The organism is Curtobacterium sp. MCBA15_012 (assembly GCF_001864935.2).
Lineage (GTDB): Bacteria > Actinomycetota > Actinomycetes > Actinomycetales > Microbacteriaceae > Curtobacterium.
Genome location: NZ_CP126267.1, coordinates 3,210,976 through 3,268,646 on the forward strand (window position 1 = coordinate 3,210,976; position 57,671 = coordinate 3,268,646).

General features: G+C 72.4%; 49 protein-coding genes, 1 tRNA gene and 1 riboswitch (2 of these 51 only partly in view). Of the genes, 29 read left to right on the plus strand and 21 right to left on the minus strand.

Annotated elements, in window-relative coordinates:
* Window positions 1-549, plus strand: the 3' portion of a protein-coding gene (locus QOL15_RS14880) for a hypothetical protein (RefSeq protein WP_065962454.1). 111 nt of this gene lie to the left of the window's left edge; only the last 549 of its 660 coding nucleotides appear in the window; its start codon lies off the left edge, out of view; its stop codon occupies window positions 547-549.
* A 155-nt stretch (window positions 550-704) separates the two neighbouring features.
* Here the strand turns inward: QOL15_RS14880 and QOL15_RS14885 are convergent, their stop codons facing one another.
* Window positions 705-1,385, minus strand: a complete 681-nt coding sequence (locus QOL15_RS14885) for a response regulator transcription factor (protein ID WP_065962456.1) — start codon at window positions 1,383-1,385, stop codon at window positions 705-707.
* Window positions 1,382-2,548 carry a cell wall metabolism sensor histidine kinase WalK gene (locus tag QOL15_RS14890; protein ID WP_071249268.1) on the minus strand — a complete coding sequence of 389 codons (1,167 nt, stop codon included), beginning with the start codon at window positions 2,546-2,548 and terminating at the stop codon, window positions 1,382-1,384. The genes QOL15_RS14885 and QOL15_RS14890 overlap by 4 nt, the downstream gene beginning before the upstream one ends.
* A 158-nt stretch (window positions 2,549-2,706) precedes the next feature.
* Between QOL15_RS14890 and phoU the strand changes: the two genes are divergently transcribed.
* Together phoU and QOL15_RS14900 are read left to right on the plus strand one after the other, a co-directional pair.
* Window positions 2,707-3,378: a phosphate signaling complex protein PhoU gene (gene phoU / locus QOL15_RS14895; RefSeq protein WP_065962458.1), complete on the plus strand. Its 672-nt coding sequence runs from the start codon at window positions 2,707-2,709 to the stop codon at window positions 3,376-3,378.
* A 134-nt stretch (window positions 3,379-3,512) separates the two neighbouring features.
* On the plus strand, window positions 3,513-4,058 hold the full coding sequence (locus QOL15_RS14900) for an ATP-binding protein (RefSeq protein ID WP_175473116.1): 546 nt from the start codon (window positions 3,513-3,515) through the stop codon (window positions 4,056-4,058).
* Between the two features lie 160 nt (window positions 4,059-4,218).
* Here the strand turns inward: QOL15_RS14900 and QOL15_RS14905 are convergent, their stop codons facing one another.
* Window positions 4,219-4,965, minus strand: coding sequence for a phosphoglyceromutase (locus QOL15_RS14905; protein WP_065965110.1), 747 nt, complete (start codon window positions 4,963-4,965; stop codon window positions 4,219-4,221).
* A 43-nt stretch (window positions 4,966-5,008) separates the two neighbouring features.
* On the opposite strand from QOL15_RS14905, the gene QOL15_RS14910 reads away from it, so the two are divergent.
* On the plus strand, window positions 5,009-5,785 hold the full coding sequence (locus QOL15_RS14910; RefSeq protein WP_071249271.1) for an SAM-dependent methyltransferase: 777 nt from the start codon (window positions 5,009-5,011) through the stop codon (window positions 5,783-5,785).
* 83 nt (window positions 5,786-5,868) lie between these two features.
* Here QOL15_RS14910 and QOL15_RS14915 read toward each other — a convergent pair whose 3' ends face one another.
* The 3 genes from QOL15_RS14915 to QOL15_RS14925 all read right to left on the minus strand — a co-directional run bounded on the left by QOL15_RS14915 (window position 5,869) and on the right by QOL15_RS14925 (window position 8,152).
* Complete coding sequence (locus tag QOL15_RS14915; protein WP_071249274.1) at window positions 5,869-6,933, minus strand: folate-binding protein YgfZ; 1,065 nt, start codon at window positions 6,931-6,933, stop codon at window positions 5,869-5,871.
* On the minus strand, window positions 6,933-7,535 hold the full coding sequence (locus tag QOL15_RS14920; protein ID WP_065965104.1) for an FABP family protein: 603 nt from the start codon (window positions 7,533-7,535) through the stop codon (window positions 6,933-6,935). The genes QOL15_RS14915 and QOL15_RS14920 overlap by 1 nt, the downstream gene beginning before the upstream one ends.
* Before the next feature lie 335 nt (window positions 7,536-7,870).
* On the minus strand, window positions 7,871-8,152 hold the full coding sequence (locus QOL15_RS14925) for a hypothetical protein (RefSeq protein ID WP_083393883.1): 282 nt from the start codon (window positions 8,150-8,152) through the stop codon (window positions 7,871-7,873).
* A gap of 105 nt (window positions 8,153-8,257) precedes the next feature.
* Between QOL15_RS14925 and QOL15_RS14930 the strand changes: the two genes are divergently transcribed.
* Genes QOL15_RS14930 through QOL15_RS14940 form a run of 3 tightly spaced genes read left to right on the plus strand, consistent with a single transcriptional unit; the run spans window position 8,258 to window position 11,976 of the window.
* A complete protein-coding gene (locus QOL15_RS14930) occupies window positions 8,258-8,941 on the plus strand; it encodes a response regulator transcription factor (RefSeq protein ID WP_065963267.1) in 684 nt (227 codons plus the stop codon).
* Window positions 8,941-9,897, plus strand: coding sequence for a mycothiol synthase (gene mshD / locus QOL15_RS14935; protein WP_071246203.1), 957 nt, complete (start codon window positions 8,941-8,943; stop codon window positions 9,895-9,897). Before QOL15_RS14930 ends, mshD begins: the two co-directional genes overlap by 1 nt.
* Before the next feature lie 48 nt (window positions 9,898-9,945).
* Window positions 9,946-11,976, plus strand: coding sequence for a serine/threonine-protein kinase (locus tag QOL15_RS14940; protein WP_071246201.1), 2,031 nt, complete (start codon window positions 9,946-9,948; stop codon window positions 11,974-11,976).
* Window positions 11,977-12,439: 463 nt separating this feature from the next.
* Here QOL15_RS14940 and QOL15_RS14945 read toward each other — a convergent pair whose 3' ends face one another.
* From QOL15_RS14945 to QOL15_RS14955, 3 genes are read right to left on the minus strand one after another with little or no spacing between them, the layout of a single operon-like run.
* Entirely contained in the window at window positions 12,440-16,672 is a 4,233-nt protein-coding gene (locus tag QOL15_RS14945) for an FtsK/SpoIIIE domain-containing protein (protein WP_071246199.1), read from the minus strand.
* A 46-nt stretch (window positions 16,673-16,718) separates the two neighbouring features.
* Window positions 16,719-18,194, minus strand: a complete 1,476-nt coding sequence (locus tag QOL15_RS14950) for a hypothetical protein (RefSeq protein ID WP_071246197.1) — start codon at window positions 18,192-18,194, stop codon at window positions 16,719-16,721.
* Window positions 18,191-20,887 (minus strand): hypothetical protein, encoded by a 2,697-nt coding sequence (locus QOL15_RS14955; RefSeq protein WP_071246195.1) that lies wholly within the window; start codon window positions 20,885-20,887, stop codon window positions 18,191-18,193. Before QOL15_RS14955 ends, QOL15_RS14950 begins: the two co-directional genes overlap by 4 nt.
* Before the next feature lie 335 nt (window positions 20,888-21,222).
* Between QOL15_RS14955 and QOL15_RS14960 the strand changes: the two genes are divergently transcribed.
* Window positions 21,223-21,846, plus strand: a complete 624-nt coding sequence (locus tag QOL15_RS14960; protein WP_065963281.1) for a hypothetical protein — start codon at window positions 21,223-21,225, stop codon at window positions 21,844-21,846.
* An 8-nt stretch (window positions 21,847-21,854) separates the two neighbouring features.
* Here QOL15_RS14960 and QOL15_RS14965 read toward each other — a convergent pair whose 3' ends face one another.
* A complete protein-coding gene (locus tag QOL15_RS14965; protein ID WP_071246193.1) occupies window positions 21,855-22,223 on the minus strand; it encodes a hypothetical protein in 369 nt (122 codons plus the stop codon).
* A gap of 348 nt (window positions 22,224-22,571) precedes the next feature.
* Between QOL15_RS14965 and QOL15_RS14970 the strand changes: the two genes are divergently transcribed.
* Complete coding sequence (locus QOL15_RS14970) at window positions 22,572-22,769, plus strand: hypothetical protein (RefSeq protein WP_065963285.1); 198 nt, start codon at window positions 22,572-22,574, stop codon at window positions 22,767-22,769.
* Window positions 22,770-23,470: 701 nt separating this feature from the next.
* Here QOL15_RS14970 and QOL15_RS14975 read toward each other — a convergent pair.
* The 3 genes from QOL15_RS14975 to QOL15_RS14985 form a co-directional block, all read right to left on the minus strand.
* Entirely contained in the window at window positions 23,471-23,890 is a 420-nt protein-coding gene (locus QOL15_RS14975; RefSeq protein ID WP_065963289.1) for a hypothetical protein, read from the minus strand.
* Window positions 23,891-23,921: 31 nt separating this feature from the next.
* On the minus strand, window positions 23,922-29,273 hold the full coding sequence (locus QOL15_RS14980; protein ID WP_071246191.1) for a DUF6531 domain-containing protein: 5,352 nt from the start codon (window positions 29,271-29,273) through the stop codon (window positions 23,922-23,924).
* A 186-nt stretch (window positions 29,274-29,459) separates the two neighbouring features.
* Window positions 29,460-29,741, minus strand: coding sequence for a hypothetical protein (locus QOL15_RS14985; RefSeq protein ID WP_058729289.1), 282 nt, complete (start codon window positions 29,739-29,741; stop codon window positions 29,460-29,462).
* A gap of 275 nt (window positions 29,742-30,016) precedes the next feature.
* Between QOL15_RS14985 and QOL15_RS14990 the strand changes: the two genes are divergently transcribed.
* From QOL15_RS14990 to pstB, 6 genes are all read left to right on the plus strand, one after another.
* Window positions 30,017-32,182 carry an RNA degradosome polyphosphate kinase gene (locus tag QOL15_RS14990; RefSeq protein ID WP_071246185.1) on the plus strand — a complete coding sequence of 722 codons (2,166 nt, stop codon included), beginning with the start codon at window positions 30,017-30,019 and terminating at the stop codon, window positions 32,180-32,182.
* A complete protein-coding gene (locus tag QOL15_RS14995) occupies window positions 32,179-33,126 on the plus strand; it encodes an NUDIX domain-containing protein (RefSeq protein ID WP_065963298.1) in 948 nt (315 codons plus the stop codon). Before QOL15_RS14990 ends, QOL15_RS14995 begins: the two co-directional genes overlap by 4 nt.
* A 680-nt stretch (window positions 33,127-33,806) precedes the next feature.
* A complete protein-coding gene (locus QOL15_RS15000) occupies window positions 33,807-34,916 on the plus strand; it encodes a phosphate ABC transporter substrate-binding protein PstS (RefSeq protein ID WP_071246183.1) in 1,110 nt (369 codons plus the stop codon).
* Window positions 34,917-35,253: 337 nt separating this feature from the next.
* The gene (gene pstC / locus QOL15_RS15005) at window positions 35,254-36,201 is read left to right on the plus strand and encodes a phosphate ABC transporter permease subunit PstC (protein WP_065964220.1); all 948 of its coding nucleotides are present in this window, start codon (window positions 35,254-35,256) and stop codon (window positions 36,199-36,201) included.
* Between the two features lie 14 nt (window positions 36,202-36,215).
* On the plus strand, window positions 36,216-37,301 hold the full coding sequence (pstA, locus tag QOL15_RS15010) for a phosphate ABC transporter permease PstA (protein WP_065964222.1): 1,086 nt from the start codon (window positions 36,216-36,218) through the stop codon (window positions 37,299-37,301).
* 88 nt (window positions 37,302-37,389) lie between these two features.
* On the plus strand, window positions 37,390-38,169 hold the full coding sequence (gene pstB / locus QOL15_RS15015; RefSeq protein ID WP_065964227.1) for a phosphate ABC transporter ATP-binding protein PstB: 780 nt from the start codon (window positions 37,390-37,392) through the stop codon (window positions 38,167-38,169).
* Window positions 38,170-38,584: 415 nt separating this feature from the next.
* Here pstB and QOL15_RS15020 read toward each other — a convergent pair whose 3' ends face one another.
* The 3 genes from QOL15_RS15020 to QOL15_RS15030 all read right to left on the minus strand — a co-directional run bounded on the left by QOL15_RS15020 (window position 38,585) and on the right by QOL15_RS15030 (window position 41,565).
* Window positions 38,585-39,547, minus strand: a complete 963-nt coding sequence (locus tag QOL15_RS15020) for an anti-sigma factor domain-containing protein (RefSeq protein WP_071246181.1) — start codon at window positions 39,545-39,547, stop codon at window positions 38,585-38,587.
* Window positions 39,544-40,143 carry an ECF RNA polymerase sigma factor SigK gene (gene sigK / locus QOL15_RS15025; protein WP_065964231.1) on the minus strand — a complete coding sequence of 200 codons (600 nt, stop codon included), beginning with the start codon at window positions 40,141-40,143 and terminating at the stop codon, window positions 39,544-39,546. The genes QOL15_RS15020 and sigK overlap by 4 nt, the downstream gene beginning before the upstream one ends.
* 792 nt (window positions 40,144-40,935) lie before the next feature.
* Window positions 40,936-41,565 carry a DNA-directed RNA polymerase subunit beta gene (locus tag QOL15_RS15030; protein WP_065964232.1) on the minus strand — a complete coding sequence of 210 codons (630 nt, stop codon included), beginning with the start codon at window positions 41,563-41,565 and terminating at the stop codon, window positions 40,936-40,938.
* A 126-nt stretch (window positions 41,566-41,691) separates the two neighbouring features.
* Between QOL15_RS15030 and QOL15_RS15035 the strand changes: the two genes are divergently transcribed.
* From QOL15_RS15035 to QOL15_RS15045, 3 genes are all read left to right on the plus strand, one after another.
* Window positions 41,692-41,853 carry a DUF2207 domain-containing protein gene (locus tag QOL15_RS15035; RefSeq protein WP_139197360.1) on the plus strand — a complete coding sequence of 54 codons (162 nt, stop codon included), beginning with the start codon at window positions 41,692-41,694 and terminating at the stop codon, window positions 41,851-41,853.
* A 54-nt stretch (window positions 41,854-41,907) separates the two neighbouring features.
* Window positions 41,908-41,980: transfer RNA gene (locus QOL15_RS15040), tRNA-Lys, on the plus strand.
* Between the two features lie 334 nt (window positions 41,981-42,314).
* Complete coding sequence (locus QOL15_RS15045) at window positions 42,315-42,635, plus strand: hypothetical protein (RefSeq protein WP_065964234.1); 321 nt, start codon at window positions 42,315-42,317, stop codon at window positions 42,633-42,635.
* 236 nt (window positions 42,636-42,871) lie between these two features.
* On the opposite strand, the gene QOL15_RS15050 is transcribed toward QOL15_RS15045, so the two are convergent.
* Entirely contained in the window at window positions 42,872-43,807 is a 936-nt protein-coding gene (locus QOL15_RS15050; protein WP_065964236.1) for an aldose 1-epimerase family protein, read from the minus strand.
* Window positions 43,804-44,688, minus strand: coding sequence for a DeoR/GlpR family DNA-binding transcription regulator (locus QOL15_RS15055; RefSeq protein WP_065964239.1), 885 nt, complete (start codon window positions 44,686-44,688; stop codon window positions 43,804-43,806). Before QOL15_RS15055 ends, QOL15_RS15050 begins: the two co-directional genes overlap by 4 nt.
* 64 nt (window positions 44,689-44,752) lie before the next feature.
* Here QOL15_RS15055 and galT point away from each other — a divergent pair, with 64 nt between their 5' ends.
* Window positions 44,753-45,850: a galactose-1-phosphate uridylyltransferase gene (gene galT, locus QOL15_RS15060; RefSeq protein WP_071246179.1), complete on the plus strand. Its 1,098-nt coding sequence runs from the start codon at window positions 44,753-44,755 to the stop codon at window positions 45,848-45,850.
* Window positions 45,847-46,983 (plus strand): galactokinase, encoded by a 1,137-nt coding sequence (gene galK, locus QOL15_RS15065; RefSeq protein WP_071246177.1) that lies wholly within the window; start codon window positions 45,847-45,849, stop codon window positions 46,981-46,983. The genes galT and galK overlap by 4 nt, the downstream gene beginning before the upstream one ends.
* A 496-nt stretch (window positions 46,984-47,479) precedes the next feature.
* Here galK and QOL15_RS15070 read toward each other — a convergent pair whose 3' ends face one another.
* Window positions 47,480-48,391 carry a tetrahydrofolate dehydrogenase/cyclohydrolase catalytic domain-containing protein gene (locus QOL15_RS15070; protein ID WP_254780240.1) on the minus strand — a complete coding sequence of 304 codons (912 nt, stop codon included), beginning with the start codon at window positions 48,389-48,391 and terminating at the stop codon, window positions 47,480-47,482.
* 44 nt (window positions 48,392-48,435) lie between these two features.
* Window positions 48,436-49,719, minus strand: coding sequence for a serine hydroxymethyltransferase (gene glyA / locus QOL15_RS15075; RefSeq protein ID WP_171898819.1), 1,284 nt, complete (start codon window positions 49,717-49,719; stop codon window positions 48,436-48,438).
* A 58-nt stretch (window positions 49,720-49,777) separates the two neighbouring features.
* Window positions 49,778-49,863: riboswitch (ZMP/ZTP riboswitch) on the minus strand.
* Window positions 49,864-49,927: 64 nt separating this feature from the next.
* On the opposite strand from glyA, the gene clpS reads away from it, so the two are divergent.
* Window positions 49,928-50,227 carry an ATP-dependent Clp protease adapter ClpS gene (gene clpS, locus QOL15_RS15080; RefSeq protein WP_065964248.1) on the plus strand — a complete coding sequence of 100 codons (300 nt, stop codon included), beginning with the start codon at window positions 49,928-49,930 and terminating at the stop codon, window positions 50,225-50,227.
* Window positions 50,224-50,700 (plus strand): DUF2017 family protein, encoded by a 477-nt coding sequence (locus QOL15_RS15085; RefSeq protein ID WP_071246175.1) that lies wholly within the window; start codon window positions 50,224-50,226, stop codon window positions 50,698-50,700. Before clpS ends, QOL15_RS15085 begins: the two co-directional genes overlap by 4 nt.
* Window positions 50,701-50,801: 101 nt before the next feature.
* On the opposite strand, the gene QOL15_RS15090 is transcribed toward QOL15_RS15085, so the two are convergent.
* The gene (locus tag QOL15_RS15090; protein WP_071246173.1) at window positions 50,802-51,674 is read right to left on the minus strand and encodes an NAD(P)H-binding protein; all 873 of its coding nucleotides are present in this window, start codon (window positions 51,672-51,674) and stop codon (window positions 50,802-50,804) included.
* A 63-nt stretch (window positions 51,675-51,737) separates the two neighbouring features.
* Between QOL15_RS15090 and QOL15_RS15095 the strand changes: the two genes are divergently transcribed.
* The 7 genes from QOL15_RS15095 to QOL15_RS15125 all read left to right on the plus strand — a co-directional run.
* Window positions 51,738-52,196 (plus strand): MarR family winged helix-turn-helix transcriptional regulator, encoded by a 459-nt coding sequence (locus tag QOL15_RS15095; RefSeq protein WP_171898827.1) that lies wholly within the window; start codon window positions 51,738-51,740, stop codon window positions 52,194-52,196.
* 48 nt (window positions 52,197-52,244) lie between these two features.
* A complete protein-coding gene (locus tag QOL15_RS15100) occupies window positions 52,245-52,664 on the plus strand; it encodes a MarR family winged helix-turn-helix transcriptional regulator (RefSeq protein ID WP_071246171.1) in 420 nt (139 codons plus the stop codon).
* Between the two features lie 102 nt (window positions 52,665-52,766).
* On the plus strand, window positions 52,767-54,092 hold the full coding sequence (locus tag QOL15_RS15105) for an MFS transporter (protein WP_302847147.1): 1,326 nt from the start codon (window positions 52,767-52,769) through the stop codon (window positions 54,090-54,092).
* A gap of 215 nt (window positions 54,093-54,307) precedes the next feature.
* Complete coding sequence (purU, locus tag QOL15_RS15110; RefSeq protein WP_071246169.1) at window positions 54,308-55,168, plus strand: formyltetrahydrofolate deformylase; 861 nt, start codon at window positions 54,308-54,310, stop codon at window positions 55,166-55,168.
* A gap of 6 nt (window positions 55,169-55,174) precedes the next feature.
* The gene (locus tag QOL15_RS15115; RefSeq protein ID WP_083230384.1) at window positions 55,175-55,582 is read left to right on the plus strand and encodes a YrdB family protein; all 408 of its coding nucleotides are present in this window, start codon (window positions 55,175-55,177) and stop codon (window positions 55,580-55,582) included.
* Between the two features lie 62 nt (window positions 55,583-55,644).
* Window positions 55,645-56,820 (plus strand): N-acetylglucosamine-6-phosphate deacetylase, encoded by a 1,176-nt coding sequence (gene nagA / locus QOL15_RS15120; protein WP_071246254.1) that lies wholly within the window; start codon window positions 55,645-55,647, stop codon window positions 56,818-56,820.
* A gap of 138 nt (window positions 56,821-56,958) precedes the next feature.
* On the plus strand, window positions 56,959-57,671 hold the 5' portion of the coding sequence (locus QOL15_RS15125) for a MalY/PatB family protein (protein WP_071246168.1). It continues 457 nt past the right edge of the window; 713 of the gene's 1,170 nt are visible here — the first part of the coding sequence; its start codon is at window positions 56,959-56,961; the stop codon falls past the right edge of the window.

Sequence of the window (57,671 nt, forward strand, 5' to 3'; positions counted from 1 at the left end):
ACCGGCAAGCTCGACATCCGCAACGCCCTCTTCATCTCCGACCGCGGCGAGGACGCCCGCTTCGTCGGCACGGTGGTCAACACGGACGAGTCGAAGGACATCACGCTCTCGATCGAGCTCGGCGGCGACACCCAGACGGTCGTCATCCCCGCGGGCAGCCGTCGCGACCTCGGCTCGAACACCCCGACGGCCGACCCGACCGAGGGCTCGAGCACGCAGCAGGGCAGCACGGCCCAGGGCTCGAAGGCCGCGGGCTCGCAGGAGGTCGTCTTCGACGGCGCCGACGCGCGTCCGGGCTCGCTCGTGAAGACGTACTTCTCGTACTCCGGCGCCGAGGGCGTCTCCGCGAGCGTCCCGGTCCTCACCAGCTCGCTCGAGGAGTACCGCACCCTGGCCCCGTCGCCCACCCCGACGAGCACCCGCACCCCGGCTTCCGGCATCGAGGGCGCGGCCGGTACGGGCACCGAGCCCACCGGCGCCGCGACCGCCCCGGGCACGCAGTCCGGCTCGCAGACCGACTCGTCCGAGGGCGACAGCGGCAGCAACTGACACCGCGGGCGGCGCGCGCCACGTCGCGCCCCGCGCCCACGCACGCACCGGAGGCCCGGTGCCGGTCCCACGGACCGGCACCGGGCCTCCAGTGCGTGGCCACCCGACCACCCGACCGACGTGCGCCGACCGGGTCACCCGGGCACCCGACGGGCTCAGCCCTCGATGCGGTAGCCGAGACCGCGCACGGTCACCAGGATCTCGGGCGTGCTCGGCACACGCTCGATCTTCGAGCGGATCCGCTTGATGTGCACGTCGAGCGTCTTGGTGTCGCCGAAGTAGTCGGAGCCCCAGACCCGGTCGATGAGCTGCCCACGGGTGAGCACCCGACCGGCGTTGCGGAGGAGCAGTTCGAGGAGCTCGAACTCCTTGAGCGGCATCGGCGTCTCGGAGCCGTCCACCGACACCGTGTGCCGCTCGACGTCCATCCGGATGCCCCCGACCTGCAGGATGCCGCTGTCGCCCGGGTCGTCCTCGGTGCGACGGCGCAGCACCGCACGGAGGCGCGCCAGCAGCTCGCGCGTCGAGTACGGCTTCGTGACGTAGTCGTCGGCGCCGAGCTCGAGCCCGACGACGATGTCCACCTCGGAGTCCTTCGCGGTCAGCATGATGATCGGCACGTTCGAGCGCGTCCGGATCTGCCGGCACACCTCGGTGCCGCTCAGGCCCGGCAGCATGAGGTCGAGCAGCACGAGGTCCGGGCTCTCGGCGTCGAACTTCGACAGCGCGGTGATGCCGTCGGCCGCGACGGCCGTCTCGTACCCCTCCCGCTGCAGCAGGAACTCCAGGGGCTCGCTCAGGGCCGGCTCGTCGTCGACGATGAGGATCTTGGTCACGATGGCTGCTCTTCCAGTTGCTCTTCGAGTGCGGTGGTGAGTTCGGGATCCGCCTCGGGCAGGCGGATCGTGAAGGTCGAGCCCTTGCCGGGCTGCGACCACACGCGCACGTCGCCGCCGTGGTTGCCGACGACGTGCTTGACGATGGCGAGACCGAGGCCGGTGCCCCCGGTCGCGCGCGACCGCGCCGGGTCGACGCGGTAGAACCGCTCGAACACGCGGTCGAGGTCGGCCTCGGGGATGCCGACGCCCTGGTCGGTGACGGCGATCTCGACGAACCCCTTCGCCGAGCGGACGCCGACGCCGACGCGGGTGTGGTCCGGCGAGTACTTCACCGCGTTGGCGATGAGGTTCGACACGGCCACCTGCAGGAGCACGGGGTCGCCCATCACGCGGAGCTTCGAGCGCTTCGCCCGGACGATCTCGATGTCGCGGGCGCGGGCGACGACCTCGTTCGCGTCGACGGCGGCCTGCACGATCTTGTCGATGCCGGTCTCCTCGCTGTTCTCGAGCGTGTCGACGGACTGCAGGCGGGAGAGCTCGATGATGTCCTTCGTCAGGGCACCCAGGCGCTCCGACTCGGTGATGAGCTGCGAGGCGAACTTCTTCACGTGCTCGGGGTCGTCGGCCGCGACCACGAGGGTCTCGGCGAGCAGACCGATGGCACCGATCGGGGTCTTCAGCTCGTGCGAGATGTTCGCCACGAAGTCCCGTCGGACCTCGTCGATGCGCCGGCTCTCGGTCAGGTCGTCCGCGGTGACGAGCACGTACCGGTTGCCGAGCTGGGCCGCGCGGAAGCTGAGGTAGCCGATCTGGTCGCTGCCCCGTCCGCGGGAGAGCTCGAGGTCCTCCGACGCCATCTCCCCGCTCCGGCGCACCCGGTCGACCAGGTCGGCGAGCTCGCGGTGCACGAGCTTGCGGCGCACGACGAGTCCGACCGTCAGTGCCTGCGGCGACGCGGCCACGACCGTGTTCGAGGGGTCGACGACCACGGCCGGGTTGTGCATCGTGGCGATGACCGCGGCGACGCCGTCGGGCAGGGTGCGTTCCGCCACGTCGGCTGCCCGGGCCGTGCGCTCGGCGGTGATGACCAGCACCACCACACCCGCGCCGAAGACCCCGCCGAGGAGCATCGACAGTGGCACGAGCCACGCGTTGTCCATGCCGTCAGTGTAGGGATCGTCACGCCCCGTTCCGACGCCGTCCACCCCGCACACGTGTGGTTCCGGGGCCGGGAAGCGAAGCGTTCAGCCGCACGTCACCGTTCGTTCACCTGACCTGACGACACTCGACCGGTACGCATCAGAGAGGCACATCCCCCATGCGCGAAGTCTTCCAGCAGGAACTCCAGGACGTCCAAGAGCGTCTGACCGAGATCGCCGGGCTCGTCGAGTCCGCCATCACCCGAGCGACCCAGGCGTTCAGCGAGTCCGACGTCGCGCTGGCCGAGGAGGTCATCGCCGACGACGCGAAGATCGACGCGGCGGCGAACAGCCTCGACGAGATCGCGATCGACATCCTGGCCCGCCAGGCACCGGTGGCCCGCGACCTCCGTGTCGTCGTCACCGCACTGCGCGTCAGTTCCTCGCTCGAGCGCATGGGCGACATGGCCGAGCACATCGCCCAGCTCGCCCGCCAGCGCTTCCCCGAGAAGGTCGTGCCGAAGGGCCTCCGCGGCACGTTCAAGCAGATGGGCGCGCACGACGTCGCGATGGCGCAGAAGCTCACCCGGCTGCTCGCGACCGAGGACATCGCCCTGTCCGCGGAGATCCGCGACGAGGACGACCAGGTCGACGAGCTGCACGCGAGCGTCTTCGACTTCGTGCTCGGCGAGACCTGGAAGGGCAACCCGATCGACACGGTCGACGCGACCCTGGCCTCGCGGTACCACGAGCGGTTCGCCGACCACGCGGTGTCGATCGCCAAGAAGGTCGAGTACCTGGCGACGGGCGACTGGACGGGTGCGGCGTCGGTGACGGTGTCCCCGGCCTGACGGGGGCCGTCGCGTTCTGCGACGGGGCGGGGTCCCGTCGCGTTCCGCGACCGGGCGGGGGTCCGTCGCGTTCCGCGACCGGGCGGGTCCCGTCGCGTTTTGCGATGGGGCGGCGGGGACGGGAGGATCGGGGCATGGCTCAGGTCGCGATCGTCGTCAACGGGATGCCCGGCTCCGGCAAGACCACGGTGGGGGCCGCCCTCGCCGAGGTGCTCGGGTGCCCCTTCCTGTCGAAGGACCGCATCAAGGAACCCCTCGCCGACCTCGTCGGTCCGATGATCGCTTCGCGTCCGCTCGGCGGCATCGCGATGGACACGATGTGGTCGATGGCGCGGGCCGTCGAGAACGGGGTCGTCCTCGACGCCGTCTGGCTCCCGTCACGTGACCGGGACCGCCTGGAGGCGGGGCTCACGTCCGCCGGGTCGCCCCGCGCCGTCGAGGTGTGGTGCGACGTCGACCGCGCGACCGCCGAGGAACGGCTGCGGGACCGCTACGACCCGGGCACCGTGCCGGTGCGCCACGAGGTGCACGGCGACCTCGCCGACCTGCTGGCCTTCTGGGACGAGCACGGCGACGCGGGCCCGGTCGCGCTGCCCGGCGTGCCCGTCGTCCGGGTGGACACGGCGCGGCCGTACGACGTCGGCGCCCTCGTGCAGGAGATCGCCTCGCACTTCGTCTGAGGCGCTCCGGCCCTTCCGCTCCGGTCTGCTCCGGCTGGCCGCTCCGGCTGGTCCGCTGCAACGCGCGGACTCGACGCCCTGCAGCCTGTCTGCAACGCGGAAGCGACAGTCCGACGCGGATGTTCCGCGGCGGACTGTCGCTTCGGCGTGGAGGGAACTGCTACTTCTTGGCGCCCTGCGCGGCGACCGCGGCGGCACCGGCGGCAGCAGCCTCGGGGTCGAGGTAGTACGAGGGCTTCGTCGGACGGAAGTCGTCGTCGAGCTCGTACACGAGCGGGATGCCCGTCGGGATGTTCAGGGCCGCGATGTCGTCGTCGGAGATGCCGTCGAGGTGCTTCACGAGCGCGCGCAGCGAGTTGCCGTGCGCCGTGACGAGGACCGTCTTGCCCGCGCCGAGGTCCTTCGTGATGTCGGACTCCCAGTAGGGCAGCAGCCGGTCGATCACGAGCTTGAGCGACTCGGTCCGGGGCAGCTGGTCGCCGAGGTCGGCGTAGCGGCGGTCGCCGGCCTGCGAGAACTCGGCGTCGTCGGCGATGGGGGGCGGCGGGACGTCGAACGAGCGACGCCACTCCATGAACTGCTGCTCGCCGTACTGCTCGAGCGTCTGCGCCTTGTCCTTGCCCTGGAGGTCGCCGTAGTGGCGCTCGTTGAGGCGCCAGTCGCGCTTGACCGGCAGCCATGCGAGGTCGGCCTCGAGCAGGGCGATGTCGGCGGTCTGGATCGCACGGGTGAGGAGCGACGTGTACAGGACGTCCGGCACGATGCCCGACCCGGCGATGAGCTCGCCGGCGCGCTTCGCCTCCTTCTCGCCCAGCTCGCTGAGCCGGACGTCGACCCAACCGGTGAACAGGTTCTTCTGGTTCCAGTCACTGTTGCCGTGACGGAGCAGGACGAGCGTGGAGGTCATGCGCCGAGTCTACCGAGCGAGGTCGGCCCCGTAGCCTGGTCCCATGCCCATCGGGAACGTCACGCGCGGGACCACGGGGGTCAACCGACTCCGCCGGGTCGACCGGTGGATCGCGTCGCTGCCGGCCCTCCGCCGCTCCGACGACCCGCTCGTGGCCGACGTCGGGTACGGCGCCCGGCCGACCACGACGCTCGAGCTGCGGGACCGGCTGGCCCGCGTCCGTCCCGACGTCGAGGTCACCGGGATCGAGATCGAACCGGCCCGGGTGGCCCTGGCGAACGCCGGCACCCGCGACGGTGTCACCTTCCGGCTCGGGGGCTTCGAGACACCGACCCCGGGGAAGAACCGCCGTCCCGCCGTGATCCGGGCGTTCAACGTGCTGCGGCAGTACGACGAGTCCGCCGTGGTCGACTCGTGGCGGATCATGCAGGACCGCCTGCAGCCGGGCGGGGCGCTCGTCGAGGGCACCTGCAACGAGGTCGGCCGGGTGGCGTCCTGGGTGACGCTCGACGAGCACGCGCCGCACACCTTCACGGTGTCGCTCCGGCTCGCCGGACTCGACGTCCCCTCGGTCGTGGCCGAACGGCTGCCCAAGGCACTCATCCACCGGAACGTGCCCGGGGAGCGGGTGCACGCGTTCCTCCGGGACCTCGACCTGGCCTGGGCGGTGGCGGCACCGCTCGGCACGTACGGCCCGCGGCAGCGGTGGATCGCGACGGTGCACGGGATGCGCGACCGCGGCTGGCCGGTGCTGCACGGGGTGTCCCGCTGGCGGCTCGGGGAGCTCAGCGTCCCGTGGTCGGCGGTCGCTCCGGCCTGACCCGGCGGACCCGGTTCACCGGCGGACCCGGTTCACCGGCGGGCCCGGTTCACCGGCGGGCCGGGTCCACCGGCCGGCCGGGTTCACGAGCGGCGGACGGCTCCGAGCCGGGGCAGCCGCGGGACGTCGGCGGTGGCGCCCGCGTCGGTCGGCACGATGGTCTCCTGCGCCGCGGTCACGACCACGTCGTCCACGACGAGTCGCAGCGTCGCGGTCGGGTCGAGCGAGCGCTTGACGACCGCGAGTCCGACCGGTCCGAGCTCGTGGTGCAGGGCGGCGGCGCTGAGGCGACCGACCTCCTTGTCACCGTCGAGCACGGGCGTCCCGGGGACCGGCAGCACCCCGTCCGACCCGTCGAGGTGCAGCATCACGAGGCGCCGCGGCGGACGACCGAGGTTGTGCACCTTCGCGACGGTCTCCTGGCCCCGGTAGCAGCCCTTCGACAGGTGCACGGCCGAGCGGAGCCAGTCGAGCTCGTGCGGGATCGTCCGCTCGTCGACGTCGGACAGGGCGGGACGCCAGGCCGCGATCCGCAGGGCCTCGAGCGCGAGGAGCCCCGCGACGGGCACGTCGGACGCGGCCACCTCGGCAGCGGCGTCCGGGGTGACCACGGCGACACGGAGGGTCCAGTCGGAGGCGGGGTGGGCCTCCAGGGCGGCGTAGCCCCACCCGCCGGGCGTGACGGACGACCACGGGTCGGCCCACTCGACGACCGCGTCGGCGGGGACCGCCGTGCCGAAGCCGCCGAGGGTGACGAAGTCGCCCGAGCGGTCCGCGACCTCGACGCGGAGCATGAAGCGCATCGACGTCAGCCACGCGGCGAGCGGTGCGGCGTCGTCCGCCTCGGTGAGGAGCCAGGTGGTCGCACCGTCGTCGACGACCCGCGCGGCGTGCTCGACGCGGCCGGAGGCGTCGAGCACGAGCGTCTCGGTCGACGTGCCGGGTGTGAGCCCGGTCAGGAGCTGCGAGGTGATCGAGTTGAGCCAGGACAGGCGGTCCGGGCCGGTGACCGTGACGACGCCGAGGCCGAGTTCGACGACCGCACGACCGGCGGCCAGTGCGCGCTGCTCGCCCACGGGGTTGCCGAAGTGCGCTGCCGGGCCGGCGTCCGTGCCGACGAAGCCGAGGCGGTCGGCGAAGACGCCCATCAGTCGACCTTCGCGAGCTGCCCCGAGGCGTGCGAGGTGAGCTGCTGCCCGAGCGCGGCGATGTCCCAGGCCCAGAAGAGCTTGCCCTCGACGAGGCCGTACAGGCGCGTCGCGGCGGAGTAGTCCTTGGCGTTCGGCGAGCGCATCACGGCGTCGGTCGCGAGGTCGATGCGACCCTTCTTGACGCGGCCCACGTAGAGCTCGTTGACGCCGGTGGGGTGGATGATCGCGGCCTCGACGTCGAATCCGTCGGTCGTGTTCCGCAGCGCCTCGACGCTCTCGACCGTGGTGAACGGGGTCGGGCCGTCGCCGAGCAGCATCGCCGGGCCGCGGTCGCCCGGTTCGCTGGGTCGGTCGATGCGCCAGTAGCCCATCTCGGCGGCCAGCGGCGTGTGCTCGTCGTCGAGGAGCCAGCTGGTCGAGGAGTAGTTCAGGTAGGGCAGGCCGTCGTGGCTGAAGCTGATGCGCTGCCCGAACTCGTACTTGCGCGGTTCGTCCTCGTCACCGACGGGGTACTCGACCACGCCGGTGCCCTCCCAGACGCCGACGAGCCAGGACAGCGGGACGAGCTCGGGGGCGAGGCCCTCGGGGAGTTCGATCACCGCTGGCCCTTGAACAGCTTGACGACGACGACGACCGAGATGAACGCGATCGCGAGCGACGCCAGGCCCAGGAGGCCCACGTAGAAGAGCTCGAGCGCAAGCAGCGAATCCATGTGCCGAGTCTACGCGGGACGCCTGACGGCGCCAGGGCGGGGGGCGGCGCGGCGCGGGGGTGGGGGCGGCGCGGCGGTGGGGGCGGCGCGGTGGTGGGCGCGGCGCGGCGGTGGGCGCGGCGCGGCGGTGGGCGCGGCGCGGCGGTGGGCGCGGCGCGGCGGTGGGGGCGGCGCGGTGGGGCAGCGCGGTTCCGCGGGGGCGGCGCGGCGGTGGGGCTGTGCTCAGCGCAGCAGCAGGACGACCGCCGTCACGAGCACGACCACGAACGCCCCGGACGAGGCGATGCTGATCCGCTCGACCAACCCGTCCTTCGTCGCGGTGATGAGCTGCAGCACGAAGCTGACGAGCACGCAGAGCACGAACACCAGGAGCAACCAGGCGAAGGAGTCCTTCTGCGTGAGCGCCAGCACGAGCACGGCGCCGACGACCGCGAGCACCCACACCGGCAGCACCGACGTCAGCCGCAGGCGGCGCTGGTCGAGGGGCTGGTCCGTCTCGCTCACGCGCCCATCATGGCAGCACCGGCTCCGGAGCGGGCTGGTCCGGGCGGGCGGGGCCCGGCACATCACTAGGATGTGTCCACGACTCCCCCACGCTCTGGAGGTCCTGTGGCCCAGCTCCTGGTACTCACCTCGGCCGCGCCCGGCGACGTCCTGCCGAGCCTCGGCCTGCTGAGCCACCGGATCCGTCACGTCCCGGCCGAGGCCGCGCAGCTCGTGAACGCCCCGCAGAGCGACCTCATGTTCGTGGACGCCCGGACCGACCTCGTGAGCGCCAAGGCGCTGTGCAAGATCCTCGCCACGAGCGGCTCGACGACACCGATCGTGCTCGTGGTCACCGAGGGCGGGCTGACCGCGGTCAACAGCGAGTGGAACGTCGACGACGTCGTGCTCGAGACCGCCGGCCCCGCCGAGGTCGACGCGCGCATCCGCCTCACCACGGGCCGCGCGTCGAAGAACCCGTCCGGCTCGAAGATCCAGGCCTCGGGCGTCGTCATCGACGAGGCGAGCTACTCCGCCAAGGTGCGCGGACGGCCGCTCGACCTGACGTTCAAGGAGTTCGAGCTCCTGCGGTTCTTCGCGAGCCACCCCTCCCGGGTCTTCACGCGCGAACAGCTGCTCAGCGAGGTCTGGGGCTACGACTACTTCGGCGGCACCCGCACGGTCGACGTGCACGTCCGACGCCTGCGCGCCAAGCTCGGTGACCTCGAGTCGCTCATCGGCACCGTGCGCAACGTGGGCTACCGCTTCAACGTGTACGACGACGAGGCCGACCGGCTGGCGGCCCGCTAGTGCTCGCGGTCGTCGAGCTCCTCGCCGCCGCGTCGGCGGCGGCCGGCGAGGCACCCCCGTTCTCCGACCAGACCCTGGTCGACGTGCGCGCCGGCCGCGCGACGGTGCTCGGCGACGATCGCGGGGTCGCGGTGGTCCGTGACGGTGAGCTCGAACTCGTGGTCGCCCGGGAGGCCCGTGGCCGCGGCGTCGGGACGGCGCTCGTCACGCAGGCGCTCGCCCTGGGCGGCGGGGCCGCGGACGGCGCGGCACCGGACGACGCGGCCGCTGACGACGTGGCCGTCGGCAGCACCGCTGCACCAGGGTCCGGGTCCACGACCGGGTCCGCGTCCGCGTCCGGGGCTGCGACCGGGACCGGGACCGCTTCCGCGCCGCGGCTCGCGTGGGCGCACGGTGACCACCCCGCCGCGCGGGCCCTGGCGGCGCGTCACGGCTGGACCGCGGTGCGGACGCTGCTGCAGCTCCGGGCGCCGATCGCCGACGAACCGAGCGACCCCGGTCTGCCCGATGGTTGTTCCCTGTCGGCGTTCCGCCCCGGGGAGCCCGAGGACGAGGACGCCTGGCTGCAGCTGAACGCCGCCGCCTTCGCGCACCACCCCGAGCAGGGCCGGATGACCCTCGAGGACCTCCGTGCCCGCGAGGCCGAGCCGTGGTTCTCGGGGGACGACCTGCTGCTCCTCCGCGACGCCGACGGCGCACTGGTCGGGTCGTGCTGGCTCAAGGTCGAGGACGGCATCGGCGAGTTCTACGCCGTGGCCGTCCGCCCGGACCAGCAGGGACGCGGACTCGGCGGCGTGCTGATGCGCGCCGGTGCCGCACGACTGGTCGGGCGCGGGCTCGAGGCAGCGGCGCTGTACGTCGAGGGTGACAACGTCCCGGCACTCGCCCTGTACCAGCGGTCGGGTTTCACACAGCACGCGGTCGACGTCCAGTACGGGGCGCCCTCCGGCCGGTAACATGGCGCGGTCGGCGAGGGGTCGACCACAGGCATCCGGGGGTGGACCGTGGCTGAAGACGGCCAGGCGCAGCACGGTCAGGCGCAGTACGGCCGCGGCGAGCCGCTCGGCGCCTCGTACCGCCTGGTCGACCTGCTCGGCACCGGTGCCACCGGCGAGGTCTGGCGCGCCGAGCACACCGCGACCGGCGAGCACGTCGCCGCCAAGCTCCTCCGTGCCGAGCTCGCCGCCGACCCGGCGATCGTCGAACGATTCGTCCGGGAGCGCACCGTGCTGCTCGGACTGCAGCACCCCTCGATCGTGCGCGTCCGCGACCTCGTGGTCGAGGGCGACCGGCTCGCGATCGTCATGGACCTGGTCGGCGGGGGTTCGGCGCGCGACCTGCTCGCCGCGTCCGGCACCCTGCCCCCGCGCGACGCCCTGACCATCGCGGCGGAGACGCTCGACGCGCTGGCGGCAGCACACGCGCAGGACGTCACCCACCGTGACGTCAAGCCCGACAACGTCCTGCTCGCGGACGGGTGGGCTCCCGGAGCGACCGGACTCGTCCGGGTGTCGGACTTCGGCATCGCGTCGGTGGTCGCCGACCGGGAGCGCACCACCACCGGGCTGCTCGGGACGCCGCAGTACATGGCGCCCGAGTCGATCAGCCACGGCCGGTCCGGTCCCGCCGCCGACGTCTACGGCGCCGGGGTCATGCTCTACGAACTCCTCGCGGGCCGCACGCCGTTCGCCGGGCCCGGCACCGACTTCGCGGTCGCGTACCGGCACGTGACCAGCGACCCGCCCCGGCTCGAGGTCCCCGACGCGCTGTGGTCGACGCTGTCCGCGCTGCTCGCGAAGGACCCCGGTGCCCGTCCGGCCGCGACCGAGGCCGCCGCGACCCTGCGTCGCCTCGCACGAGCCCTGTCGGACGCCCCCGCGCTCGCCCCGGCCACCGACCCGGACTCCTTCGCCGAGGTCGAGCGACCCGCCACCGTCGTCCGGGGCGCCCGACCCGACCAGGACGCAGCGGCGGTCGCTCCCGTCGCCGCGGACCTCGGTCCGGCCCCCGACCTCGGCACCGCCGGCTCCGAGACCGTCATCCGGCCGCTCGCGCGTCCCCCGCTCCCCGCCGTCCGGGAGCCCGAGACTCCCGAACGTCGTCGGTGGCAGCGCCCGGACTGGTTGACGAACCGGATGGTCGGGCTCGGTGCCCTCGGCGTGGTGCTCGTCGCGGCCCTCGTCGTCGGTGGCGTCGTCTGGCTGCCCGGTGCCCTCGGCGGGCGCGACCGTCCCGGCGGCGCAGCGACCGCGCAGGCCGGCAGCGCGTACCAGCAGGACCGGCCGCTGCCCACCGGACTCGCCACGACCCGCAAGGCCACGATCGACCCCGAGCGCGGCACCGTCCAGGTCGCGATCACCTACGCCGCGCAGTCGGTCCCGTTGCGGGGCGACCTGCTCGAGGTGCTGCCCGGCGTCGACGACCGGGCCGACTGCCCCGCGGTGACCTGGAGCGGCGAGGGGGTCTCCGGCGCGCGGAACCAGCCCTCGCTGACGGGGGTCGACGCGCGTTGCTCGTGGACCGTGTCCGACGTGGTCGTGCCCGCCGACCAGGAGCTCACCGTCGAGGCGACCGTCGCGCTGCGCGGGGTCACCGACCAGGCGGCGCTGCAGCAGTGGCTCGACACCGCCGGGGCGGCCACCACCGAGGCGGTGACCGACCGCTCCGTCGCCGGCACGGCCTACCCGGTGCAACGTCTGCAGGGCATCGAGGTGCGGACCCCCGACCGCACCGTCAGCCAGACGACGCTGCCCGTGACGCTCGTGCCGGTGTGGCCGAGCGGCGCGGACGACCTCAACCCGCTGTACCGCAGTCCGGCGAGCGGGGCGCCGTCGCAGATGCTCACCGACGTGGCCGGTGGGGAGTCCGGCGTGCGGTTCTCCGACGGGTGCTCGGGCGCGCTCGCGGTGTCGTCGGACGGGCTCGTCGTCACCGCACTGTCGGTGGCGCCGTCGTGCACCGTGCGGGCGACCGTGGGGAACTTCCGCGACCTCGAGAGCTCGCCGTTCGGGATCACGACGCGCGACCAGGCGTAGGCGGCGGCGCGGGCGGGCTGCTCCAGCCGGGTCGCCCGCCTGTTCGGCCGGGCCCCGGACTGGTCGGAGGCGCGTGGCGGGGCCGCAGCGTGCCTCCCGACCGCGACGACCACCCGACCGGAGGCGCGTGGCCGGCCCGCAGCGCGCCTCCCGGCCGCGACGACCACCCGACCGGAGCCGCGTGGCGGAGCCGCAGCGCGCCTCCCGACCGCGACGACCACCCGACTGGAGCCGCGTGGCGGAGCCGCAGCGCGCCTTCGGACCGGACGCGCGGTTGCGCGCCGAGCCTGCCCACCGGTACGCACGCCCGACCGACCGGCCTCGCCCGACCGGCCTCACCCGACCGGCCTCGCCCGACCGGCCTCACCCGACCGGCCTCGCCCGTCCGGCCGAGGCCGTCGGACGGGGTTGCGCCGCGCCTCCCGGCACGACGGGAGTCCGTCGTCCCGGGAGGCGACGTGCCTCAGGAGGCCGGGGACGCCGCCTGCACGAGCCGCACCGAACCGCCCGACGTGGCGTACCCGCGCCCGGCGGTCAGTGCGACGGGCGCCCGGCGCGGCAGGGCGACGCCCAGGAGCTCGCCGTCGTAGTCGACGTCGGGCTGCAGCAGGAGACCGCAGCGCGCCTTGCGGACGGTCCGCGTCCAGTGGTTGTAGAGCGTCCGCAGGTCGACCGAACGCCCGGCCGCGACGACGCAGAGGCCCGGCCGCTCCGTCGTGAGCAGCGACGCGATCCCCTGGTCGCCGTCCTCGAAGCGTTCCGCGTCGTCGATGAGGAGCAGGACGGGGCCGCGCTCGATCCGGAGCCCGGCGAGCAGCGCGGGCACCTCGTCCGCGCCGACGGCCACGCGGTCGAGGGGTGCGTCGGCGAGGGGCGAACGTCGATCGCAGATCGCCCAGACGGCCGGACGGACACCCTCCGCCGAGCGGGCCAGGTCCGCCATGGCGAGGAGCACCGTCGACTTGCCGGAGCGGGCAGGTCCGGCGACCAGGACGTGCTCGCCGTCGTAGACCTCGAGGACGGCGGTGCCGAGGTCGTCCTCCGCGATGCCGACCGGGATGCGCCACGGTTCGGTCCCGAACTGCGCGCGGGTGGCGAGGTCGCGCACGCTCACGGCGTCGGGCAGGCGTCCGACCGCGCTCGGCTTGGCGGCGGCGTCCGGCCAGGCTGCGGCGACGTCGGCGACCGCCCGGTCGAGGGGCACGGCAGGCGTGGCAACGTGGCTCTGCAGCTTCGTGGCCGAGTCGATGAACCGGCCGGGCACGGGCGGCGGGACGTCCTTCGGGCGCACGCCGATCGACGCGTAGTCGTAGGGGTCGGCGAGGCGGAACATCCACTTCTGCGTCGTGACCTCGTCCATCGCCGAGGGGACCGCCTTCGCGCGCGTCGTCGAGACCGCGAACGAGATCCCGAGCGCCGGCCCCTCCGCGTAGACGCGGTACAGCGCGTCGAGGAGCTGCTGCCCCTCGAAGTCCTGGTACTCGTCACGCAGGGCGGCGAGCCCGTCGATCAGGACGAGCGCGCGTCGTCCGCCCGGCGATGCGCGGCGACGCTCGAGGTCGGCGCGCAGGTGTCGGAGGAAACGGGCCTGCAGCTCCCCCGCGCCCGGGCCGGAACCCACGTACGCGGTGGTGTGCGGGAGCCGGGCGAGCGGTGCGAGGTCGCCCGCGCCCATGTCGAGCACGAGCAGGTCGAGCTCGGCGGGGTCGGTGGTCCGGGCGGCCTGGAGGGCGATCGAGGTCAGCGCCGTGCTCGTCCCGCTGCCCGGGATCCCCATGAGCATGAGGTTGCCCTCCGACAGGTCCCAGCCGCCGGCGATCTGCCGCTGGTGGTCCGGGTCGTCGGCGAGGGCCACCGGCACGATGCCGCTCGCCGCGGGGAGTGCGTCGAGGTCGACACGCTCCCCGAGCGCCTCGGGCCAGATCGGCCGCGGCGGCGCGTACCCGGCGGCGTCGTTCGCCTGCCGGATCGCGTCGATGAGGACGTCGAGGTCGGTGTCGTCCGACGCGCTCGCAGCGGGCGCGGGAGCCGGGGCGGGGACGCCGAAGACGTCGGTGGCGCGGACCGTGACGTCCTGCTCCGCACGCTGGTCGCGGGCACGGCCGGTGACGAGCGCGGTCTGCACCGGCGTGATGTCGTCCTGGCCGAGCTTCACGAACGCGCGACCGGTCTGCTGCCGACCGATGCCCGCCGCGACCGGCACACCGATGACGTTGGTCGAGTCCTCGCGGCTCTGCACGCGCAGGGCGACCCGGAGGTTCGTGTTCGCCAGGATGTCCTCGCTGACGACGCCCGCCGGACGCTGCGTCGCGAGGACCATGTGCACGCCCAGGGTCCGGCCGACGGCGGCGATGGCGACGAGCGAGGTCAGGACGTCGGGGAACTCCTTGGCCAGCATCGCGAACTCGTCGACCACGAACAGCAGCCGGGGCATCGGCTCGGTCGGGCGGGTCGCCAGGTAGGCGTCGAGGTTGTCGATGTCCGCACCGGCGCTCGCGAAGACGCGCTGCCGCCGTTCGAGTTCGGCCTCCAGGGCACGGATCGCGCGGTCGGCGAGCTGCTCGTCGAGGTTGCTGATCGTGCCGATGGTGTGCGGGAGCCGCTCACAGGCGGCGAACGCGGCCCCGCCCTTGAAGTCGACGAGCAGGAAGTTCAGCCGGGTCGGGTCGTTGCGGGCCGCGAGCCCCGCGACGAGGGACCGCAGGAACTCGCTCTTGCCGGAACCGGTCGTGCCGCCGACGAGGCCGTGCGGACCGTCCCGGACCAGGTCGATCTCGAGGACGCCGGACTCCGACGAGCCGATGGGCGTCGACGTACCGGTCCGGGTGTCCCACGCGGCGCGGACCCCGGCGACGGTGGGGCCCTCGTCCATCCCGAGGAGCTCGGGCAGTCGGACCAGGGCGGGCAGGGATGCCCCGGGCACGGTGAGCTCGGGGTCGTCGAAGTGGGCGACGGCCCGGGCCGTCCGCTCGGCGGTGCGGGCGCTGAGGCCGGCCAGCACGACGTCCTCGACGCGGGTGCGGTCCTCCGGCCGGTAGACGGTGGCTGCGGCGTCCGCGGCGACCGTCACGATCGTGGTACAGGACGCCGGGAGCTGCTGTTCGTTCGTCGCGATGACGATCCCGCTGACCCGCTGGCGGCGCTCACCGGGGCGGAGCGAGGCGCCCGGGACCGTCCTGCCCTCGCCGAGGAGGTTGCGCGCGGGAGCGTCGCGCCCCTCGGTGAGGACCTCGGAGTCGATGACGACGAGCAGGTTCGGGGTCGGCAGCGCCTCGAGCTGTTCGCGCAGGCCCCGGAGCACAGCCGCGCTCTGGTCGCGCTGTGCCGACATCCACCGGGCGCCCGTACTGCTGCCCGCGACGCGCGTGTGCGGGAGCCAGGAGGCCCAGGACCAGTCCTCCTCGCGGCCCCGGTCGCAGAACACCCCGACCGTCAGGTCCGCCGGCCCGCAGTGCACGGCCGCCTGCGCCAGGAGGCTCCTGGCCAGGGCGAGCGCACCGTCGCGGTCCCCGACGATGCCGACGACGCCCGCGTCGGACAGGTCGGCCACGACCGGAGCCGCCGTCAGTCGGCTGTCGCCGATGGCGGCCTTGGCCTCGTCCTCGAGCTTGGCGGATGCGGCTCGCTGGTCCACCTCGGGACGCCAGGGAGCATCGCCCGTCCCGGCGTGGAGGCTGAGGAAGTCGTCGTCGGCCGAACGGCGCTGCCAGAGAGCCGTGGTCGGGAGGAGCGCACGGCGCACCACGGTCGCCGGATCGGGCACGAGTTCCTGCCGCCGGGCCGCCTCCACCGCGGCCGTGGCGGTGATCTCGCCGCGGAACGACTCGACCGCCTCGGCGAAGCGGGTCTCCTCCTCCTTGAGGTTCTTCGCGCGTCGGTGCTTCTGCTCGAACCACATCCCGATCGCCGTCACGGGGCTGAGCAGGGCGAACAAGGCGAACCGGGCGTCACCGAGGAGCAGGACCATCGCGCCGGCGAGCACGAGGGGTGCCGCGACGGTGATCCAGCTGAACTTGGAGGCCGGTGCGACGTCGCGTCGCGTCGGCGGGGTCACGGTCTCCACATCGGTGATGCGACCGGGCCGGGGCGGCCGGTTGAACGGGGCGGTGGCCGCCGGGGTGAGGTTCGGCAGCGAACCCGCTGCCGGCACCGTGGTCTCCGTGAGATCGGGACGCACCAGCAGCACGGCACCGCCCACGATGACGCTCGTCGCTCCGGTCAGCAGGACGCCGTCCTCGTCGATCCGCTCGCCCGCGATGACCGTGCCGTTCGTCGAGCCGGCGTCACGGACCCGGACACCGTCGTCCTCGAGTTCGACGGTGCAGTGCTCCCACGAAGCGCTCTCGGTCGGCAGCACCACGTCGGCCTGGGGGGAACGTCCGACCACGAGGCGACGGTTGTTCGGCACCGGCAGGACCAGCCCGGCGTCGAGTCCGCCCGCGAGCGTGACCGTCCAGCCGTCGAGGGGGCGCGGCCGCTCCTCGACGGTCCGGGCGATCCGAGATCCCTCGAGGAGCACGAGGTCCCCCAGCGGGGTGTCCGGACTCGTCCGGTGTCCGTCGACCGCCAGTGCGTCGTCACCGGTGAGGGTGTGCCCGACGACCGCCGTGACGAGCTGTCCGATCGTGGCCGTCGGCGCCCACCCGTCGACCTCGACGGTCTCGCGTCGGTCGTCGAGCTCGATCAGCACGCGCACGGGGTGGTCCTCTCTCGGGTCCTGTCGTGGTCCTGCAGGGCGACGGTCAGCGGCGGGACGTGTCGGCGAACCAGACGAGCGGTGCCGTCGCCGCGTCGTCCGACGTCGACGCGGGACGCAGGCCGAGGTCCTGCGACGACGCCGCGAGGACCGTCGCCGGGGTGCGCAACGCCTCGCGGGAACCGAAGTCGAGCGCCGGACCGGCCAGACCGTCGCGCGCCTGCAGGTCGAGCCGGGCGAGCGCATCGGTCACGGCTGCGGGCTCGACCGCACGCGCCGAGCCGACGGCTGCGACGAGGGCGACCACGGCGTCGTGGCTCCGGGCGTCCGCGGCTGCAGCGACCGCCGAGAAGGGACGGTCGCCCGTGAGGCTCTTCGCGTCGGCGTCGTCCGCGAGCACCCGGAGGCCGCCGAGGTACGCCGACATCGCACGACCCTCGGCGTCGGTGGCCAGGGCTCGGGCATCGTCGGTCTCGACACCGACCGAGCGGAAGTCGCCGCTCAAGCTGCCGCCGGCCTGCGTCAGCGCGGCGGTGAACGCCGGGCTGGTCGCGTCGGAGGTGAGGACCACGGGCACGGTCACCTTCGCAGCCTGGAGCGCGGCCACGAGAGCACCCTGCCGCGCGCCCGGTCCGCTGAGCACGACGGCATCGGAGTCGGCAGCCCCTGCCTGGGCACCCGCGGCGCCGTCGAGCGTGCCGTTGGTCGTGTCGACGCCCGTGCGCTGGGCGATGCTCGCGGCCAGGGCCGCCGTGTCGGGGTCTCGGACGGCGTCGACGAGGTGCGCGACCCGCAGGCCGGCAGGGGCGACACCGCCGAGGTCCACGAGCAGCGGCGACTGCGCACGGCCCAGGGCCCGCTGGAGCGCGGACGCGACCGAGTCGGTCGACGGCGCCGTCGACCAGGCGTCGTCTGCGGCGGCGGCGTAGGGCGCGACCACCGGGACGCCCGCGATCGAGGCGGCGGCGAGGGCCCCGCTCACGTGCTGGCCGGACGTGGCGACGACGATCCCGGCGACGCCCTGCTGGACGAGGGTCTCGACTGCCTTCCGGGCGCCGTCGACCGACCCGCCGTCGTTCTGCGTGACGAGCTGGACGTCGGTGCCGCCGAGTGCGAGCCGGCGCTCCGCGACGAGGGCGCCCTGCGCGGCATCGGCCCACTCGGAGCCCTCACCGTCACCGAGGGTGACCACGACACCGATCTTCGTACCGTCGGGGACGTGTCCGACGGTGATCGGCACGGGGGCCGTCGCGGACACGGCCTCGGCCGGCGCATCGGCGTTCACCCGGACGACCACGATCGCCGCGACCACCGCAGCGGCAGCGAGGACGGCCGTCGAGGCGATGACGACGGTGCGTCGACGCTTCCTGTCGGAGTCGGGTGCCGTGTCCGGTCCGGTGTCGGTGTCGGTGTCACGGTCGGCGGCGCTGTCGCTGCTGATGGTGGCTCGGTCGACGGCGTCACTGCCGGCAGCGGTGGGCTCCGGCGCGGGGGCGTCGGCACGGTCGGTGTGGCGGCTCATCGTGCTCCCCCGATGCGGAAGGCGTACAGGGTCGTCGAGGTCGCACCCTTCGGGACGTCGTACCGGAACGCGGGCAGCTCGTCGGCGGCGTCGAGCGACGCACGGAACTGCTGCTGCTGGAGCAGGATGCCGCCCACGTCCTCGGCGCGGACGTTGGCGTACCCGGCCGCGTTCTGCGAGGCGAGCGCCAGCTGGTAGTCGGCGGAGTCGGACTTCGCGGCGCTGGTCGCCATCGCGCCCAGGATCCCGGAGCCGTTCACCTTCCGGTCGCCCAGGTCGAGCATGACCCGGTTGAGGTCGCCGGAGAGGAGCGTGTTCGCTCCCTCGACGTCACGGACCGAGGCGCTCGTGCTCGCGTCGATGCGCTGCAGGCTCGCCGCGGTCTGGCTGCTCACCGATGCGGCGAGTTCGCTGCCCTGCTGCTGGAGCGTGCCCTTCTGCTGGTCGATCGTGCCCTTGGAGTCGCTCGTGACCTCCTGCGCGGTGGTGCGGAGTCCGGCGATCGACTGGTCGAAGGCCTGGATGACCGACTCGCGGCTGGCGCCGGCGGTGTCGCTGACCTTCCGCACCTGGTCGTCGATGAGCGCCTGCACCTGCTTGCTCGAGTCGTCGGACGCCTGCTGGAACGCCGCGCGGACGGCGTCCTGGAGCTTCGACTGCTGGTCGGCGACCTTGACGAGCTGCCCGTTGACCACCGCCCCGCTGGCCGCGGCCTGCCCGACACGGTCCTGCAGGTCGCGGACCGACCCACTGACCGACCCGTCGTCGGCCGCGATCGCCGATCGGACCTGCTGCACGCCCCCACGGAGCGCACCGACGGACGCGGCCAGGGTGTTCGTGGCCGCACCGACACCGGTCGTCGACTGCCGGTCGGTCTCGGCGATGAGTGCGTCCCAGGCGGACGCCTGCTGCGCGAGCCGCTCGTCCATGGGCGTGTCGAAGCCGAGGCCGGGTCGCAGCGTGGTGCCGTCTGCAGCACCCGGGCACGGCGTGGCGGTGAGGTACCCGCGAAGCGCGTCCGCGTCGACCTGGTCGATACGGCCGAGCGTCACCAGGCCACAGACCTGGTCGGCGAGAGCCCGGTTCTGCGACTGCAGTGAGGTGTTGAAGAACGGTCCGTCCGGAGCGTCGCCGAGCACGCCACGCGCGCTCCGAGCACGTTGGTTGATGCTCGCAAGACCCTCCTGGACGGGGCGGACCGACTGCTCGGTCGTCGTGATCAGGGCGTCCAACTCCGTCAGTGCCTCGTCGACGCTGCCGTCGTCGCTTCCGACGTTCTCGAGCCGGCTCGCGATCTCGGCGAGCTGGTCGTTCAGCGCCTTCGACTGCGCGATCGCCGTCTTCGACAGGTTCGGGTCGAGCCCGGCCGCGAGCTCCTGCCCCTTCGAGACCAGGCCGATGAGCGAGGTGTTGACCGCAGCCGACGACGCCCAGAGCGCACAGGTCAACGAGCCACGGGCCTCCTCGCTGGCGCACGCCGTCGCGTCCGGCGACGCCGGACCGACCGACGCGGCGAGCTGCGCGCTCACCTGCTGCTTGCACTGCTCACTCGCATCGGCGTAGCCGTCGAGCTGCGAGGAGATGCGGAGCAGGTTCGCGTAGACGCTGCCGCGCGCCCCGTCGGACTTCGGCATGCTCTTGCAGACGTCGCCCTCGAGGACCGGCGTCGGGGCGGTGGCCGACGTGTCCCCGAGCAGCGCGTCGAGGCTGCTCGTCGTCTGCTGCAGCTGCTGCAGCACCGTGGACTGCGTCGCCTGGACGGTCGAGCCGAGATCGCCGTTCAACGACGTGAGCTGACCGGAGAGCGACTGCATTGTGCTCGCGAGTGACGAGCTGCTGTCCTTGAGACGCTCCGCGGTGCGCACGCCGAGGGTCTGCGAGGTCGTCTCGAGGTTCGACCGGACCTCGGTGATCGTGCCACCGGCGCGCGCGAGGACCTCGTTCACCTGGGCGATGAGGTCGATGGTGCGGCGCTGGAGGGCGAGTTCGGAGTCGGTCTGCGACCCGAACGCACCGTTCATCACGCCCGTCGTCGAGAGATCCGTCGTGAGGCCGGGCTGCGCTGCGACGTCGAACGCCGGCGTCGACAGGTCCTCGACGTCGGCGACGAGGTGCAGCGTGCTGCTCGCCCCCGAGGTCGGCGGTGCGAGCAGACGGCCCCACTGCACGACCGCGTCGCCGTCGCCGTTCGTGCTCACGACACCGTCCGTCGCGGCGCCGCCGTCGACCGCCTGGGTGACGACCCGGTCGGGCCGCACGCCGGGGAGCACCGTCGAGGCCGCGATGCTGAACGGCGCGCCGACCAGGGCCGGCGTCGTCCGCGCGGAACCGGCCACGTCGTAGGAGATGTTCTTCGGCCGGACGGTCAGGTTCTCGATCGTCAGGTCGATCTCGACGCGACCCGAGTACCCGTCGAGGTCGCTGAGGTCGGTACCCGACCGCTTGTCGGTCGTGTACTGCGTCGTGATGCGGAGCGGGAGGTCTGCCGCGGCGTCGGCGGCCTCGTGCTGCGTGGTCTTCGAGGACGAACGGTCGCCGGCCACCGAGATGGTCGTGTCCGACACCGCGCTGACGGCACCGTTCGTCGTGAGCACGGTGTCGACGGTCTGCAGGACCCGTGACGGGTCCGCGACCTGGTCCTGATCTGCGGTGCAGCCCACGAGCACCAGCGCGAGCGCGCCGGTGATGGCCACGCCACCGATCAGTCGGTCACCTGTTCGTGCTCCGGTCCCCCCGGCGCGCCTGAGCATCACGATCGTCCCCCTCAAGAATCGACTGCTCCTCCGATGGTAGCGACGGAGCACCTCGCCGACCGGCTTCTCCACAGGGATCCTGGCCCCCGTTCGGGCCACGGCGCACCTGCTCCCACGGCCGGGTCCCGGCTTGACCAGCGTCGGTGAACTGTTATTCTGCACATGTGTTCTGGGGGGATCGCCGAACGGACCGACGGTCGGCGGAGCACGGACGTCGGGCTGGTCGGCAACACGCGTTGCCGGCCAGTCCGCGCTCGCTCGGTACGGTGTGACGCATGTGGACCACGGTGCTGTCACTGGGCATCGCCCTCGTCGTCGGCTACGCGATCGTCGTGCTGGTCAAGGTCACGACGGAGCGGCGCGACGAGCGACGGGCCGACCGAGGCCTGGAGCTCCCGCGCGAGGCCGGCGCCATCGTCACCGTCCGCCTCCGTCGATGGCAGTGGATGACCATCGCCGTCGTCTCGATCCTGTTCGCGGTCGTCGGGGCACTCGCAACGGTGGTGACGGTCACTGCGCTCGCCTCGGGAGCGTCCGGCTCCGACGCGGGGCCGGGACCGGCGATCACCGCCGGGGCGATCCTGCTGTGCGGCGTCGGTGGCCTCCTGCTGTCCGGTTCGATGCGGCGGACCCGGATCCTCGGGATGGACGACCACGTGTTGGTCCGGCAGGGGTTCCGTGCCGAACGACGCGTCGCGGTGTCCGAGATCGCCGCGGTGCTGCCCCTCGCGAACCAGTACGGCGGACTCGAGGGCCGTGCGGCCGACGGCAGCCGGTTGTTCTCGGTGATGGGTCTAGCCCGCGGCTTCACGGCGTTCGAGGAGTACCTCGACGAGCGCATCGAGCGGCCGGATCACCCGGACCCGACGGCGCCCTGGGTCCCGCCGGCAGCGGGATGATCGAGCGGTCAGGGCTCGACACGGTGGTCGTAGGCGGCCGGTGAGATCCCGACTGTTGCCAGGACGTCCCGCAGTCGGTACGTCGCTTCTCCGACCGTGAACCGAGCCCGGCGCGATTGCTCGAGCGCCTTCGCGACGCGGTCGGCGTTGAACGAGTTGATCCCGTCCTGCAGCAAGATCTTGCCGCACTCCTCGGTCACCACCACGACCTGCGTACCGCCCCCTCCACCGCCGCGGAAGGATCGGCTCGACTCGGAACCCGTTGCTGCGCTGCGGACGGTACAGGTGACGGACATCCGGTGACCATCGTCGTACGAGATGAGCGCGACCGGGACGACGAAGAACAGCAGCGCGGGGAGGACGATGACCAGCAACACGAGGAAGATCCCGACGGCGGGGCGCTTCTTCGTCGTCAGGGCCGTGGCTCTGTGCCTCAGGGTTCCCGCCCCCCTCCTCGAACCGACCACCGTCCCGATGACGATCGTCGTGCGACCTTCGTGTTGACGGCACCTCGGGATGATCCCTCCCCGAGTATTCTTCCCCAGCTCGATCCCACCTGTCGAACACCGATTACTCCGATGGGACGAACGCAATTTAGCGCACCGTTCACTTCACCTGGCTGCGTCCTCCGTCGCTAGGCTCCGGTCATGTTCGGACGGCGATCACCGAGGCAGACCGGTCCAGTACTCCCTGCACCGGACGAATGGCGTGACGATGCGCTCGTGATGGCTGCGAGCATCGAGGAGCTCGGTCTGCTCCACCGCGCGCAGGTCGTCCTCCGCGTCGAGTGTTCCGGCAGCACGGCGTCCTTCCGCGCGGAGGAGGTCATCTCGCTGCTCGACCGCCGAACGCAACGCGTCGAGTCCGACACCACGCCGCTCGCGTTCCTCGTGTCGGCGGGGCGCCGCAGGGGCTCGCGGTGAGGTGCCCGGTGACGTGTCGGTCGAGTTTCGGTCCACGCCGCAGGTCGACTACGTGATCCACACGGTCAGCGGAGAGGATGCCGCAAGACTGCGCGAGTGGCTGGCGAAGGGCGGCGCTTCCGGCACGGGCTCCGACTGACGGGTCGTACCGGGTGAGGTCCTCTCCCCCGCCGCTCTCACGCTGGCGCGAACGAGTTCACGACCGGCGCGACCTTCAGGTCCGCAGGAAGCCCCTCAGGTCGAACGCGCTCTTCTCTGCCCCGAAGCGATACGGCCCGCCAGGCACAACTTGCTCGGCGAAGCGTTGCATGTTCGCCCGTGTGACGTCCTGTTGGTACAGCAGGTTGCCGCACGCGGTCTCGAGAGCACGGTCCGCCGCAACGCGGATCCCGTCTCGGCCGGACGAGCCGAGCAACGGCTTGCTCCACGCGGCGAGTCGGGTTCACGGAGCGTCGCCGGAGCGGCATCAACAGCTCCGGCGCACTCCACTTGCGCCACCCTCGGTCTCCCGGCCGGGTGCTCGCTCCTGGGAACTGCGAAGGGCCCGAACTGCGCGATCGGGCGATGTCAGCGCACACCACCGGAGGCCCGAACTGCGCGATCGGGCGATGTCAGCGCACACCACCGGAGGCCCGAACCTCGGTCTCACCCGTTCCCCGCCTCCGAAGCACCGCAACGATGGGTCGCCTCGTCGGATCCTCTCAGTCAGGTCGCTGGACTTCGACGGACTGATTGATTGCCCGAAGCTGATCCCTGAAGCGGTAGGAGGCGGCTCCGACGATGAACTCGTAGGTCTGTCCCGCGTGGAACTCTGCTGCGATCCTCGGAGCGCTTGAGGCAGTCACCTGCCTCCGGATGAACACCGTGCCACAGTCGGGCGAATCGATCCGCACTTGGTTGTACGTCGCGCCGACCCCCCTCACGGACCTCGACGAACCGTCGCCGGCAACTGCGGAACTGACGACACACTTCACTGTCAGTGGGTGTGACGCGTCGTAGGCCTTCAAACTGATCGGTGCAACGAAGATCAGCGCGATGACGACCAGCACCCCGAGGAGCCAGGTGCCGAAGATGAGCTTCTTGGCTCGCATCGAGCGTTCCTTGCGCTTCTGCTGGGTCACTGATTCTTGCTTTCTTCTCGATGCTTGGCGGTCAGTGCTTCGGCGCCGTCGGTCCGATCGACCCATCCAGGACACCGTTGACGGCGTCCTGGAGCAGATCACCACCTCGATCACCGTTCGGATCGAGCATCTCAGTTCCGACACTTCCGAGGCCTCCGACGAGCCGATCAGTCGTCTCACCCACCACCGTGGTCCATCGGGCGACGTTCGGCGCAACTGCGTGGGCGCTCCATCCTTCTGGGTAGTGCGGCGTGATCGGAAGGTTTTCTGTGACGGCCGAGGTCACCTTGCTTCCGATCACGCTCAGGCCCGCACCGGTTCCGAATCCCGTGGCCGCTGACTGGACGTAGCCCCCGAGCGTCTTGGGTTCACCATCCGAGTCCATGCCGTACTCGATGGAACTGGTCGTAGCACCGGAGATCCCAGACGCGCCCGCGGCCCTTCCCGTCGACGAGAAGGCGATCGACGAGGCCCTTTGCACGACCGGGCTGGCGGCCCTCCCGACGATCGGGCCGAGCTTGGCCAGGCCAGTCGCCGCGATACCGCCGACCGCCCCGCCGACACCACCGATCAAGGTGTCGACTCCGACTTTCTTCCAATCGACCTGACCGGTCGTCGCCTTCTGACTACCGATCGAGACGCCACCCCCGATCAGTGCCCCCGAGGCTGCGCCGATCAGCGCGACCCCGACAGGCCCGCCGACACCCGTGAACATGAGACCGACACCGAGTGCGACCGCCCCCGCCGCGGCGACGTACTCCCAGTTGTCGTCCCACCATTGTCCGACCGCCGCGAACGCCCCCTGGTTCGCATCCCGGTACGCCTGGATGTCCGCGTCCGTCGCCGGCCGCAACCCCAGCGGGTCGACGGCGTGCACGGGGTCGTTCCCCGCGTAGGAGTACGGGCTCGCGGACCACGCCGCCCCGAGCACGGGCGACAGCGGGTCCGTCGACAGGAAGCCCTTCACCCCCGGGTCGTAGACACGCGCACCGAGCCACTCGAGCCCGCCGACGGACACGCCGCCGCTCGCGGTCAGCGCGACACCGCCGGGGAGGGCGACACCGCCCGGCAACGTGGTGCCTCCGACGGCCTCGAGCACGGCCCAGGGATCGGACGGATCGGTCGCACGCGCGCTCCGCCACCCGGGCGCCGTCCACACGGCGTCGATCGCCACCACACCGCCGGGGAGGTCGAGGACGTCCGCGCCCCCGATGCACACCAGACCCGGCACGCTCGCCGCGGAGTCCCACCACGTCTCGGCACCACCGACCGAGGCCAGTTCACCCAGTGCGTCCGTCCAGAGGTCGGTCCGCGCGGTCTCGGCGTACGAGGCGTCCCGGCTCGTGATCCCGGCGAGGGTGCCGAGGGCGGACCAGGCGTACTCGACGGTCGAACCGTCGGCGTCGGTCCGGCGGACCCGTCGACCGAGGCCGTCGTACCGGTACTCGGTCCGGACGCCCCCTTGCTCCGTGGCGACGAGCTCGCCGGCGAGGTCGTACGTGGAGCGCGTCTCCGTCCCGTCGACGAGCTCGCGGACCAGTCGGCCGCCGGCGTCGTACTCCCACTCGGAGTCGCCGGCCCGGACGAGCTGACCGGCGGCGTCGTACCGGTGCTCGATCCGCCCGTGAGGCCCGTCGATCGCGGTGATGCGGCCGTCGTCGTCCCGCTCGATGCGCGTGGTCGTGACGCCGTCGGAGGAGGTCGTCGTGTGCGCGACCAACGCGCCGCGTTCGTAGGACCACGACTGCACGAGGTCGCCCGTGACCGACTCGACGATGCGGCCGGAGGCGTCGTACCGGAACGTCGCCGCGCCGAGGCGGTCCCGCTCGACGGCGGTCGCGCGTCCGGCGGCGTCGCGGCGCCAGGTCGTCCTGGTCCCGGACGGGTCGGTGCGTGCGGAGCGGCGCCCGTCGGCGTCGTACTCCCAGCGGATCGCGTCGGCTCCGCGACTGCGACGGACGAGGAGTCCGCGCCGGTCGTACTCGAGTTCGTGGTCGACCGTCAGGCCGGCTCCCCGGGTGTGGTCGGTGACGACCACGGTCCGGCCGACTGGGTCGCGGCGCGCCTCGGTCTGCACCTGCCCGTCGACGAGGACCTGGTGCTCCCGCCCGGCACCGTCGTACGTCCACGCCGTCGTCCGACCGTCGGGGTCGGTCTGCTCGACGCGGCGTCCGGCCGCATCGAGACGCACGGCCGTGCGCCGCCCGAGCGGATCCGTGACGGCGACGAGGCGGTCGGCCTGGTCGTACTCGCGGCGCGTCACGCCGCCGGCGGGATCGGTGGTCGCGACCACACGGCCACGCTCGTCGTACTCGTGGTGGGTGACCCCGCCGAGCCCGTCGACGACCTCGACGACCTGCCCGGCTGCGTCGTGGCGGAAGCGACGTCGACCGAAGCGTGCGTCGTGGACCGAGACGAGCCTCCCGGCCGCGTCCCAGCGGTACCGACTCGTTCCCGCACCGGCCGTCGTCTGCTCGACCACGCGCCCGACCGCGTCGTAGGTGGTCCGCTCGACGTCGCCCGTGGGCGACGTGCGCGCCACGACCCGCGAGTCGACGTCGTAGGTCAGCGTGGTGCGCGCCCCGGTCGCGTCCACGGCGGCAGACGGACGCCCGCACGTGTCGTACTCGTAGGCGGTGCGCGCCCCGGAGGGCGCGACGACGGCCGTCACCCGCCCCGCGAGGTCGCGTTCGATGCGGGTCAGACCGCCCTCGCCGTCGACGAGCTCGACCGGGCGCCCGGCCGCGTCGTAGGTGACGAGCTCGGAGCCGGCCTCGGCGCTCGTCGACTCGACGGGACGACCGAACTCGTCGAACCGGACGGTCGTGGTCGAGAACGCGTCCCGCAGGGTCGCGACACCCGTCGCGACGTCCCGCGCGACGTCCTGACGGACGCCCGTCGGGTCGATCGTCGCGGTGATGCTGCCGTTCGCGTCGTACTCGCGACGCCACGTCGCGCCCGTCGGGTCGGAGACGGCCAGGAGGCGCGACAACGCGTCGTGCGCGAAGGTCCAGACCGCGTCACCCGGCAGGGTCAGGGACGCCAGGTTGCCCTGGTCGTCGAAGGAACGGATGACGCGTCGTCCGAGCGGGTCGGTCGTCGCGCGGAGTTCCCCGTCGGGCCCGTACTCGAAGGTCGTCGTCCCGCCCAGCGGGTCGGTGACCGCCGAGACGCGGCCGGCGGCGGTGTGCTCGAAGCGCCACGTCGCGCCGTCCGGGTCGCGGCGCTCGTGCAGCAGGCCGGCACCGTCGTAGCGGTACTCGGTCCGGGCCCCGGACGGGCTCGTCACCGCGGTGGGGCGTCCAGCGGGGTCACGCTCGATGCGCGCGGTGTCGCCGACGGCGTTCGTCGTGGCGACGAGCTCGCCGTGCTCGTCGTGCTCGAGGAACAGGACGACGCCGGTCGGGTCGACGACGCGGGTCAGCAGCCCGTCCGACCACGTGAGTTCGGTGCGCCCGCCGACGGGATCGGTGATGACCGACGGGTCGCGGTCGTCACCGCGGTACTCGTAGGTGACCACACCGCCGGACTCGGCGACCACGGTCGTCGTGCGGTCCTGGTCGTCGTAGCCGTAGGTGACGTCCCCGCCGGAGGGCGTGACGGTGCGGATCCGTCGTCCGCGCTCGTCGTACGCGTGGACCGTGACGGAGCCGTCGCGTTCGGTGACCGACACGAGGTTGCCGTGCCGGTCGTAGCTCATCGACTGCCGGTGGTCGTCCGAGTCGACGACGCCCACGAGCCGACCCTTGGCGTCGGCGAGGTAGGAGTTCGACCGGGACCCGTCGTGGTCGGAGACCACGGTGACACGGCCGGGGAGGTAGGCGAAGCGGACGGCCCGGCCGTGCGGGCTCACCTGCTCGACGACGCGACGGTGGTCGTCGTAGGTGTTGTCGACCTCGACGACGCCGTCCGCGCTCGTCACGGTGGTGACGAGGTCGTCGTCGTTCCAGCCGTACCGGCGGGCGCCCGCGGCACCGACGACCGAGACCAGTCGTCCGCGGTCGTCGTACTCGTACTCGACGCGTCGACCGTCCGAGCCCCGCACCACGGCGACGCGCCCTGATGCGTACTCGACGTCGATCGCGCGACCGCGCTCGTGGACGAGCCGTCGGACCGATCCGTCCTCGTCGCGTTCGACACGCACCGCGGTCCCCGGTCCGCCGCGCTCGCCGAGCCAGACGCCCGAACGGGTGAACTCGATGCGTCCACCGGTGTTGTCGCGGACGACGAGCCGGTCCTGCTCGGCCACGAGCCACCGGTTCTCCCCGACACCGCGCTCCCACCCGTCCGCCGCCCGGGGGAAGCGGACCTGCCGGCCGTCTGCCCCGACGAAGGAGGCACCGTCGTCGTCCAGCTCGAGGCGGGTCTCGAGGACCGAGGCCCAGCCGGGCCCGAAGAGCCCGACGTGGTCGTCGAGCGAGTTGTACATCCGCGTGATCCGCAGGGCCGGCGAGGACCCCGGGAAGTCGAGGTCGGTCTCGGGCTCGAGGAAGTTGCCCGTGGTGGTGTTCACCGGGTCCATCGAGAACCCGGTCGTCGGCTGCGCGCCGTACGCCGAGGGCGGGTCGAACTGCAGCTCGGAGCGCGTCGCGGCGACGCCGGCAGCCTGCAGCGCCGCCGCCAGTGCGGAGTCGGCGACGGTGGACACGGTGCCTTCTCCACCGGCGGCGGCGAAGGCGTCGGCGACGGTGTTCGCCCACTGGACGTCGCGGTCGTTCGCGGCGAGCCACTGCTCGAACGCGCTGACCAGGTTGCCCGCGTCGATGTGCCCCCACGAGCACCGCGCCGCGAAGTCCTGCAGCGCACCCCGGACCGCAGCGGGCTTCCCGTCGAGGTCGCGGTTCATCCCGGAGCAGGCCGTCGCGAAGGAGCGGAGGTCCGCCGGACGCGCCGACGAGGTCCCCCCGCCGCCACCGCCCCCCGCGCCCGGGTCCGGGGTCTCCCGCGGTCGTGCGGTCACGTTCGGCGCCGGGAAGGTCGGTGCGGGCTCGTTGCCGGCCTTCGGCATCGGGTCGAGCTGCCACGCCTCGGTCCACCACTCCTCGATGCCGCTGCGCGCGTCCTCGCGGGCTTGCCACTCCCGCGCGGTCTTCCGGCGTGCCCGCTCGGCCGCTGCCGCTTCCTTCATCGTGTCGACCCAGCCGGCGATGGTGCGGAGCGTCTCGACGATGGTGCGCCCGTCACCCGCAGCGGTCGAGGCGTTCTGGGTGAAGAGCTCGGAGAACCGGCCGCGGAACTCCTGCGACGCCGTGTTGACGGCGGTCTGGCGGGAGCCCGCCTGGCCACTGACGGCGTTGGCGGCCGCGTCGAGCGCACGCTTCAGGGCGTCGGCGGTCGCGTCGTCGAACTGGATCGGCTCCGTGTTCGCGTGGATCTGGGCCATGGTCGGTTCCCCCCGGAGTGTGCATCGCACTGGTCGTGCTGGTCGTGCTGGTCGTGCTGGTCGCACGGGTCGTGCTGATCGCACGGGTCGTGCTGATCGCACGGGTCGTGCTGGTCGCGGCCGTCCCCCGACCACGGACGCCCGGGCCGTCCAGGTTCGGACGGCCCGGGCGGTGGAGTCGGCTGGCTAGGCGCCGCCACCCGCGGTGAAGATGTCCTGCGAGATCTTGTCGAGCTGGGTGCGGAGCTGCTCGAGCTCCGTCTTCGCCTTGTCCAGCGCCGCCTTCGTCTCCGGCCAGGTCGATCCGCGGAACGTCGACGCGAGCGGGCCGTCCCACACGTTCGAGTCCGACAGGATGCGACCCTGCGCGTCGAGCTGCGAGATCTGGTCGGTGAAGCCGCCGTTGACGATCGACTGGATCTGCCGGATGGCGGTCTTGGCCTGCTCGGTGGAGAGCACACGTGACATGGTGAACCTCGTTCCTTTCGTAGCTGCACCCCCGCGCAGTGGAATCCCCCCGGAGGCTCTGACGCCGCCCACCATACCCACGAACGCCGACCCATGTCACCGACTGTATTTCGTGACGATCCCTCCCCTGTTCGGGGGACAGGTGCTTTGCCGACGTTCCCTCGGCGGTACGGGGGCCTCCCGGTGCTCCTCCACACGAGACTCGTTCACCCCCGCTTTCCACACCGTCCACCCCGCTCCCCCCGGCAGCAGGGGCCGGGTGGCAGGATGTGGCCATGGACACCGAACCGCAGCTCGACGGCGAATCCGTCGCACCCGACCTGGACGACTTCGACGAGGTCGTCGAGATCGAGCACGAGTCGCTGCCGACGGACCGCTACTTCGATCGTGAGCTGAGCTGGCTCCGGTTCAACCAGCGGGTCCTCGAACTCGGCGAGGACCGGACGCAGCCGCTGCTCGAGCGCGCCAACTTCCTCGCGATCTTCGCCTCGAACCTCGACGAGTTCTTCATGGTCCGCGTGGCCGGCCTGAAGCGGCGCATCGACACCGGGATCGCCGTACCGACGAACGTCGGCCGCGCCCCGAGCGACGTCCTGCGCGACATCGCGGCCAAGGCCCACGAGCTGCAGGACCGGCACGCCGCGGCCTTCATCCACTCCCTCAAGCCCGACCTCGACGCCGCCGGCATCCACGTCGAGCACTGGTCCGACCTCGACGAGGCCGACCGGCTGCGCATGCGCGAGTACTTCAACGAGCGGATCTTCCCGGTCCTCATGCCGCTCGCGGTCGACCCAGCACACCCCTTCCCGTACATCTCGGGGTTGTCGCTGAACCTCGCCGTGCGGGTGCGCAACCCGAAGTCGCAGCGGCAGGAGTTCGCGCGCCTCAAGGTGCCGCAGAACTTCTCCCGCTTCATCACGCTGCCCGACGACGGCAGCGGTCGCCTCCGGTTCATCCCGCTCGAGGACCTGATCGCGAACCACCTCGACGACCTGTTCCCGGGCATGGAGGTCCTCGAGCACCACGTGTTCCGCGTCACCCGCAACGAGGACGTCGAGATCGAGGAGGACGAGGCCGAGAACCTCATCCAGGCCCTCGAGCGCGAGCTCCTGCGCCGCCGCTTCGGCCCGCCCATCCGTCTCGAGATCACCGAGGACATGGACCCGGTGACCCTGGACCTGCTCGTCCGCGAGCTCGACATCACCGAGCAGGAGGTCTTCCGCCTGCCGTCGCCGCTCGACCTCGGCGGCCTGTTCGAGATCGCCAAGATCGCGCGTCCGGACCTGCACTACCCGAAGCACGTGCCGACCACACCCGTGCAGTTCCAGCCCGGCGAACCGAACACGAAGCCCGACCTGTTCCGCGCCATCGCCGCCCGCGACGTGCTCGTCCACCACCCGTACGAGTCCTTCGCGACGAGCGTGCAGGCGTTCCTCGAGCAGGCCGCTGCCGACCCGAACGTGCTGGCGATCAAGCAGACGCTCTACCGCACCTCCGGCGACAGCCCGATCGTCGAGGCCCTGATCGACGCCGCCGCCGCGGGCAAGCAGGTGCTCGCGCTGGTCGAGATCAAGGCACGCTTCGACGAACAGAACAACATCACGTGGGCCCGCAAGCTCGAGAAGGCCGGCGTGCACGTCGTGTACGGCCTGGTCGGGCTGAAGACGCACTCCAAGCTGGTGCTCGTCATCCGGCAGGAGGGCGGCACGCTCAAGCACTACAGCCACATCGGCACGGGCAACTACAACCCCAAGACCTCGCGCATCTACGAGGACATGGGTCTGTTCACCGCCGACGACGTCGTGGGCAAGGACCTCACCCGACTGTTCAACGAGCTGTCGGGCTACGCGATCGAGAAGAAGTTCAAGCGTCTCCTCGTCGCGCCGCTCCACCTGCGGAAGGGGCTCGTGAAGCGCATCCAGCACGAGGCGGCGAACGCGGCGGCCGGTCGGCCCTCGGGCATCCGGATCAAGGTCAACTCGATGGTCGACGAGCAGATCATCGACGCCCTGTACCTCGCGAGCCAGGCCGGGGTCCCGGTGGACGTGTGGGTCCGCGGCATCTGCTCGCTCAAGCCCGGCCTCGAGGGCGTCAGCGAGACCATCCGCGTCCGGAGCGTCGTCGGACGGTACCTCGAGCACTCCCGGGCGTTCGCGTTCCACAACGACGGCGACCCCGCCGTGTTCATCGGTTCCGCCGACATGATGCACCGGAACCTCGACCGCCGCGTCGAGGCCCTCGTCCGACTCTCCGACCCCGCGCACGTGGCCGAGGTGCAGGAGATGTTCGACCTGGCCATGGCGGAGACCACGAGCTCGTGGCACCTCGAGTCCGACGGCGAGTGGACGCGGCACTCGACGGACGACGACGGTCGGCCGCTCGACGACGTGCAGAACGTCCTCATGCGCAAGATCTCCGCCCGGAAGCGCTCGACCCGGTGAGCGGCGGGACCGCGAAGCCCGTCGTCGCGGCGGGTGCGGTCGTGTGGCGCGAGCACGCGGGCGGCCCGCTCGTGCTGCTGGTGCACCGCGACCACCACAAGGACGTCTCGTTCGCCAAGGGCAAGGTCGACCCCGGTGAGAGCGTGCCGACGACCGCGGTCCGCGAGATCGAGGAGGAGACCGGGTACCGCGTGCACCTCGGCGCACCGCTCGGCACGGCCGAGTACGTGCTGCCCAGCGGACGGGACAAGGTGGTGCACTACTGGTCGGCGCGGGTCTCCGGCAAGGAGTACGACCGCGCCGGGACCTTCCGGCCGAACGACGAGGTCGCGGCCGTCGAGTGGGTGCCGATCGACCAGGCCCGGAAACGATTGACCTACGACCGTGACGTCGCGATCCTCGACCGGTTCGCCGAGCGCGTCGCCGCCGGGGAGCACCGGACCTTCGCCCTCATCGCGCTCCGGCACGCCAAGACGATCCCCGGCTCCGAGTGGGACGGGCCGGACGCGACGCGCCCGCTCCTGCCCGTCGGCCGGTCGCAGGCGAAGGCGGCCGCTGCGCCGGTCGCCGCGTTCGGACCGAAGAAGATCGTCAGCAGTACTGCGGCCCGGTGCCTCGCGACCGTCGAGCCGCTGTCCGCCCGGACGCACGTCGGCGTCGCGAGCACGCCCGACATCAGCCAGGAGGCCCACGACCGCGGTGCCGCGGACGTCAAGGGCGTGGTGCGGAAGCGCCTCGACAAGGGCAAGTCGACCGTCCTGTGCTCGCACGGGCCCGTGCTGCCGGACATCATCGCGCGGATCGCGGCGGTGACGGCGGACGACAGTCGACGGTTCGACCTGCGGCGGGCGGCGATGCTCTCGGTCGGCGACTTCGCCGTGATGCACATCGCCGGGGACAAGCTCGTGGCGGTCGAGACCCACCGGAACACCGTCCCCGCCTGATGCGACCGGCCCGGCGCGACCGGTCCGACACCACCCGCTTGACGTGACCGGCCCGGCGCGGCCGGCCCGGCGCGACCGGTCCGACACCACCCGCTTGACGTGACCGGCCCGGCGCGGCCGGCCTGACGCGACCGGTCCGACACCACCCGCCTGACGCAGCCGGCCCGACGCAACCGGTCCGACGCCACGCGACTGACGCGACCGGGCTGACTCGACCGGCCCGACGCAACCGGTCCGACGCGACCGGCCCGGACGGCTCCGGCCTGACGCAGCCGGCCCGACGAGACGTTCCCGGCAACGGCAGGCGCCCGAGCGAGCGGCACCGCCGAGCTGCGCCGTCCTCCCCCGGCCGAGCGCACACCGCGACCGCGACCGCCGGCCCCGTGCCGCGCACTGGAGGACCCCCACCGCCCCGACCGCGACCGCGCCCACCGGACCCGCACCGCGCCTCCCGACCGATGCATCCGCATGCGCCCACCGGACGCACGCCGATCCCGATCCTGCACCCGGTCCGGAGCCGCCGCACGGCGCCCACGGTCACGACAACCCCTCGTTCACCTCCCGTTCACCAGTGCGCGTGATCCCCGTCACCTCGCGTCCCTACAGTCGCTCCCGGGTCAGCACCGGCCCGCGGGACCAGCAGCGGTCCCACCTGCACTGACATCCCCGAAGGGACCCCTGTGAACATCAAGCGAATCGGCACGGTCGCGGCGATCGCGATCGCCGGCGCGGTCGCGCTCTCCTCCTGCGCGGCGAACGAGGACGCGGGCGCTGGCGCCTCCGCCACGTCGAGCTCCGGCACCGACTACTCGAAGCTCTCGGGCACGCTGACCGGCTCGGGCTCCTCCGCACAGCAGACCGCCGAGGCCACCTGGGCCGCCGGCTTCCAGAGCGTCGCCTCGGGCGCCACGGTGAACTACTCGCCCGACGGCTCCGGCGCGGGCCGCAAGAACTTCATGTCCGGCGCCGCCGACTTCGCCGGCTCCGACGCCGCGCTGAAGGACGAGGAGCTCGCGGGCACGTTCGAGAAGTGCGCCGCGGACTCGAAGGCCATCGACATCCCGGTCTACATCTCCCCGATCGCCATCGCCTACAAGGTCGACGGCGTCAAGGAGCTCACCCTCGACGCAAAGACGATCGCGGGCATCTTCTCCGGCAAGATCACGAAGTGGAACGCTCCGGAGATCGCCTCGCTCAACAAGAGCGCCGACCTTCCGGACGCGGCCATCACGGTCGTCCACCGCTCGGACGACTCCGGCACGACGCAGAACTTCTCGGAGTACGTCTCCGCGAACGCGAGCGACGTCTGGACCGAGAAGCCGAGCCAGACCTTCCCGTACCAGGTCGGCGACAGCGCGAAGGGCACCTCGGGTGTGGCCTCGGCCATGGCGAGCGCCTCGAACGCGATCACCTACATCGACGACTCGGGCGCGGGTGACCTCGACAAGGCGAAGCTCATGGTCGGTTCCACGGCCACCGAGATCTCGGCCGAGGGCGCTGCCAAGGTCGTCGCGGACTCGAAGACGGTCGCCGGCCGTGCGGACAACGACCTCGCGATCGACATCAACCGCAAGGACACCGCGAAGGGTGCGTGGCCGCTGGTCCTCGTCTCCTACGCGATCGCCTGCCAGGAGTACAAGGACTCCGCGAAGGGTGAGCTCGTGAAGGGCTACCTGGACTACGTCGTCTCGAAGGACGCGCAGGACGCGGCCGCGAAGGAGGCCAAGTCGGCCGCCCTCTCGTCCGACCTGGCGGAGAAGGCCGCGAAGGCCGTCGCCTCCATCAAGTAAGGCCCGCTGAGCGCCCGGACGTCGATCCCACCCACCTGGTCGACGTCCGGGCACTCGCCCGTCCGGCATGCAGCGAGCGCCAGCGCCAGCGCCAGCGCCAAGCACCAAGCACCAAGCACCAAGCACCACGCACCAAGCAAGCACCACGCGCCACGCACCACGCACCAAGCACCAAGCACCAAGCACCAAGCACCAAGCACCAAGCACCAAGCACCAAGCAAGCACCACGCACCACGCACCACGCACCAACCAAGAACCACGCACCGAGCACCACCCCGCAGCAGCACTCCCCCCGCCGCTCCCCCACGGAGCCCGGCCTCCCTCCGACAGGAGTCCCATGACGACCGCACCGGCCCAGCCAGGGGCCACCGTCCCCACCAAGCCGAAGCCCGTCGTCCGCGTCGGCGACCGCGTGTTCTCCGCGGCGTCCGTCATCGCGGGTGGCCTGATCCTCTTCGTGCTCGTGCTCGTCGCCGCCTTCCTGGTCTGGCAGAGCATCCCCGCCTTCAGCGCGAAGGTCGGCGAGCTGCCGAACAACGCGACGAACTTCTGGGACTACGTCGGTCCGCTCGTCTTCGGCACGGTCTGGTCCGCGCTCATCGCGCTGGTGATCGCCGTGCCGCTGTCGCTCGGCATCGCGCTCTTCATCTCGCACTACGCGCCGCGCCGCGTGGCCCCGGTCCTCGGCTACGTCATCGACCTGCTGGCAGCGGTGCCGTCGGTCGTCTACGGCCTCTGGGGCATCGTGGTGCTGGCGCCGTTCGTGAAGCCGTTCTACGGGTTCCTCAACGAGCACCTCGGCTGGATCCCGCTCTTCTCCGGCCAGGTCTCCGGCACCGGCCGCACGATCCTCACCGCATCGATCGTCCTCGCGGTGATGGCGATCCCGATCATGACCGCCGTCATGCGTGAGATCTTCCTGCAGGCACCGCGCCTCAACGAGGAGGCCGCCCTGGCCCTCGGTGCGACCCGCTGGGAGATGATCCGCCTGTCGGTCCTGCCGTTCGCCAAGTCCGGCATCGTGTCCGCGATCATGCTCGGGCTCGGCCGCGCGCTCGGCGAGACGATGGCGATCGCGCTCGTGCTGTCGGTGTCGACGAACGTCACCTTCCAGATGCTCACCTCGCTGAACCCGTCGACCATCGCCGCGAACATCGCGCTGCAGTTCGCCGAGGCCTCGGGCACGGCGCTGAACGCCCTCGTCGCGTCCGGCCTGATCCTCTTCGTCATCACCCTGGTCATCAACATGCTGGCGCGCTACATCGTGCGCAAGCGGGTCTCCTGAGAGGTCACGCCCCGATGTCCCTCGCTCTCCGTCAGTCCGGCCTCGCCGGCAACGTCTACGCCAACGGCAAGCTGCACCGGTCCGTGCCGTGGCTGCTGCTCGTCGGCTCCTGGGTCGCCCTGGTCGCGGTCTTCGCGCTCCTGAACGCCGGCGGCTCCGTCAAGGACTTCAACGTCGTCGCGGCACTGTTCCTCGGCACGGTCCTGTTCGACGTGCTCATCGTGGTCGTCTCGCGGATCGTCGAGGGCGGACGCCAGGCGGTCGACCGCCTCATCACCTCGCTCGTCGTCACGGCCTTCGTCATCGCGGTGCTCCCGCTGGTGTCGCTGCTGTGGACGGTCCTCGCGGACGGGCTGGCCCGCTTCGACGCGCAGTTCTTCTCGTACTCGATGCGCGGCGTCATCTCCGAGGGCGGCGGCGCCGTCCACGCCCTGATCGGCACGCTGCAGATCACCCTGTTCGCGGCGCTCATCTCGGTGCCGATCGGCCTCCTCACCTCGATCTACCTCGTCGAGTACGGCAAGGGTGCGCTCGCGAAGGGCATCACGTTCTTCGTGGACGTCATGACGGGCATCCCGTCGATCGTCGCCGGTCTGTTCGCCTACTCGCTGTTCGCGCTCTTCCTCGGCCCCGGTGCCCGCTTCGGCCTGGTCGGCTCGGTCGCCCTGAGCGTCCTGATGATCCCGATCGTCGTGCGTTCCACCGAGGAGGTCCTGAAGATCGTCCCGATGGAGCTCCGCGAGGCCTCGTACGCGCTCGGCGTCCCGAAGTACCTGACGATCCTCAAGATCGTGCTCCCGACGTCCCTCGCCGGCATCACCACGGGCGTGATGCTCTCGATCGCCCGGGTCATCGGCGAGACGGCCCCGCTGCTCGTCACGGCCGGCTTCACCGCGAGCATGAACTACGACCTGTTCAAGGACCCGATGATGACGCTGCCGGTGTTCGCGTACACGCAGTACTCCCAGCAGGGCGCCAACCCGGTGCCGTTCGTCGACCGGGCCTGGACCGCGGCGCTGCTGCTCATCCTCATCGTGATGGTGCTCAACCTGCTGGCCCGCTTCATCACCCGACTCTTCGCCCCCAAGCTGTCGCGCTAGCCGCGGGCAGCGTCCCGCCGCCACCGGCGGGCAGCGCCGTCAGCAGCAGCACCACCCCGGCAACGACCACCCACCCCGAAGGAATCACGTGTCCAAGCGCATCGAGGTCGACGGCCTCAACGTCTACTACTCGAAGTTCAAGGCGGTCGAGGGCGTCGACATGACGATCGAGCCCCGCACCGTGACCGCGTTCATCGGCCCCTCCGGCTGCGGCAAGTCCACCTTCCTCCGCACGCTGAACCGCATGCACGAGGTCATCCCCGGCGCGTACGTCGAGGGCTCCGTGAAGGTCGACGGCGACGACCTGTACGGCGCGGGCGTCGACCCGGTGCTCGTCCGTCGCCAGGTCGGCATGGTGTTCCAGCGACCGAACCCGTTCCCGACGATGTCGATCAAGGACAACGTCCTCGCGGGCGTGAAGCTCAACAACAAGCGCATCTCGAAGTCGGAGTCGCAGGACATCGTCGAGCGCTCCCTGCAGGGCGCGAACCTGTGGAACGAGGTCAAGGACCGCCTCGACAAGCCCGGCATGGGCCTGTCCGGCGGCCAGCAGCAGCGCCTGTGCATCGCGCGGGCGATCGCGGTGCAGCCGGACGTGCTGCTCATGGACGAGCCCTGCTCGGCGCTCGACCCGATCTCGACCCTCGCCATCGAGGACCTCATCGAGGAGCTCAAGAAGGACTTCACGATCGTGATCGTGACGCACAACATGCAGCAGGCGTCGCGTGTGAGCGACAAGACCGCGTTCTTCAACATCGCGGGCACGGGTGCGCCGGGCAAGCTCATCGAGTACGACGACACCGCGACGATCTTCTCGAACCCGTCGGTGCAGGCCACCGAGGACTACGTCTCGGGTCGCTTCGGGTGATCGGCCGTCCGCCCGTCTGCTGACGGTCGGCCTGGAGGCCCGGTGCACGTCCGCCACGGACGGCACCGGGCCTCCTGCGGTTGCGCCCGGCAACTCCCGCTCCCGGTCCGCTCGCTCGCCCGTTCCCGCCCCCGTTCCCGCCCCCGCTCCCACGGATGGAGCAGGAATCGTCGGGTGACGTCAGCGAACCCGACGTCGACTGCTCCATCGACCGACCGCGGATGGAGCAGGAAACGTCGTGTGGCGCCGACGGACCCGACGTCGACTGCTCCATCGACGGGACGGTGCGCGCGCGGAACGTTCCCCGGAGGCCGACACGCGCGGTGACGGGCGGGCACGACATCCCCGGAGCGCGCGAGCGCTCCGAGGACGAGGCACGAGCCGGGTCAGGCCTGGTTCGTGGGGACGAGCCGGGTCAGGCCCGGTTCGTGGGGACGGCCATGAGCGGCGTCGTGGTCGGCTGGTCCGACCCGCCCGCCGGCTCGACGGTCATGCCGATCGACGCGCCCTTCGCCAGGGTGCCGTCGAGGACCGCGGTGTGCACGCCGTCGGGAGCCGCATCGACGAGTCCGGCCGGCTTGACCTTGCCGTTCGTGCCCTCGGCGTCGATGTACCAGAGCTCGTAGGTGTGCCCGGACGGTGCCGACTGGACGCCGTCGAGGATGACGGCCGACTTGCCGACCTCGTGCGACCAGATGACCGTCGCCGTGCCGCCGCCGGGGACCGCTGCGGTCGTGCGACCGAAGTCCCGCGCGGCGTAGATGCTGTCGATCGTGCCCGAGGCCTGCGTGGTGCCCGGTCCGGACTGCTCGTCCTGGCCGATGACCCCGCCGACGCCGAGCCCGACGCCGAGGAAGACGACCGCGACCGCTGCCGCTGCCGACAGGGCAGCCGCGGGGCGCTGGAACCAGCGACGACGTGCGGCTGCGGTCGCGCGGCCCTCGGCCACGGAGCCGTCACCGCGACGGATGCGGGTGTCGCCCGCGGCACTGTCGCGTGCGGTCGGGAGTTCCGAGACGGGCGCGAGGTCGTCGTCCCGGGCCGGGGCGTCGTCGGACGCGGCCGACGTGGCGGCGGCGGGGCGCGCCTCCAGGCCGGCTGCGGCGTCCTGCGCACCGGGGGCCGCAGCACCCAGTGCGGGGACCTGCGGGGTCCGCGCGATCTGGGCCATGAGCGACGCCTTCAGCGCAGCCGGGGGCTCGATCGGCTCGACCGCGTAGGCGAGCTGCAGCGCGGTCTCGCGCAGCGAATCGGTCTCGGCCTGCAGTTCGGGGGCCGTGGTGAGCGCGTGCTCCAGGAGTGCGCGCTCGTCGTCCGACAGGGCGTCCAGCGCGTGGGACCCGGTGAGCAGCGCGGGGTCGTCGTGGCGTTCGGTCATGACGTCACCCCCATCTCGTCTCGGAGTCGGATCATCCCGTCACGGAGACGGGTCTTGACGGTGCCGATCGGGACACCGAGCCGTTCGGCCATCTCGCTGTGCGAGTAGCCGCCGTAGTACGCGAGCTGCACCGCCTGGCGCTGGAACTCGGTGAGCTTGCCGAGCGCCCGGCTGACCCGCTCGTGCTCGATGCGGATCTCGACGGACTCGGACACCTGGTCGAACCCGGACTCGAGGTCACGGATGCCGATCTTGGTGTCCCGGTCGTGCGAGGCCTGCGAGGCCCGCACCCGGTCGACCGCTCGGCGGTGCGCCATGGTGAGGACCCAGCTGGCCGCGGTGCCGCGAGCCCGGTCGAAGCGGGTGGCCTGCTGCCAGACCTCGAGGAAGACCTCCTGCGTGACCTCTTCCGACTGTGCACGGTCCCGGAGCAGGCGCGTGACGAGTCCGAGCACGCGTCCGGACAGGGCGTCGTACAGTTCGGCGAAGGCCGCCTGGTCTCCGGCGGCGACGCGGACGAGCAGGTCGTCCGGCGACGCGGGGGCGGGCTCGTCCGAGCGCCAGGTCTCCGTGTCGCGTTCCACGAGGGCAAGCATTGCAGGTTTCCCCCCTCTCGGTTGCGGTCGGCGCCGACCCTCGGAGTCGGTTCGCAGGTCGGGTGCAGGTGTCGTGTTCCTCGCGGCGGCGTTCGGTGGGTACAGGGGCGGGGGCCGCAGGACCCGCAGGGAATTGACCGGCGGGTACCGGACCGGGTCACACGAGCCCCCGCTGCGACGTCCGCGAGGAGCGTCACACCAGTTGTTCGGTGCGGGGGCTGCGGCGGATTGGGGCGATCTGCGGTCGGTGCCGCTGGGCCCGGCGGTGTGCCTGCCTGCGGCTTGTCGGCGGGCCTGACCGTGTGCCTGTCGGCGGGCCTGACCGTGTGCCTGTCGGCGGGCCTGACCGCGTGACCGTGCGCCTGTCGCCGGGCCTGGCCGTGTGCCTGTCGCCGGGCCTGGCCGTGTGCCGGTCGGCGGGCCTGTCCGCGGCACGCCCGACCGCGCTCCGTGTCCACCGAGAGTGAACACGCGCACACGCGCAGCGGGTGTCTCGTACAGTTGGTGTCGCCGGGCCGCAGCAAGCCCCGGGCTCCAAAATTCGCCGCTTCGAGCGGCCTCGCGCCGAGAGGCGCTTCTGCGGCCCGGTCTTCGCATGTCCGGGGCCGGTCGGCCGGTTCCGGCTGTCGACTCAGGTCGGTCTGCCGCCGTCGCTGCGTCGGTCTTCCGCCGTCGTGCGCCGATCGTCCGCCGTCGGTTCGTCGGTGCGTCGGCCTGGAGGCGCGGCTCGTGTCCGGCGCCTGGCGCACCTCCGCGAGCGGTCGGCAGGGCGATCCGCCCCGCGGCAGGTGGTCAGTCCAGGCTGTCGCGGCGCCAGAGCGACGCCGCCTCGGTCAGGTCCGCCGCGAGCTCGACGAGTCGCAGGGCCCGCTGCGTCAGCTCGGCGGCCCGGTCCCCCGCGGTCAGGTCGGCGTCGTCCGCCACCGAGGTCGCACCGGCCGCCGTCAGCCGACAGAACGCCGCACCACGATCGAGCGCCACCGCGAGGTCGCCCGTGTACAGACCGTGCAGGATGCGGTCGGCGAGCGTGAGGATCTCCGCCGGACCCGTGGGCTGCTCGGCACCCGCCACCGCCTGGTCGATCGTGCCGATCCGCTCGGCGCCGCGCTGGAAGAAGTACGCGATCTCGTCGGGGTTCTGCCGGATCACCGTCCGCACCAGGTAGATGCGCCAGAGCGCCCCCGGCAGGGTGTGCGCCCCGACGCGCGCCCACAGCTCGGCGATCGCGTCGATGCCGTGCACGTCCGTGTAGGTGACGAGCCGCTCGACCACGGCCGGGTCCGGGTCCTGACGCACCCGGTGCAGCAGCGCGTTCGCCGTCTCGTGCGCCACCCGGTTCACGACCGCGGGGTCCTCGCCACCCGGGAGCGCGGCGAACTCCTGGTCGGTGAAGTGGACGGGACGGTGGTGATCGCGAGGCACCCGGGCAGTGTAGGCGCGGCCGGTGACGCCGACGCCTGCCGTTCGCCGAGAACGCAACCGGCCGGATCCGCGTACCGTACTCGCGCAGGGAGGAACCTCTCCCGCACGTCGACAAGAGGAAGCTCCATGAACGCCCTGCTCGTCATCCTGGCCGTGATCGCGGTCGTCCTGCTGTTCGTCGGTGGCTTCACCGCGAGCCTGAAGTTCCTGCTGTGGGTCGGCATCGTGCTGCTCGTCATCGCAGTGGTCATGTGGCTCCTCCGCACCCTGACGGGCCGGCGCAGCTGAGTCGTCCCGCACCCGCACGAACGAGAGGCCCTCACCCGCTAGCCTTGCGGGTGAGGGCCTCTAGCTCAGTTGGTAGAGCACCGGACTTTTAATCCGAGGGTCGTGGGTTCGAGCCCCACGGGGCCCACCCCAAAGTCTCCCGAGCTCCGCCTTTTCATCCGAGGGTCGTGGGTTCGAGCCCCACGGGGCCCACCCCACAGTCTCCCGAGCTCCGCCTTTTCATCCAAGGGTCGTGGGTTCGAGCCCCACGGGGCCCACCCCTTCTCCTGATCTCTGGCCCGCGCGAGCAGCACTCCCGGCCCGTTCGGGGTACAACCCGGGTTCAGCATGTTCATGGTGCGCACATCGCACAGTCCAGTCCCCGTTCAGCGGTTTGCCGATCTGCCGCCGATAGTGTCGTCTCCGGTCCCGACCACCGGGATCACGAGACACCAGCACCACGAGAACGAACGGGGTACACCGTGACCGAGCACATCGACGCCACGCGAGCCAGCACCACCGGTGACGCGCGCCGCATCGTCGAGCTCGCCGCAGCGACGAACACCAGCATGAGCAACCAGCTCCTCCTCGACACCCTGCGCCGCAACGCGCAGGTCACCGCACGGCACATCCGCGACGACTTCGTCGAGGTCGCGACCGCCACGACCGTCCTCGGCTACGTCTGCCGTCAGCAGTCCGAGTACGTCGCGCTCCGCGGGGACGACCCGGCCTGGGCGCAGGAGGTCGGCCGCTACGGCACCGAGGCGCTCGCGATCGAGGCGCTCCGCATGCGCCGCGCCTGAGCGGCGACCGCGGTTCCCGAGCCGGCGCGCAGCCGCCCACAGCCCCGGTCCAGACGACGAGGGCGCGACCGACGGCAGTCCGACAACCGGACCCTTCCCGCGCCCGGCACCACAGTGCCCACAGCGCGCACAGGGCACGCACGGCCCACAGCACGCATCGCACACCGCACACGACGAAGGCCACCCCGCGGGGTGGCCTTCGTCGTGTGGTCGCCGGTGTCGTACCGGCCCGTCCGTCAGGACCAGACGCGGCGGATCCCCCACGTACCGGTCCACGACTCGTCGGGCTCGAGCCACCGCAGCCCCTCGCCGGAGTTCAGCGCGTTCGCCGGCGCGGTCATCGGCTCGACGGCCACGGCGAGCCCGGTGCCCTCCCCGCGCGGGAACTCGCGCGAGGTGAACACCTGCACGTACGGGAACGACGCGTCCTGCCACAGCTCGACACCGTCACCCTCGGGGCCGCGCAACGTCGTGCGCCGCACACCCTCGGCGTCGGGCGTGACGTCCCGGTACGCGGTGTCGAGGTCGGCGTCCCCCGCGCGCACCCCGCCGCGGAGGTCGTAGGGCGTCCCCGCGACGTCGACGGTGCCGTCCGGGATCTTGTGCTCGTCGACCGTGAAGGCCGTCGCGGCGTCCAGGGTCACGACGAGGTCCTCGGCGGGGGTGTCGCCGGCGCGGAGGTAGGGGTGCGCCCCGACCGCGAACGGAGCCCGAACGCCGGAGCGGTTCACGATCGTGTGGGTCACCCGGATCCCGTCGTCGACGAGCTCGTGGTGCACGCGGGTCTCGAGGGTGAACGGCCACCCGTGCTGCGGGTGGATCGTCGCCTGCTGCTCGATCCCCGACTCGGTCTGCGACACCACGCGGTACGGCGAGAACCGCAGCAGCCCGTGGGATGCGTTGCCGTACTTGGGCTCGGTGACGTCCAACTGCTGGCGCTTGCCGTCGAGCTCCCACACGGCGCCGGCGACCCGGTTCGGCCACGGCACGAGCACGATGCCGTCCGCGCCGGGCGGCAGCGAGGTCACCGGGAACGGCTCGGTGAGGTCGAAGCCCGCGACCCGGAGTTCGCGGATGCCCGCGGCGACCTCGGTGACGACGGCCTCGACGACGCCGTCCGGTCCGGCGTGGTGGAGGCGGTACTGCCCTCCGGTCGGTGCTGCTGCGGTCATGCGGTGTCGTCCTTCCCTGCGGGTCGGTCTGGTGCTGGTGTCGGAGTCGGTCCGTCTGCCGGTGGCGCTCCCCCGTCGGCGACGACCACCTCGACCCCGGCGGACCGGACCCGTTCGACCGCCTCGGCCGGGGCGTCCGCGGTGACGACCACGTCGATGTCCCGGAGTGCCCGGACGACACCGAGGTGTGCCCGGTCGAACTTCGATCCGTCGACCACCACGACCGTACGCCGTGCGGTCGCGGCGAGCATCCGCTTGGCCTCGGCCTCGGGCAGGTTGACGTTGGTGAGCCCGTGCTCGACGTCGAGCCCCGTCCCGCCGAGGAACGCCACGTCGGCGGCGATCATCGGCAGCACGGCGTTGTTCAGCGGTGCGACCAGGGAGTGCTGGAGCGGACGCAGGGTCCCGCCGGTCACCACGACCGTGAACCGCGGCACGGCGCGTTCGAGCGCCAGTGCGGTCGTCAGCGAGTTCGTCACGACGGTCACGTCGACCAGGTCGGCGCGGGCCACGAGCGCCTCGGCCACGGCGGCGGGCGTCGTCCCGACGTCGAGGACCACGCACTGCCCGGACCGGACGAGGTCGGCCGCAGCGCGGCCGATCGCGGCCTTCGCGACCTGGTGCTCGACCGCGGTCTCCTCGAGGGGGCGCTCGCCCGGACCGGCCCCGAGGCGGACCGCACCGCCGCGCACCCGCCGGATCCGCGCCTCCAGGTCGAGTGTGGCGAGGTCCTGGCGGACCGTCACCTCACTCGTGCCCAGGGCGGCGGCGAGCGATGCCGTGCGGACGAGTCCGGGCGCGCCCTCGACGATCGACACGATCCGGTCCTGCCGGAGCGGCGCTGGCAGGGATCCGGCGAGGAAGAGGTCGTCGTCGCGCACCGGGCTAGCTTCGCGCACTTCCGCAGGCTTTCGCAACGCTTCGGTTGCTTGCTAGTGTGAGCCGGTGATCACCAAGCGCGTGACGACGCTCGCCGACGGCCGCGAGCTCATCTACTTCGACGACGCCGACACGCAGCTGCCCGCCGAGCGCAGCATCGACGCGCGTGTCCTCGACCCCCGCCCCGAGACCGCGCGGATGCGACAGGACGTCCTCACGGGCGAGTGGGTGTCGATCGCGGCGAGCCGGCAGAACCGGGTGTTCCTGCCGCCGGCCGACCAGGACCCGCTGGCGCCGCAGACGCCCGCGAACCCCTCCGAGATCCCGAGCCGCTACGACGTCGCGGTGTTCGAGAACCGGTCGCCCTCGTTCGGCCCCCTGCTCGAGGCAGACGACGCCCCCGAGTCGCTCGAGTCGCTGTCCGACGTCGGCCTGAACCGACAGCTCCGGAGCGTCGGTCGGTGCGAGGTCGTGTGCTTCTCGCCCGCGACCGAGGGCTCCTTCGCGTCGATCACGGAGTCGCGCGCGCGCACCGTCGTCGAGGCCTGGGCGGACCGCACCGCTGCCCTGTCGGCGATGCCCGGCATCCAGCAGGTGTTCCCGTTCGAGAACCGCGGCGAGGCGATCGGCGTCACGCTGCACCACCCGCACGGGCAGATCTACTCGTACCCGTACGTCACCCCGCGCACGCAGCGTCTGCTCGCGTCGATCGAGCGCTTCGGCCCCGACCTGTTCGAGCAGCACCTGGCGAACGAGCGGGCCTCGGAGCGCGTGGTGCTGCAGGGCGAGCACTTCACGGCCTTCGTGCCGTTCGCCGCGCGCTGGCCGATCGAGGTCCACATGCTGCCGCACCGGCACGTGCCGGACTTCGCCGGGCTGACCGACGCCGAGAAGGACGAGCTCGCGTCGATGCACCTCCGCCTGACCCGCGGGCTCGACGCGCTGTACGACACCCCGACGCCGTACATCGCCGCCTGGCACCAGGCCCCGGTCCACGTCGGCCGGGACACCGTGCGGCTCATGCTGCAGATCACGTCGCCGCGTCGTGCGGCGGACAAGCTGAAGTTCCTGGCCGGCAGCGAAGCCGCCATGGGCGCCTGGATCGGGGACCTCGTGCCCGAGAAGGCCGCCGAGTTCATCCGAGGAGGGATCGAGCGCGCATGACGTTCCAGCAGGTCTACGGGTACGAGCCGGCAGTGCGGTACTCCGCACCCGGTCGCGTCAACCTCATCGGCGAGCACACCGACTACAACGACGGCTACGTGCTGCCGTTCGCGATCGACCGCCGCACGGTCGCGTCGATCACCCCGCGCGAGGACCGCCTGATCCGCGTCGCCTCGGCCTTCGAGCCGGACGCGGTGCACGAGCTGTCCCTCGACGAGCTCGACCCGTCGCGCATGGACGGCTGGTCGGCGTACGTCTTCGGCATCGCCTGGGCGCTCCGCGAGCAGGCCGGTGCGGACCTGTCCGGCGTGACCGGGTTCGACGTGTTCATCGACTCCGACGTGCCGGTGGGCGCGGGGCTCTCGTCGAGCGCCGCGATCGAGTGCGGCGTCGCACTGGCGTTCACCGACCTCTGGGACCTCGGGCTCTCGCGCAAGCAGCTGGCGCGCGTCGGGCAGTACTCCGAGAACCACGCCGTCGGCGCCCCGACCGGGATCATGGACCAGTCCGCGTCGCTCCTCGGCGAGCAGGACGCGGTCGTGTTCCTGGACTGCCGCACCCTCGACACCGCCGTGGTCGACCTGGCGCTCGAGGCGAACGGCCTCGAGGTCCTCGTGGTCGACACCCGCGTCGAGCACGCACACGCCACGGGCGGGTACAAGGCCCGGCGCGACTCGTGCGAGCGCGGTGCGGCGGCGATGGGCGTCGAGGCGCTGCGCGACCTGTCGGTCGACGACCTCCCGCGTGCCCAGGAGCTGCTCGACGACGAGACCTTCCGACGCGTCCGGCACGTCGTCACCGAGGACCAGCGCGTCCTCGACACCGTCCGCACGCTGCGCGAGCAGGGACCGCGCGCGATCGGCGACCTGCTCGTCGCCTCGCACGCCTCGATGCGCGACGACTTCGAGATCTCGGTGCCGGAGCTCGACCTGGCCGTCTCGACCGCGATGGAGCACGGTGCCGTCGGCGCGCGCATGACCGGCGGCGGCTTCGGTGGTGCCGCGATCGCGCTGGTCGACCGGGAGGCGCGTGACCGCGTCTCCGCGGCCGTCACCGCCGCGTTCGCCGCGGCCGGGTACCGCGAGCCGAACGTGTTCACCGTGCACGCGGCGCAGGGCGCGCGGCTCGACTGACGTCTGCGGGGCGCGCGCTTGGCGCGCGCGGCGCGCTTGGCGCGCGGTGCGCGCTTGGCGCGCGCGGCGCGAAGCGCGCGCTGCGGTTCGAACTGCCTCAGCACAACAGGAAGCAGCTCGCACCACGGAATTCCGTGGTGCGAGCTGCTTCCTGTTGTGCGGGACGCGCGGACGTCGTCCGGCAGCGAGACGGCGGACGGGAGGCGCGTGGCGGGCCCCCGCCGCGCCTCCCGTCCGGCGGGCTGGCGGCTCACCGGCATCGTGAAAGCGACAGATCCTGGCGGATGTTCCGCCAGGATCTGTCGCTTCCGCGAGGAGGACGGCGATCGGCGGGCGTGATCTGTCGCTTCCGCATGGGAGACGACCGACGCCGGCGCCAACGCCGGGCGCAGGCCTCGCCGACCGCACCCGAGCGCAGGCCCCACCGACCGCAGCCGAGCGCCGGCGCCAGCACCAGCGCGAGCGCAGGCGAGCGCACCCGAGCGCCCCCGCCCGCCTAGTGCAGGTGGCGCTCCGCGGCCTCGACCACGTTCTTCATGAGCATCGCGCGGGTCATCGGGCCGACCCCGCCCGGCGTCGGCGACAGGAACCCGGCGACCGACGCGACCGCGGGGTCGACGTCGCCGCGGAGCTTCGCCTTGCCGGTGCCCTCGTCGAGGACCCGGCTGATGCCGACGTCGATCACGGCCGCACCGGGCTTGACCCAGTCCGGCTGCACGAGTCCGGCGACCCCGGCCGCGGCGACGATGATGTCGGCGCGACGGCACTCGGCCGCGACGTCCTCGGTCAGCGAGTGCGTCAGGGTCGCGGTGGCCTCGAGGCGGGTGAGCAGCAGGCCGAGCGGCCGGCCGACGGTCAGTCCCTGCCCGATGATCGTGACGTGCCGACCGCGGATCGGGACGTCGTACGCCTCGAGCATCGCGACGATGCCGCGCGGGGTGCACGGCAGCGGGGCGTCGATCGTGCCCGCACCACCGGGGACCGCGAGGACGAGCTCGCCGAGGTTCGTCGGGTGCAGGCCGTCGGCGTCCTTGGCGGGGTTCATCAGCTCGAGCATCGGGATGGGGTCGATGCCCTGCGGGAGCGGCAGCTGCACGATGAACGCGGTGACCCGGGGGTCGTCGTTCATCTGCAGGATCGCCGCGCGGATGTCCGCCGCACTCGCGGTCTCGGGCAGGTCGATGCGGATCGAGTCGAGCCCGATCTGCGCCGAGTCACGGTGCTTGCCCGCGACGTACGACACCGAGCCGGGGTTCTGCCCGACCATGATCGTGCCGAGTCCGGGCCGGAAGCCGTGGTCGTGCAACCGGTCGATGCGGACCTTCAGGTCGTCGAGCGTGCGGGCGGCGAGGGCGGTGCCGTCGATGCGGACGGCAGAGCCCTCCCCCGCCCACAGCGCGCGCGGCAGGTCGGCCACGGCGCCCTCCACGCGACCATCGGCCACGGCGCCGCTCACGCGTAGAGCGGGAACGCGTCGGTCAGGGCCTTCACCCGGGCCGAGAGCGCTGCGACGTCCGGGTTCGGCATGAGCGTCAGCGCGATGACGTCCGCCACCTCGGCGAACTCGGCGTCGCCGAAGCCGCGGGTCGCCAGCGCCGAGGTGCCGATGCGGACACCCGAGGTGACCATCGGCGGGCGCGGGTCGAACGGCACGGAGTTGCGGTTCACGGTGATGCCGACCTCGTGCAGGAGGTCCTCGGCCTGCTTGCCGTCGACCTCGGACTCGCGCAGGTCGACGAGCACCAGGTGCACGTCGGTGCCGCCGGTGAGGACGTCGATGCCGGCGGCCTTGGCGTCGGGCTGCGTGAGCCGGGCGGCGAGCGCCTGCGCACCGCGGATGGTGCGCTCCTGGCGGTCCTTGAACTCCGGGGTGCCGGCGAGGAGGAACGCGGTGGCCTTCGCCGCGATGACGTGCATCAGCGGGCCGCCCTGCTGGCCCGGGAACACGGCCGAGTTGAGCTTCTTGAACAGCGTCTCGTCGTTCGACAGGATGATGCCCGAGCGGGGACCGGCGAGCGTCTTGTGCACGGTCGAGGACACGACGTGTGCGTGCGGGACGGGCGAGGGGTGCAGACCCGCGGCGACGAGACCGGCGAAGTGCGCCATGTCGACCCAGAGCTTCGCGCCGACCTCGTCGGCGATCTCGCGGAACTTGGCGAAGTCGAGCTGGCGGGGGTACGCCGACCAGCCCGCGATGAGGACCTTCGGCTGGTGCTCGATCGCCTTGGCGCGGATGTCGTCGTAGTCGACCTCGAAGGTCTCGGGGTCGACGCCGTACGAGACCGCGTTGTAGATGCGGCCGGAGAAGTTGAGCTTCATGCCGTGGGTCAGGTGCCCGCCGTGTGCGAGCTCGAGGCCGAGGATGGTGTCCCCGGCGCTGGCGATGGCGTGCAGGACCGCGGCGTTCGCGGTGGCACCGGAGTGCGGCTGCACGTTCGCGTACGCGGCGCCGAACAGGGCCTTCGCACGGTCGATGGCGAGCTGCTCGGCGACGTCGACGTACTCGCAGCCGCCGTAGTAGCGCTTGCCGGGGTAGCCCTCGGCGTACTTGTTCGTGAGCACCGAGCCCTGGGACTCGAGGATCGCGCGCGGCACGAAGTTCTCGGACGCGATCATCTCGAGGAAGTCGCGCTGCCGGCCGAGCTCCTGCTGCAGGACGGCGGCGATCTCCGGGTCGACCTCGGAGAGGGGGGCGTTGAAGGACGACTGGGTCGCGGTGGGCGACAGGTCGGTGATGGACACGGGACTCCTCGTTGTCGTTCCGTCGCGCGCGTGCACGACGTGGTGGACGGTTGGGCGCGGCCCAGGCGTACGGCTGCGCTCCGTGTCAGGTGTCGCTCCCCGATGGTGACCCATCCAACGCCAGTCGCGACCCCCCGATCGTACCGAGCGGCCCGGTCCGTGTCACCCTTGTCCACATGAACCCGAGCAGCCTCGTCGTCGCATGAGCCTGGCGAGCCCCGACCTCGACGAGCGCACCGACCTGCGCGCCCGCCACGACGTCCCGTGGACGACCGTGGTGTGGGACGACCCGGTGAACCTCATGTCGTACGTCACCTACGTCTTCCAGACGTACTTCGGGTTCGGGCGCGACCGGGCCGACCGGCTGATGCGGCAGGTGCACGAGGACGGCCGGGCGGTCGTCGCGTCGGGTGCCCGCGAGGCGATGGAACGCCACGTCGAGGCGATGCACGGCTACGGCCTCCAGGCGACCGTCGAACGCGCACCGGGAGCGGACGCGTGATCCCGTTCGTCCGCCGCGCCGACGGCCTGCACCTCGGGATGTCCTCCGGCGAGCGCAGCGTCCTCGCGAGCCTCGTCGAGCAGCTGCAGCAGGTGCTCGAGGGCGACCTGGCCGCCGACCCGGTGTCGGCGCGGATGTTCCCCGAGGCCTACCCGGGTGACGCCGAGGCGAGCGCGGAGTTCGCGAAGTACACCCGCTCCGACCTGCTCGCCCAGAAGACGACGAACGCGGGCACCGTGCACGCCTGGCTGACGGGTGCCCACGACGGCGCCCTGACCGCCGAGGACGAGCAGGCCTGGCTGCGCGCCCTGACCGACCTGCGGCTGACGATCGCCGAGCGGCTCGGCATCGTGGACGCCGCCTCCGAGGAGGCGTCGTACACCGGTGACGCCGGTGTCGGCCTCCGTGACGTGTACGACTGGGTCGGGTACGTGCAGGAACACCTGGTCACCTCGCTCACCTCCCAGCGCTGACGGACGGACGGGAGGCGCGGCCCGCCCCCGCCCCGTCGGTCACCCCGTCGGCTCCCCGCGGTGGACGGACGGGAGGCCCGCCCCGGCTCCGCCGCACCGGGTCACTCCATCAGTTCCCCGCGGTGGTCCGCCGCCCACTCCCGGAGGGACCGGGGCGCGGTGCCCGTGATCCGGCTCACGTCGTCGCTCATCACGTCGACGCCGTCGAGGCCGCGGCGGAGCACCCGGCCGAACTGCTGGCGCAGCCCCTCGGCCTGCCACGCGGGCACGCCGCCGGCCCGGACCACCGCGCGGTACACCCGGCTCGGCAGGTGCAGCGGGCGGACGCGTCGGCCGAGCCCGGCGGAGAGCTCACCGGCGATGCCCGCGGCGTCGAGCGCGCGCGGACCGGTGAGGACGGGTTCGGTGCCGTCGTGGTCGTCGCTCGTCAGCACTGCGGCCGCGGTCCGGGCGATGTCGACGGTGTCGATCCAGCCCGCCCGACCCCGCCCGGTGGTGTGCGGGTACCAGCCGCGTCGGATCGCCGGGGCCGAGGGCACGAGGTTCGTCATGAACGCCGAGGGGTGCAGGATCGTCCAGGCGAGCCCGCTCTCGCGCACGAGCCGGTCCGTCCGCCAGGCGGCAGCAGCCCACGGCATCGGCGAGTGCTCGGCCGCGTCCCCGCCGGACAGGTGCACGATCCGCGGGACCCCGGCGCGCTGCGCTGCCCGGACCCCGGCCTCGCCCTGCTCGGCCTGCCGCTCGCTGACCGGCGTGACGAGGAAGAACCGGTCGACGCCGTCGAGGGCGCGCGTGAGCGCATCGACGTCGTCGAGGTCGGCGAGGCGCGCGTCGACGCCGCGCTCCCGCAGGCGGTCGGCCTGCTCGGAACGCCGGACGACGGCGCGGACGTCCGCCCCGGACGCGTGCAGCAGGGCGAGGGTCTTCCCGCCGACGTCCCCGGTGACGCCGGTGATCGCGATCGTGTCGGTCATGCTCGGTCCTCCGTCCAAGAATCAGTTTTCTGTTACTCGACCGTACGCCGGTACCCTGGAGTCGTGTCAAGTGACGGCTCGGTGACCCCCGACGACATCGACGCGATCGCCGCGTGGACGGTGGTCCGAGCCGCCCGCGAACTCGCCCGCCGCCTCGGCGAGGACCTCGCGCACCTCGACCTGACCCCCGTCGAGTTCGGCGCACTCGTCCAGCTCGCCGCCGCCGACCACCTCAGCCAGGCCGACCTCGCCCGGGCCGTCGGGATCCGCCCGCAGAGCACGGCGACGCTGGTGGCCGCGCTCGGGACGCGGGGACTGGTCGAGCGGGGCGCCGCGCCGGGCCGGGGACGCGCCTCCCGGCTGCACCTGACGCCCGCCGGACGCGAGCTGCTGGCGGCCGCGTGGCCGATCGCGCAGGCGAGCAACGCGTGGTTCCCGGACGGCGGCACGGCCGTCGCGGCTGCGCTCCGGCCGTTCACGAGCGGGAACGCGACCGCCGAGGGGGCGGACGGCGTCGCCTGATCGACAGGCAACCTTGCAAGTTCGGCTGTCGAGGATTATCGTTCCGGTGTGGAACCACACGTCGCACTCGCGGTCGACCTGCTGACCCTGCACGGCCGCATCCGGCGGACCCTGCTCACGGGCAAGGCCGACGAGGTGACCGCGTCGCAGACCGCCGCACTCGGCCGACTGCTGCGGTACGGCGAGGCGACGGTCGCCGACCTCGCCCGCGCCGAGGGCGTCCGACCGCAGTCCATGGGCGCGACCGTCCAGGCACTCGTCGACCTCGGCCTGGCGGAGCGACGACCGGACCCCGCCGACGGGCGTCGCACCCTCGTCCGCGCCACCGAGACCGGGGAACGCGCCCGCGAGGAGGCCTGGTCGACCCGCACGGGCGTCCTCGCCGAGCGACTCGCGACCCTGTCCGACGCCGACCGCGACACGGTCGCCCAGGCCGTCGCGCTGCTCGCCCCGCTCACCGAACCCTGACCCAGGAAGAAGCCCGCCACGCCCACCACCGCGAACCGTCCCGACACCGGTGCCGTCCCGACCACCGGGAGCGGCTTCGGCGCCAAGCTCCTCGTCCCCGTCCTGGTCGGGCCGCTCCTCAACCCGATCAACACCACGATGGTCGCCGTCGCCCTCGCCCCGATCTCGCGCGACCTCGGCATCGGGGCGTCGCAGGCGATCTGGCTCGTCGCCGCCCTGTACCTGGCGAGCGCGGTGGCCCAGCCGACGATGGGCAAGCTCGCCGACCGGTTCGGGCCGAAGAAGGTGTTCCTCACCGGACTCGTCATCGTCGGTGTCGCCGGCGTCGTGCCCGAGCTGCTGACGGGCTTCGGCGGCGCGATCACCGCGCGGGTGCTCATCGGGATCGGGACGTCCTCCGCGTACCCGGCGGCGCTCACCACGCTGCGGCAGCACTCGGCCCGGATCGGCAAGCCGACGCCGCCGCTCGTCCTCGGCGCGCTGTCGATCACCTCGCTCGTGTCCGCCGCCGCGGGGCCACCCCTCGGCGGGGTCCTCGTCGCGGCGTTCGGCTGGCACGCGATCTTCCTCGTCAACGTGCCGCTCGCGGTGTTCGGGATCGTGGTCGCTGCGCTGTGGTTGCCCTCGGACCGGCTCCGCCCGCGCGACCCCGACGAGCTGCCGGTGCGCACGGCGCTCGACCCGGTCGGCATGCTGCTCACCACCGGGACGGTGTCGGCGCTGCTCGTGTTCCTGCTCGACCTGCGGCAGGGCTGGTGGTGGCTGCTCGGCGTCGCGGTGGCGCTGCTCGTCGCCCTCGTCCTCTGGGAACTCCGCGCCGTGCGGCCCTTCGTCGACGTGCGCCTGCTCGCCCGGAACGGTGCCCTGTCGCGCACGTACGCCCGGCTCTTCCTGACGTACCTGCTCGCGTACACGATGACGTACGGGTTCTCGCAGTGGGTGCAGGACGTCGCGGGCTACCCGAGCGACGTCGCCGGGTACCTGCAGCTCCCGGCCGCGGTGGTCGCCGGCGTCGTGTCGTTCCTGGTCGCCCGGAGGACCGCGGTGCGCCGACCCCTCGTCGTCGCGGCGCTCGTCCCGCTCGTCGGCGCCGCGCTCCTGCTGTTCCTGCACGCCGGGTCGCCGCTCGTGCTGCTGCTCGTGGTGCCGGCGCTGTTCGGGGTGCCGCAGGCCCTGGCCTCGGTGTCGAACCAGGCGGCGCTGTACCGGGTCGTGCCGTCGGAGTACATCGGGACCGCGGCGGGGCTGTCCCGGACGAGCATCTACATCGGGGCGATCGCGGCGTCCTCGCTCATCGGCGGGGTGTTCGGCCAGGCCCCGACCACGCCGGACCTGCACGTGCTCGCGTGGGTGATGCTCGGGGTCGCGGTGCTGCTGTCCGTGCTGACGCTCGCCGACCGTGCGCTCGCCCGGGCCGACGCGCGCTGAGCGGGCCGCGCCTCCCGGCCGCGCGGATGGAGCAGGAAACGTCGAGTGACCGGCCGCCACCCGACGTTTCCTGCTCCATCCCGGGACGGGGACGGGGGACGGGGGACGGGGGACGGGAACGCAGACGGGGGGGGGGGGACGGGGACGGGAACGGGGGCGGGGCCGGGGACGCACCCGACCGCGGACGGGCGCACCGCGCCCGGTACCCTGATCCGGTGACCGACCCGACCCCCACGCACTGGACCCTCACGCTCGTCTGCGACGACCGGCCAGGGATCGTGCACGCCGTCTCCGGAGCCGTCGTGGCGGCGAACGGCAACATCACCGAGTCGCAGCAGTTCTCGAGCGCCGACACGAACACGTTCTTCATGCGCCTGCAGGTGATGGCGCCGGTCGACCGCGCCGCGTTCGAGCAGGCCCTCGCGCCCGTGGTCGAGCGGTACGACGCCCGCGTGCAGCTCGACGTCGTCGGTCGGCCGCTCCGCACGCTCGTGCTCGTGTCGAAGGCCGGGCACTGCCTGAACGACCTGCTGTACCGGCAGCGCGGCGGGCAGCTCCCGATCGAGGTGCCGCTCGTCCTGTCGAACCACCCCGACCTGTCCGAGCTGGCCGCGTTCTACTCGGTGCCGTTCGAGCACCGTCCGGTCACCGACCCGGCGTCGAAGCAGGCGATGGAGCAGCGCATCCTCGACGCCGTGGACGAGCACGACATCGAACTCGTCGTCCTGGCGCGGTACATGCAGATCCTGTCGCCGGAGCTCTGCGCCGCGCTCGAGGGCCGCGCCGTCAACATCCACCACTCCTTCCTGCCGGGTTTCAAGGGCGCGAACCCCTACCGGCAGGCGCACGCGCGGGGCGTGAAGCTCATCGGCGCGACGGCGCACTTCGTGACGAGCGACCTCGACGAGGGCCCGATCATCGAGCAGAACGTCGTCCGGGTCGACCACACGAAGGACCCGTCCGAGCTCGTGTCCATCGGCCAGGACGAAGAGTCCCGCACCCTCACCCAGGCGGTCCGCTGGATCGCCGAGGACCGCGTGCTCCTGGACGGCGCCCGCACCATCATCTTCAGGTAGGACCGCATGACGAACGCACCGCAGAGCCCCGTCGACTGGGGCGAGGTCCCACCGCCCGTCGACCCGGCAGCGCCCCGTCACCGCCTGGACGGGTGGGGCGTCCTGCGCATCGTCGTGTGCGCGTTCGGCCTGCTGTCGCTCGCGATCTGGGGCTACTGGTCGTGGATCCTGCCCTGGCCCGGGTACCTGTTCATGGTCGGGGCGCCGCTGTTCGCCGCCGTCGTGTGGTTCTTCTTCCGGTCGCCGCGGTCGCCGATCGACACCGACGTCGTCGGCAAGGTGATCGTCGAGACCGCGCTGGTCGTGGCCGCCGCAGCGTGCTGGGTGTCGATCGGGCTGCCGGTGGTCGGGCTCGTGTTCGTGCTGGTGGCGGCGGTGTCCGGGGTGGTCGCGTTCCGTCGGGAGACGGCGTGAGCGACGCGTCCGGCGCCGGCCGGGTCCCCGGGTCCGGTCCCGTCCCCGGCGTGGTCCCCGGCCTGGAGGCGCGGCGCACGCTGGTCCGCGCGTCGCACGTCGTCGACGCGGCCGGGTCCACCGCCGACGGCTGGGTCCTGCTCGCGGGTGACGTGATCGAGGCGGTCGGGGCCGGCCCGGTGGGGCTCGACCCGGTCTCGCCCGGCCGCGGTCCGGGTGCGGACGTCGAGGTCGTCGACCTCGGCGACGCCGTCCTGACGCCCGGGTTCGTCGACCTGCACGGCCACGGCGGGGGTGGAGCCGCCTACGAGGACGACACGTTCGACGCCGCCCTCGCCGTGCACCGAGCGCACGGCACGACCCGGTCGGTGCTGTCCCTCGTCGCGAACCCGATCCCGTCCCTGGTGGCATCGCTCGACCGCATCCGTGCCGTCGCGGCCACCGACCCGCTCGTCCTCGGCGTGCACCTCGAGGGGCCGTTCCTCTCGCCGCACAACAAGGGCGCGCACAACGCCTCGTTCCTGCTCGACCCGACACCGGCCACCGTCGAGACCCTGCTCGAGGCCGGAGACGGTGTCCTCCGCCAGGTGACGATCGCGCCCGAGCTGCCGGGAGCGCTCGACGCCGTCCGCCGCTTCACCGCCGCCGGGGTCACCGTCGCCGTCGGGCACACCGTCTGCTCGTACGACCAGGCCCGGGCCGCGTTCGACGCCGGCGCCACCCTGCTCACGCACGCGTGCAACGCCATGCCGGGGCTGCACCACCGTGCGCCGGGACCGATCGCCGCCGCGCTCGAGGACGACCGGGTGACGCTCGAACTCATCCTCGACGGCGTGCACGTGCACCCCGCCGTCGCCCGTGTCCTGCTCCGCGGGGCGCCGGGACGGGTCGCGCTCATCACCGACGCGATGGGTGCCGCCGGGTCACCGGACGGCTCGTACGCGCTCGGGTCACTCGCCGTCACCGTGACCGACGGGGTCGCGCGCGTGGCGGGCACCGACACGATCGCGGGGTCGACGCTCACCCAGGACCAGGCCCTGCGGCTCGCGGTCTCGGCGGCGGGGGTCTCGCTGCCCGACGCCGTCGGTGCGCTCACCGCCGTCCCCGCTGCCGCGCTCGGGGCCGGGGACCGGCTCGGGCGGATCGCACCCGGGTACGCGGCGGACCTGGTGGCGCTGTCGCCAGGGCTCGACGTGCTGCGGGTGTGGGGCGCCGGGCGCGAGCTGCCGACCGACTGACGACGCGCGCCGCGCGGACCACGGTGCGCACGCCGTCTGGGTGGGCACCCGTCCGCACCGAGCACGCCGTCCGTGCGGAGCGCCCGCCCGCGCCGAGCCCGTCCGACACCCCGACCCCCTCGGTGCCAGGCTGGCCGCATGAGCGTCATGGTCTCGCCGTTCGATGCCCGCCGCGACCGCACGAGCGAGAAGTACACCGCGTACCCCGCCGACGTACTGCCGATGTTCGTCGCCGAGATGGACTCCGTGCCCGCCGAACCGATCCGCGAGGCCCTCGCCCGAGCCGTCACGAACGGGGACACCGGCTACCTCGGGCACACCCGGGTCCTGCCCGAGGTGTTCGCCGACTTCGCCGCTCGCCGGTGGGGGTGGGACGTCGACCCCGACCTCGTCCGGACCACCACGGACGTGTCCGTCGCGGCCGTCGAGGTGCTGCGCCGGGTGATCGCCCCGGGTGACCAGGTCGTCGTGATGCCGCCCGTGTACCCGCCGTTCTGGGACTACGTGCACGAGGCCGGCGGGGTCGTGACCGAGGTCCCGCTCGTCGCCCCCGAGGGCGAACCGGACCCGTTCGGCACCACGGCCGGGTGGCGGATCGACCTCGACGGCCTGCGCCGGGCCTTCGCCGAGGGCGCCCGCACCGTGCTGCTCTGCAACCCGCACAACCCGCTCGGGCTCGTGCACCCCCGGGAGTCGCTCGTCGCCCTCGCGCAGCTCGCGGCCGAGTGGGACGCCGTGGTGGTGTCGGACGAGATCCACGCGCCGCTCACGCACGCCGACGCGGTGTTCACGCCCTTCCTGACCTGTGGGCCCGAGGCGGTCGAGCACGGGGTCGCCCTGACGAGCGCGAG

Bases quoted from the DNA above. Each gene is read 5' to 3' on its own strand.
- QOL15_RS14985 (WP_058729289.1), bottom strand. From the start codon at position 29,741: ATGTCACGTGTGCTCTCCACCGAGCAGGCCAAGACCGCCATCCGGCAG.
- QOL15_RS14990 (WP_071246185.1), top strand. From the start codon at position 30,017: ATGGACACCGAACCGCAGCTCGACGGCGAATCCGTCGCACCCGACCTG.
- QOL15_RS15115 (WP_083230384.1), top strand. From the start codon at position 55,175: ATGACGAACGCACCGCAGAGCCCCGTCGACTGGGGCGAGGTCCCACCG.
- QOL15_RS14890 (WP_071249268.1), bottom strand. From the start codon at position 2,548: ATGGACAACGCGTGGCTCGTGCCACTGTCGATGCTCCTCGGCGGGGTC.
- QOL15_RS14980 (WP_071246191.1), bottom strand. From the start codon at position 29,273: ATGGCCCAGATCCACGCGAACACGGAGCCGATCCAGTTCGACGACGCG.
- pstC (WP_065964220.1), top strand. From the start codon at position 35,254: ATGACGACCGCACCGGCCCAGCCAGGGGCCACCGTCCCCACCAAGCCG.
- galK (WP_071246177.1), top strand. From the start codon at position 45,847: ATGACGTTCCAGCAGGTCTACGGGTACGAGCCGGCAGTGCGGTACTCC.
- QOL15_RS14905 (WP_065965110.1), bottom strand. From the start codon at position 4,965: ATGACCTCCACGCTCGTCCTGCTCCGTCACGGCAACAGTGACTGGAAC.
- pstA (WP_065964222.1), top strand. From the start codon at position 36,216: ATGTCCCTCGCTCTCCGTCAGTCCGGCCTCGCCGGCAACGTCTACGCC.
- QOL15_RS15035 (WP_139197360.1), top strand. From the start codon at position 41,692: ATGAACGCCCTGCTCGTCATCCTGGCCGTGATCGCGGTCGTCCTGCTG.
- QOL15_RS14950 (WP_071246197.1), bottom strand. From the start codon at position 18,194: ATGAGCCGCCACACCGACCGTGCCGACGCCCCCGCGCCGGAGCCCACC.
- QOL15_RS14960 (WP_065963281.1), top strand. From the start codon at position 21,223: ATGTGGACCACGGTGCTGTCACTGGGCATCGCCCTCGTCGTCGGCTAC.
- clpS (WP_065964248.1), top strand. From the start codon at position 49,928: ATGAGCCTGGCGAGCCCCGACCTCGACGAGCGCACCGACCTGCGCGCC.
- QOL15_RS14970 (WP_065963285.1), top strand. From the start codon at position 22,572: ATGGCTGCGAGCATCGAGGAGCTCGGTCTGCTCCACCGCGCGCAGGTC.
- QOL15_RS14900 (WP_175473116.1), top strand. From the start codon at position 3,513: ATGGCTCAGGTCGCGATCGTCGTCAACGGGATGCCCGGCTCCGGCAAG.
- sigK (WP_065964231.1), bottom strand. From the start codon at position 40,143: ATGCTTGCCCTCGTGGAACGCGACACGGAGACCTGGCGCTCGGACGAG.
- QOL15_RS15020 (WP_071246181.1), bottom strand. From the start codon at position 39,547: ATGACCGAACGCCACGACGACCCCGCGCTGCTCACCGGGTCCCACGCG.
- QOL15_RS14910 (WP_071249271.1), top strand. From the start codon at position 5,009: ATGCCCATCGGGAACGTCACGCGCGGGACCACGGGGGTCAACCGACTC.
- QOL15_RS14915 (WP_071249274.1), bottom strand. From the start codon at position 6,933: ATGGGCGTCTTCGCCGACCGCCTCGGCTTCGTCGGCACGGACGCCGGC.
- QOL15_RS15090 (WP_071246173.1), bottom strand. From the start codon at position 51,674: ATGACCGACACGATCGCGATCACCGGCGTCACCGGGGACGTCGGCGGG.
- phoU (WP_065962458.1), top strand. From the start codon at position 2,707: ATGCGCGAAGTCTTCCAGCAGGAACTCCAGGACGTCCAAGAGCGTCTG.
- QOL15_RS15050 (WP_065964236.1), bottom strand. From the start codon at position 43,807: ATGACCGCAGCAGCACCGACCGGAGGGCAGTACCGCCTCCACCACGCC.